Annotated in this window: 57 protein-coding genes, 1 tRNA gene, 3 pseudogenes and 1 riboswitch; of the genes and pseudogenes, 29 read left to right on the top strand and 32 right to left on the bottom strand. The window is 46.6% G+C overall.

Annotated elements, in window-relative coordinates:
- Positions 1–485 precede the first annotated feature (485 nt).
- The 4 genes and pseudogenes from QUA56_RS09705 to QUA56_RS36800 form a co-directional block, all read right to left on the bottom strand.
- Entirely contained in the window at positions 486–1,169 is a 684-nt protein-coding gene (locus tag QUA56_RS09705) for a manganese catalase family protein (protein ID WP_333356408.1), read from the bottom strand.
- Positions 1,170–1,365: 196 nt separating this feature from the next.
- Positions 1,366–1,812 (bottom strand): annotated as a pseudogene (locus QUA56_RS09710) (GUN4 domain-containing protein).
- A gap of 3 nt (positions 1,813–1,815) precedes the next feature.
- Positions 1,816–2,079 (bottom strand): hypothetical protein, encoded by a 264-nt coding sequence (locus QUA56_RS09715; protein ID WP_333356410.1) that lies wholly within the window; start codon positions 2,077–2,079, stop codon positions 1,816–1,818.
- A 111-nt stretch (positions 2,080–2,190) separates the two neighbouring features.
- Positions 2,191–2,286 (bottom strand): 4-Cys prefix domain-containing protein, encoded by a 96-nt coding sequence (locus QUA56_RS36800; protein WP_445242888.1) that lies wholly within the window; start codon positions 2,284–2,286, stop codon positions 2,191–2,193.
- Positions 2,287–2,731: 445 nt separating this feature from the next.
- On the opposite strand from QUA56_RS36800, the gene QUA56_RS09720 reads away from it, so the two are divergent.
- From QUA56_RS09720 to QUA56_RS09740, 5 genes are all read left to right on the top strand, one after another.
- Positions 2,732–2,804 (top strand) — tRNA-His (locus tag QUA56_RS09720).
- 192 nt (positions 2,805–2,996) lie between these two features.
- Positions 2,997–7,301: an AAA domain-containing protein gene (locus QUA56_RS09725; RefSeq protein ID WP_333356413.1), complete on the top strand. Its 4,305-nt coding sequence runs from the start codon at positions 2,997–2,999 to the stop codon at positions 7,299–7,301.
- On the top strand, positions 7,279–8,181 hold the full coding sequence (locus QUA56_RS09730; RefSeq protein WP_333356416.1) for a hypothetical protein: 903 nt from the start codon (positions 7,279–7,281) through the stop codon (positions 8,179–8,181). The genes QUA56_RS09725 and QUA56_RS09730 overlap by 23 nt, the downstream gene beginning before the upstream one ends.
- A 369-nt stretch (positions 8,182–8,550) precedes the next feature.
- Complete coding sequence (locus tag QUA56_RS09735; protein WP_333356419.1) at positions 8,551–8,829, top strand: element excision factor XisH family protein; 279 nt, start codon at positions 8,551–8,553, stop codon at positions 8,827–8,829.
- A 64-nt stretch (positions 8,830–8,893) separates the two neighbouring features.
- Entirely contained in the window at positions 8,894–9,229 is a 336-nt protein-coding gene (locus QUA56_RS09740) for a XisI protein (RefSeq protein WP_333356421.1), read from the top strand.
- A 176-nt stretch (positions 9,230–9,405) separates the two neighbouring features.
- Here QUA56_RS09740 and QUA56_RS09745 read toward each other — a convergent pair whose 3' ends face one another.
- The 4 genes and pseudogenes from QUA56_RS09745 to QUA56_RS09760 all read right to left on the bottom strand — a co-directional run bounded on the left by QUA56_RS09745 (position 9,406) and on the right by QUA56_RS09760 (position 12,076).
- The gene (locus tag QUA56_RS09745) at positions 9,406–9,669 is read right to left on the bottom strand and encodes a hypothetical protein (protein ID WP_333356424.1); all 264 of its coding nucleotides are present in this window, start codon (positions 9,667–9,669) and stop codon (positions 9,406–9,408) included.
- Positions 9,670–9,729: 60 nt separating this feature from the next.
- Positions 9,730–9,843 (bottom strand): annotated as a pseudogene (locus QUA56_RS09750) (hypothetical protein); the annotation flags it as partial.
- A 178-nt stretch (positions 9,844–10,021) separates the two neighbouring features.
- Positions 10,022–10,741, bottom strand: a complete 720-nt coding sequence (locus QUA56_RS09755) for a DUF3747 domain-containing protein (protein ID WP_333356427.1) — start codon at positions 10,739–10,741, stop codon at positions 10,022–10,024.
- Between the two features lie 342 nt (positions 10,742–11,083).
- The gene (locus QUA56_RS09760; protein ID WP_333356430.1) at positions 11,084–12,076 is read right to left on the bottom strand and encodes a ribose-phosphate pyrophosphokinase; all 993 of its coding nucleotides are present in this window, start codon (positions 12,074–12,076) and stop codon (positions 11,084–11,086) included.
- A gap of 325 nt (positions 12,077–12,401) precedes the next feature.
- Between QUA56_RS09760 and QUA56_RS09765 the strand changes: the two genes are divergently transcribed.
- The 5 genes from QUA56_RS09765 to QUA56_RS09785 all read left to right on the top strand — a co-directional run bounded on the left by QUA56_RS09765 (position 12,402) and on the right by QUA56_RS09785 (position 17,527).
- Positions 12,402–12,860, top strand: a complete 459-nt coding sequence (locus QUA56_RS09765; RefSeq protein ID WP_333356433.1) for a GatB/YqeY domain-containing protein — start codon at positions 12,402–12,404, stop codon at positions 12,858–12,860.
- A 483-nt stretch (positions 12,861–13,343) separates the two neighbouring features.
- On the top strand, positions 13,344–15,029 hold the full coding sequence (locus QUA56_RS09770) for a serine/threonine-protein kinase (protein WP_333356435.1): 1,686 nt from the start codon (positions 13,344–13,346) through the stop codon (positions 15,027–15,029).
- A gap of 60 nt (positions 15,030–15,089) precedes the next feature.
- Complete coding sequence (gene bioD, locus QUA56_RS09775; RefSeq protein ID WP_333356438.1) at positions 15,090–15,797, top strand: dethiobiotin synthase; 708 nt, start codon at positions 15,090–15,092, stop codon at positions 15,795–15,797.
- Between the two features lie 251 nt (positions 15,798–16,048).
- Positions 16,049–17,263, top strand: a complete 1,215-nt coding sequence (locus QUA56_RS09780) for a M20 family metallopeptidase (RefSeq protein ID WP_333356441.1) — start codon at positions 16,049–16,051, stop codon at positions 17,261–17,263.
- A 108-nt stretch (positions 17,264–17,371) separates the two neighbouring features.
- Positions 17,372–17,527, top strand: a complete 156-nt coding sequence (locus QUA56_RS09785) for a hypothetical protein (RefSeq protein ID WP_333356444.1) — start codon at positions 17,372–17,374, stop codon at positions 17,525–17,527.
- Between the two features lie 104 nt (positions 17,528–17,631).
- Here QUA56_RS09785 and QUA56_RS09790 read toward each other — a convergent pair whose 3' ends face one another.
- Both QUA56_RS09790 and QUA56_RS09795 read right to left on the bottom strand, forming a co-directional pair.
- On the bottom strand, positions 17,632–18,612 hold the full coding sequence (locus tag QUA56_RS09790; RefSeq protein ID WP_333356447.1) for an aldo/keto reductase: 981 nt from the start codon (positions 18,610–18,612) through the stop codon (positions 17,632–17,634).
- A 580-nt stretch (positions 18,613–19,192) separates the two neighbouring features.
- The gene (locus QUA56_RS09795; protein WP_333356450.1) at positions 19,193–20,584 is read right to left on the bottom strand and encodes a glycoside hydrolase family 10 protein; all 1,392 of its coding nucleotides are present in this window, start codon (positions 20,582–20,584) and stop codon (positions 19,193–19,195) included.
- A 283-nt stretch (positions 20,585–20,867) separates the two neighbouring features.
- Here QUA56_RS09795 and QUA56_RS09800 point away from each other — a divergent pair, with 283 nt between their 5' ends.
- From QUA56_RS09800 to QUA56_RS36805, 4 genes are all read left to right on the top strand, one after another.
- Positions 20,868–22,142, top strand: a complete 1,275-nt coding sequence (locus QUA56_RS09800) for an FAD-dependent oxidoreductase (protein ID WP_445242890.1) — start codon at positions 20,868–20,870, stop codon at positions 22,140–22,142.
- 120 nt (positions 22,143–22,262) lie between these two features.
- A complete protein-coding gene (locus tag QUA56_RS09805) occupies positions 22,263–22,925 on the top strand; it encodes a DUF2834 domain-containing protein (protein ID WP_333356453.1) in 663 nt (220 codons plus the stop codon).
- Between the two features lie 347 nt (positions 22,926–23,272).
- The gene (locus QUA56_RS09810) at positions 23,273–23,758 is read left to right on the top strand and encodes a hypothetical protein (protein WP_333356456.1); all 486 of its coding nucleotides are present in this window, start codon (positions 23,273–23,275) and stop codon (positions 23,756–23,758) included.
- Between the two features lie 176 nt (positions 23,759–23,934).
- Entirely contained in the window at positions 23,935–24,015 is an 81-nt protein-coding gene (locus tag QUA56_RS36805) for a DNA cytosine methyltransferase (protein WP_445242891.1), read from the top strand.
- 476 nt (positions 24,016–24,491) lie between these two features.
- Here the strand turns inward: QUA56_RS36805 and thiC are convergent, their stop codons facing one another.
- The 6 genes from thiC to QUA56_RS09840 form a co-directional block, all read right to left on the bottom strand.
- Positions 24,492–25,865 carry a phosphomethylpyrimidine synthase ThiC gene (gene thiC, locus QUA56_RS09815; protein ID WP_333157664.1) on the bottom strand — a complete coding sequence of 458 codons (1,374 nt, stop codon included), beginning with the start codon at positions 25,863–25,865 and terminating at the stop codon, positions 24,492–24,494.
- A gap of 7 nt (positions 25,866–25,872) precedes the next feature.
- A riboswitch (TPP riboswitch) is annotated at positions 25,873–25,969 on the bottom strand.
- A gap of 162 nt (positions 25,970–26,131) precedes the next feature.
- Positions 26,132–26,992, bottom strand: a complete 861-nt coding sequence (locus QUA56_RS09820) for a Uma2 family endonuclease (RefSeq protein ID WP_333356460.1) — start codon at positions 26,990–26,992, stop codon at positions 26,132–26,134.
- 111 nt (positions 26,993–27,103) lie between these two features.
- Positions 27,104–27,664: a Uma2 family endonuclease gene (locus QUA56_RS09825; RefSeq protein ID WP_333356462.1), complete on the bottom strand. Its 561-nt coding sequence runs from the start codon at positions 27,662–27,664 to the stop codon at positions 27,104–27,106.
- Positions 27,665–27,832: 168 nt separating this feature from the next.
- Complete coding sequence (locus tag QUA56_RS09830; RefSeq protein ID WP_333356465.1) at positions 27,833–29,980, bottom strand: tetratricopeptide repeat protein; 2,148 nt, start codon at positions 29,978–29,980, stop codon at positions 27,833–27,835.
- A gap of 261 nt (positions 29,981–30,241) precedes the next feature.
- Positions 30,242–30,418, bottom strand: a complete 177-nt coding sequence (locus QUA56_RS09835) for a hypothetical protein (RefSeq protein ID WP_333356467.1) — start codon at positions 30,416–30,418, stop codon at positions 30,242–30,244.
- Positions 30,408–31,286 (bottom strand): 6-carboxytetrahydropterin synthase, encoded by an 879-nt coding sequence (locus tag QUA56_RS09840; protein ID WP_333356469.1) that lies wholly within the window; start codon positions 31,284–31,286, stop codon positions 30,408–30,410. Before QUA56_RS09840 ends, QUA56_RS09835 begins: the two co-directional genes overlap by 11 nt.
- A 431-nt stretch (positions 31,287–31,717) precedes the next feature.
- Between QUA56_RS09840 and QUA56_RS09845 the strand changes: the two genes are divergently transcribed.
- Positions 31,718–33,217, top strand: coding sequence for a cyclic nucleotide-binding domain-containing protein (locus QUA56_RS09845; RefSeq protein ID WP_333356471.1), 1,500 nt, complete (start codon positions 31,718–31,720; stop codon positions 33,215–33,217).
- Positions 33,218–33,393: 176 nt separating this feature from the next.
- On the opposite strand, the gene QUA56_RS09850 is transcribed toward QUA56_RS09845, so the two are convergent.
- The 6 genes from QUA56_RS09850 to QUA56_RS09875 form a co-directional block, all read right to left on the bottom strand.
- Complete coding sequence (locus QUA56_RS09850; RefSeq protein ID WP_333356474.1) at positions 33,394–34,074, bottom strand: J domain-containing protein; 681 nt, start codon at positions 34,072–34,074, stop codon at positions 33,394–33,396.
- Positions 34,075–34,519: 445 nt separating this feature from the next.
- The gene (cysK, locus tag QUA56_RS09855; RefSeq protein WP_333356477.1) at positions 34,520–35,482 is read right to left on the bottom strand and encodes a cysteine synthase A; all 963 of its coding nucleotides are present in this window, start codon (positions 35,480–35,482) and stop codon (positions 34,520–34,522) included.
- Between the two features lie 76 nt (positions 35,483–35,558).
- Positions 35,559–35,999, bottom strand: a complete 441-nt coding sequence (locus QUA56_RS09860) for an Rrf2 family transcriptional regulator (protein ID WP_333356480.1) — start codon at positions 35,997–35,999, stop codon at positions 35,559–35,561.
- 491 nt (positions 36,000–36,490) lie between these two features.
- Positions 36,491–38,689: an iron uptake porin gene (locus QUA56_RS09865; RefSeq protein ID WP_333356483.1), complete on the bottom strand. Its 2,199-nt coding sequence runs from the start codon at positions 38,687–38,689 to the stop codon at positions 36,491–36,493.
- A 292-nt stretch (positions 38,690–38,981) separates the two neighbouring features.
- Positions 38,982–40,631 carry an HD domain-containing phosphohydrolase gene (locus tag QUA56_RS09870; protein WP_333356486.1) on the bottom strand — a complete coding sequence of 550 codons (1,650 nt, stop codon included), beginning with the start codon at positions 40,629–40,631 and terminating at the stop codon, positions 38,982–38,984.
- Between the two features lie 717 nt (positions 40,632–41,348).
- Positions 41,349–41,630, bottom strand: a complete 282-nt coding sequence (locus QUA56_RS09875; protein ID WP_333356489.1) for a 4a-hydroxytetrahydrobiopterin dehydratase — start codon at positions 41,628–41,630, stop codon at positions 41,349–41,351.
- Positions 41,631–42,217: 587 nt separating this feature from the next.
- Between QUA56_RS09875 and QUA56_RS09880 the strand changes: the two genes are divergently transcribed.
- Positions 42,218–42,442, top strand: coding sequence for a hypothetical protein (locus QUA56_RS09880; protein WP_333356492.1), 225 nt, complete (start codon positions 42,218–42,220; stop codon positions 42,440–42,442).
- A gap of 75 nt (positions 42,443–42,517) precedes the next feature.
- Complete coding sequence (locus tag QUA56_RS09885; RefSeq protein ID WP_333356494.1) at positions 42,518–42,730, top strand: hypothetical protein; 213 nt, start codon at positions 42,518–42,520, stop codon at positions 42,728–42,730.
- A gap of 73 nt (positions 42,731–42,803) precedes the next feature.
- Here the strand turns inward: QUA56_RS09885 and psbD are convergent, their stop codons facing one another.
- Positions 42,804–43,862, bottom strand: coding sequence for a photosystem II D2 protein (photosystem q(a) protein) (gene psbD / locus QUA56_RS09890; RefSeq protein ID WP_333356497.1), 1,059 nt, complete (start codon positions 43,860–43,862; stop codon positions 42,804–42,806).
- A 516-nt stretch (positions 43,863–44,378) separates the two neighbouring features.
- Here psbD and QUA56_RS09895 point away from each other — a divergent pair.
- Both QUA56_RS09895 and QUA56_RS09900 read left to right on the top strand, forming a co-directional pair.
- Entirely contained in the window at positions 44,379–44,651 is a 273-nt protein-coding gene (locus QUA56_RS09895) for a hypothetical protein (protein ID WP_333356500.1), read from the top strand.
- Positions 44,648–45,346: an energy-coupling factor ABC transporter ATP-binding protein gene (locus QUA56_RS09900; RefSeq protein WP_445242889.1), complete on the top strand. Its 699-nt coding sequence runs from the start codon at positions 44,648–44,650 to the stop codon at positions 45,344–45,346. Before QUA56_RS09895 ends, QUA56_RS09900 begins: the two co-directional genes overlap by 4 nt.
- Before the next feature lie 99 nt (positions 45,347–45,445).
- On the opposite strand, the gene QUA56_RS09905 is transcribed toward QUA56_RS09900, so the two are convergent.
- The 3 genes from QUA56_RS09905 to QUA56_RS09915 form a co-directional block, all read right to left on the bottom strand.
- Positions 45,446–46,237 carry a DUF4058 family protein gene (locus QUA56_RS09905; RefSeq protein WP_333356505.1) on the bottom strand — a complete coding sequence of 264 codons (792 nt, stop codon included), beginning with the start codon at positions 46,235–46,237 and terminating at the stop codon, positions 45,446–45,448.
- Positions 46,238–46,386: 149 nt separating this feature from the next.
- Positions 46,387–47,172, bottom strand: a complete 786-nt coding sequence (locus QUA56_RS09910; protein ID WP_333356508.1) for a DUF4058 family protein — start codon at positions 47,170–47,172, stop codon at positions 46,387–46,389.
- 109 nt (positions 47,173–47,281) lie between these two features.
- Positions 47,282–47,524, bottom strand: a complete 243-nt coding sequence (locus tag QUA56_RS09915) for a hypothetical protein (RefSeq protein ID WP_333356511.1) — start codon at positions 47,522–47,524, stop codon at positions 47,282–47,284.
- Between the two features lie 129 nt (positions 47,525–47,653).
- Between QUA56_RS09915 and QUA56_RS09920 the strand changes: the two genes are divergently transcribed.
- The 5 genes from QUA56_RS09920 to QUA56_RS09940 are packed head-to-tail and all read left to right on the top strand — an operon-like array spanning position 47,654 to position 48,798.
- On the top strand, positions 47,654–47,866 hold the full coding sequence (locus QUA56_RS09920; RefSeq protein WP_333356514.1) for a helix-turn-helix transcriptional regulator: 213 nt from the start codon (positions 47,654–47,656) through the stop codon (positions 47,864–47,866).
- Positions 47,867–47,886: 20 nt separating this feature from the next.
- The gene (locus QUA56_RS09925) at positions 47,887–48,099 is read left to right on the top strand and encodes a helix-turn-helix domain-containing protein (protein WP_194063647.1); all 213 of its coding nucleotides are present in this window, start codon (positions 47,887–47,889) and stop codon (positions 48,097–48,099) included.
- A gap of 20 nt (positions 48,100–48,119) precedes the next feature.
- Complete coding sequence (locus tag QUA56_RS09930; RefSeq protein ID WP_006635455.1) at positions 48,120–48,332, top strand: helix-turn-helix domain-containing protein; 213 nt, start codon at positions 48,120–48,122, stop codon at positions 48,330–48,332.
- A 20-nt stretch (positions 48,333–48,352) separates the two neighbouring features.
- Positions 48,353–48,565 carry a helix-turn-helix domain-containing protein gene (locus tag QUA56_RS09935; RefSeq protein WP_096831645.1) on the top strand — a complete coding sequence of 71 codons (213 nt, stop codon included), beginning with the start codon at positions 48,353–48,355 and terminating at the stop codon, positions 48,563–48,565.
- A gap of 20 nt (positions 48,566–48,585) precedes the next feature.
- On the top strand, positions 48,586–48,798 hold the full coding sequence (locus QUA56_RS09940) for a helix-turn-helix domain-containing protein (RefSeq protein WP_333102250.1): 213 nt from the start codon (positions 48,586–48,588) through the stop codon (positions 48,796–48,798).
- Between the two features lie 161 nt (positions 48,799–48,959).
- Here QUA56_RS09940 and QUA56_RS09945 read toward each other — a convergent pair whose 3' ends face one another.
- On the bottom strand, positions 48,960–49,328 hold the full coding sequence (locus QUA56_RS09945) for a type II toxin-antitoxin system RelE/ParE family toxin (RefSeq protein ID WP_333356518.1): 369 nt from the start codon (positions 49,326–49,328) through the stop codon (positions 48,960–48,962).
- Positions 49,321–49,560: a hypothetical protein gene (locus tag QUA56_RS09950; protein WP_333356521.1), complete on the bottom strand. Its 240-nt coding sequence runs from the start codon at positions 49,558–49,560 to the stop codon at positions 49,321–49,323. The genes QUA56_RS09945 and QUA56_RS09950 overlap by 8 nt, the downstream gene beginning before the upstream one ends.
- Between QUA56_RS09950 and QUA56_RS09955 the strand changes: the two genes are divergently transcribed.
- Positions 49,554–49,727: a hypothetical protein gene (locus QUA56_RS09955; RefSeq protein WP_333356524.1), complete on the top strand. Its 174-nt coding sequence runs from the start codon at positions 49,554–49,556 to the stop codon at positions 49,725–49,727. The two genes, QUA56_RS09950 and QUA56_RS09955, sit on opposite strands and share 7 nt — an antisense overlap.
- On the opposite strand, the gene QUA56_RS09960 is transcribed toward QUA56_RS09955, so the two are convergent.
- The 4 genes from QUA56_RS09960 to QUA56_RS09970 form a co-directional block, all read right to left on the bottom strand.
- Positions 49,724–50,206 (bottom strand): DUF6887 family protein, encoded by a 483-nt coding sequence (locus QUA56_RS09960; protein WP_333356526.1) that lies wholly within the window; start codon positions 50,204–50,206, stop codon positions 49,724–49,726. The genes QUA56_RS09955 and QUA56_RS09960 overlap by 4 nt on opposite strands.
- Complete coding sequence (locus QUA56_RS36810; protein WP_445242892.1) at positions 50,190–50,396, bottom strand: DUF6888 family protein; 207 nt, start codon at positions 50,394–50,396, stop codon at positions 50,190–50,192. Before QUA56_RS36810 ends, QUA56_RS09960 begins: the two co-directional genes overlap by 17 nt.
- A gap of 82 nt (positions 50,397–50,478) precedes the next feature.
- The gene (locus tag QUA56_RS09965; RefSeq protein ID WP_333356529.1) at positions 50,479–50,757 is read right to left on the bottom strand and encodes a hypothetical protein; all 279 of its coding nucleotides are present in this window, start codon (positions 50,755–50,757) and stop codon (positions 50,479–50,481) included.
- 227 nt (positions 50,758–50,984) lie between these two features.
- Entirely contained in the window at positions 50,985–52,493 is a 1,509-nt protein-coding gene (locus QUA56_RS09970) for a UbiD family decarboxylase (protein WP_333356531.1), read from the bottom strand.
- 170 nt (positions 52,494–52,663) lie between these two features.
- On the opposite strand from QUA56_RS09970, the pseudogene QUA56_RS09975 reads away from it, so the two are divergent.
- From QUA56_RS09975 to pstC, 4 genes and pseudogenes are all read left to right on the top strand, one after another.
- Positions 52,664–52,759: pseudogene (locus tag QUA56_RS09975) on the top strand (IS1/IS1595 family N-terminal zinc-binding domain-containing protein); the annotation flags it as partial.
- Positions 52,760–52,762: 3 nt separating this feature from the next.
- On the top strand, positions 52,763–54,094 hold the full coding sequence (locus QUA56_RS09980; RefSeq protein ID WP_445242893.1) for an NYN domain-containing protein: 1,332 nt from the start codon (positions 52,763–52,765) through the stop codon (positions 54,092–54,094).
- A 210-nt stretch (positions 54,095–54,304) separates the two neighbouring features.
- Positions 54,305–55,333 carry a phosphate ABC transporter substrate-binding protein PstS gene (gene pstS, locus QUA56_RS09985; RefSeq protein WP_333356534.1) on the top strand — a complete coding sequence of 343 codons (1,029 nt, stop codon included), beginning with the start codon at positions 54,305–54,307 and terminating at the stop codon, positions 55,331–55,333.
- A 281-nt stretch (positions 55,334–55,614) separates the two neighbouring features.
- Positions 55,615–56,616: a phosphate ABC transporter permease subunit PstC gene (gene pstC, locus QUA56_RS09990; protein ID WP_333356537.1), complete on the top strand. Its 1,002-nt coding sequence runs from the start codon at positions 55,615–55,617 to the stop codon at positions 56,614–56,616.
- Positions 56,617–56,651 lie beyond the last annotated feature (35 nt).

Consider the following 56,651-nt stretch of genomic DNA (forward strand, 5'->3'; position numbering starts at 1 on the left):
AAAAATTACTCAACACAAAAGTTCGATATCGTAGGGTGCGTGACTTAAAAAATACTCTAAACTCAACCCAAATCTTCGGAGTCACGCACCTGTAACAACTCAAGCAAGGTGCGTGACTTAAAAATTACTCAACACAAAAGTTCGATATCGTAGGGTGCGTGACTTAAAAAATACTCTAAACTCAACCCAAATCTTCCGAGTCACGCACCTATTACAACTCAAGCAAGGCGCGCGGCTTGAAAATTACTCAACACAAAAGTTCGATATCGTAGGGTGCGTGACTTAAAAAATACTCTAAACTCAACCCAAATCTTCCGAGTCACGCACCTGTAACAACTCAAGCAAGGCGCGTGACTTAAAAATTACTCAACACTGGGCTTAAATCTTCTAAGCCGCACACCTTACAAAAGAAGGTGCGCGGCTTAAAAATTACTTAACACTGCGCTTAAATCTTCACTCGCCACGCAGTTTACACAACTCTCAAACTAACCTTTGGGAGCGGGATCGGCGATGTACTCGAAAGTCGGTTTAGAGTTCCAAGGGCCGCGTTCATCCTTGCCATTTGTTGACAAGTTAAAGTAGAGATCCACAGTAGAATCTGGCGGAATATTGCCGAACATCGGATCGGTGAGTTTACCCAGCGATTCCAGAGCTTTCATGAACATTTGAGTGTGAGAAATTTCGCGAGTCAGCAGAAAGTGCAGCGTCTTTTTCGTTCCTGTATCGGGTGCTAGTTTAATCAACTCTTCGTAAGTTTGGCGGGCTCCTGCTTCTGCTGCGATATCAGCGCGCAAATCGCGCACCACATCCCCGCCTTCGTTGATATAAGCTGCTGTCCAAGCTTGACCTTGGCTGTCTAATAAGTGCGGGCCTACGCCGCGCACGGCAAACAAAGTGCTTTTATAAGCATCTGTTTGGTCAACGTTTTTGGTGTGCATTTCTATGAGTTTGCCAATCATTTCTAAGTGGCTGAACTCTTCTATAGCAATATCTTGGAGCATATCCTTAATCCCTGCATTTTCACAGTGAAAGGACTGCACCCAGTATTGCAAAGCTGCAGTCAGTTCTCCGGTTGCTCCACCAAACTGTTCTAGCAGCAATTGGGCAAAACGGGGGTTGGCTTCGTCTACTGTGACCGCAGACATTAGTTGTTTTTTGTGAAAAAACATGGATCGGTACCTCTTTTTAGTTCGGTTGTTAAAGTCTGAAGGATTGCAGACTTTATTTGTGTTCGCCTTCAGAATCCATTGTGCGACAAGCGATCGTCTCGAACCTCGGTCGATGGATACATCTAGCGCGACAAATTTCTCTGCTTTCAGGTAGAGTTTAAATTTAAATTTTTACTTAGTTATTCGGGATAAAAAATTACAATTTAGCAGCATTATTGTCGCACTCGGTTAAGTTTGCTGACAAGGCATAGAGGTTCCGCAGCCACTGAACGCCGCCAACCCTACTGCGAGAGGGAAGGTGTCTGATTGGTGCTTTCGGAGTAAATTTAACTTGTCCTAAAGCAGTAGTAGAGTTGTATGTCGGCCAGTTTAACCGATCGCAAAATCTGATATAATCTCGCTTAACGCTTTTGTAGATTTGGTTTTGGATGCTGAAGCCAAACCGACCTTGACTTTAGTGCAGCAAAAGGCGATCGACTGTTTGGAAATCTTCGCACGGTAACTGGTAAATTTGGCTAATTTCTAGCTGAGTTCCCGGTTGCTGGGAGAGAAACTGACACATCAGGGCCCATGTTTGGCGATCGGCTGATTTCCACTTTTTGTTAGACAAAAAAAAACGCATTTTGGTATAATCAACTACCAGTACCTAAATCACAGTCGGCTCGAAGTTTGACCTAACTGATAAAGAAAAAGTTTTTGCAAAACAGGCAGCGCATTTTGTCGGTGAAATTAGAGAATCAGGAGTTTGTAGCGCGCTGAGATTAGCCGAGTTGTCGGTATTAATGAGAGTAGGGGCGATCGACTTTTTCGGCGAAAACCAATTTTGATGGCGACTATCTAAAGCTGCATTGATATCTTGCAAAACTTCCGCAGCAAAACAGTACCGCTGATTGAGATGAGTTTGCAGCAATTTACAGCAGATTCCACGTTGATGAATGACATCTGCCCATCGCTCAATCCCCGTAGGGACACGGCACTGCCGTGTCCCTACGGCTGTTGATAAACCTGGGATACGCTGTATCTAAAATTTCGGCGTTGCATAATTGCGGGATGATTTTAGCGTTGCGGTGTTGGAGTTTTGAGGATTTTGACATTCTGGGTTGAGACAGTAACTCATATCTATTTGAGATTTTGGATTTGAGATTTTAGATTGCGGACAAGACTTTTTTTTAACGAACCGCTTCGAGGTGCGTTACGTGCAGCGGCGCGTTAGCGCTCTTGTCGCGAAGCAAGAGAGCCCTTCGGCGAAGCTGAGCGGGTAAAAAGAATGAAGAGAGAAGAGAGAGGGTTGACAACTGATGCAGTCCGGGATACGAGGCTATTGTAAGGCGCTGGGCCGAATCGGGACGCTGCCCAAGCTGCCGAGCCCGGGCCGGGGACTGCTGGGGCGCGGGAAAATTGCCGATCGCGCGGAGCGAAAATTGTGCTAAACTCTTACTGTGCCTGGAATTTTAGGCACAATCGATCTGTCCGGTTCAGGGACGCTCAGAAATATTTCAAAATATTTTTGCTTTACCCCTAGACTTGTGCTGAGATCTGATGCTATAGTTACAAAAGATATGGCGAGTGTAGCCAAGTGGTTAAGGCAGTGGTTTGTGGTACCACCATTCGTGGGTTCAATTCCCATCATTCGCCCTTTTGATTCTGAACTGTTTAATTAAATTTAATTCGATCGCCAGTCGCCTGTACGGTAATTTGCGATGGTCGTAGGGTGTGCACTGCACACCTCAATCTTTTTTGAGATTTAGCGGTTCTCTCAGTACAAGTTCCGATGTGCTAATCTTAAATCCAATCTAAAATCTAAAATCTAAAATCTAAAATCAAAATATGCCATCTTTAGTAACAGAAGATTGGGGATATAAATTTAGCGGCGATCGCACAATTAATAAGTTTATTCGGGATATAGAAGGAGAAGCAGCTTTAGGAAAATATTGCGATTGGGAAAGCAGAGAACGTGCGGAAATTCTGATGTCGGAGATAGCTGGAAAATCGCACAATCTGTTCTACGTGCGCCGCCAAAAGGTAAATGAGAGATTTTCGGAAGAAGAAATCTGGGAATTGCTGCTTGCTACGGATGGAGATGATTTTGAATTACCCCAATTGTTGCAAAAAGCCGATCGCACTTTGCGGTTGTTAGCAACTGTACGCTGTGAAGACGGAATTGGCGGTTTAAAACTGCTGGATGCTGGTTTGGTGGCGGTTCCCAGAGGGAGGAAAGATGGGTATGCTTTGCCGGTTCAGTTGCGACTTTTGGCTAACAGTAGATCGCCAATTCCTGCAAAGTCGATCGCCCGCGTCCAACAAATGCCGTTTTGGGACAACAGACACATACCAACTACGGAACAGCTAAAAGTTTGGCATACTTTTTTAAATGTGGAAAAACGCATTGCCGAAGCGCGTCAATTTTGCGTGCCTTTCCGAGGGCACAATTACGGTTCCGGCTTCAAAATCGTCACTTTTGAAATCGAGCGTAATTCCGCAACTCTTGACGGCTACGAGGAAAATTTCTTAGAATTGGGCGACTTTCGCGAAAGGCTGAAAAAGGCGCGAAATGAAGAAATTATCCTGTTTGATTCGCCCCCCGGAAGCAGAAGCAGCCGAGATGGAGAGACATTAGGTAGCATCGCCGAAATTGATTTTGAACATGGTAAATTACGCATTAAATTAGATTTTGATTTAGGCGATCGCATGGCGGGCGGCAGATATCAACTGCCGAAACAAGGATTCTTGTATTTTGAGGCGGCGGGCGATATCAGTCAGATTGAACGCAAGAAGAAAGCTTTAAAAATGCTGACAGACGGCCGCGCTCAAAATCCCTATTTGAGCGAATTTTTATTCGACTCTTCCCAGGCGAGACTGCCCGAAAAACTGATTAAATTGGAGCGGGAAAACTTATTAAATCGCAATGCTAATGACGACCAACTTGCCGCCGTAGAAACCGTGCTTTCGGCGCGCGATTTAATTTTGATTCAAGGGCCGCCGGGAACTGGCAAAACGACTGTGATTGCGGAGATTTGCTATCAAATTGCGCGTCAGGGCGGCAAAACGCTCATTGCTTCCCAAGCAAATTTGGCTGTAGACAATGCTTTGAGTCGGTTAGTTCACAATCCGGCGATTCGGGCTTTGCGGAAGGGAAAAGCTCATAAGGTGCAGGAAGAAGGGCAGCCGTTTTTAGAGGAAAATGCGATCGGCACTTGGCTGCAAAATACGGCGACTGACTGCGAACAAAAGCTCTCGCAGCGCCTGACTAATGTCAAATCTTTGCGGAAGTTGCTGGCAGAATCAGACAGATTCACAGCCTACTTTGCCGCCGAGAAAGATTTTTTCAATGAACTCAAACACCTGCACGACAGTCAAGCAAATATTGAGGAAAAGTGCAGCCAACAAGCAGCAGCTTATGAACGGAATTTAACCGAAAAAAGCGATATTGAATCCCTAGTTAGTGGGTTAGAAAATCTGCTAGATGCGCCGAAGGTAAACTGGGAATCTCCAGAAGTTGCCGAGTTTATGCCCAGACTAAAACCCTATTCAGAAGGCAATGTTTTAGTAGAAAACTTTATGGCAAATGTTCGGATTGCCGCTAGCCATGCTATTCAAATAGGCTTCGATCGCCCTGCTTGCGGCGCGTTTGGGATTGCGGTTTGGTTGCAGGAAACTGTAGCAGCGCAAATATCGGAATTTAAGACGGCATTCGATCGCGCTGAGGATGTTTGTCACGCTATGTCAACGGTTGCGGAGTCGCTGCGGGTGTCGCGGCAGATGTCGGAGGCTGTGAATCAACTCGAATTGGGCGATCGGCAAAATCAGACACACCGCCACAATCTCGAACAGAAAATCAAGAATTTGGAACTGCGAAAAGCGGAAATTGCAGCCGTTGTCGTCGCCGTTGCACAGTGGATCGAGACGGCGGATACGGGACTTTATGAAGTTGTGAAATCTTGCTGGGAAACGGGCGCAATGCTGACCGATGAAATGGTAGAATTGCCCGCAGGACTGCTGAAAATTGCCCGATCGCTCAAATTGCCGATCGTGCCGCCCAAATGCAAAGTCAATTTGCCCGATTTGGATCGGTTGCGAAACGCGGTATCCCACGAAGCAAACGGCGGTTTTAAGGACATCCAAGGGCAACAGTTCCGGTTTAGCGAGTTTCTGCACCTAAATTTGAGTCAAACGCCCCTCGTGCTCTCTGCGGGCGATCGTACACAGTGGCAGCAACTAGCCAAAGACTTCGCCAGCTATTCCCAAGTCAGTCAAAGTCAGCGCAAATTTATCATCGAAAAAGCTGGCACTTTCTTAGGTAGCATTCAACAATTTTACAGTGAATCCTTGCAGCCAAATCATATCCAGGCTACCTTCGATCGCCTAGTCAAAGAATTGCTGCACAGCATCCTCGCAAATGCGCGTCAGTGCGTGGTTCCTCTGAAAACCGAAACCGAACAGCAGCTTATAAAACAGCAACAGTTATTAGATAAAATCGGTCAAACCTTAAACCAGCAGCAAATATCCGCCGCTAAACTTCAGGTAGAAACAGCGCAGCAAGAGGCGAACTTAAAAATTAGCGAAGTTACTAATTTGTTGCAAGCAATTCTCCAACAGCCAAACGTACCGGAAAAATTGCGGATTTTAGCCGAACAATATCTCGCCCAAAAATCGAATATTTGGGAGCAACCGCAGCAGTTTATCAAGCAAGTTGAGGCTTGGAAAGCAAGCGCGATTCAGCTTGAAAAATCCATTGCTGACTTAGATCCTTTTGGGGTTTTGGAGACTATCAAAAACACTCTAGACGAGCATTTATCCCCGCTGCAAATTGCGGCCGCAACTTCGCAGCAGCAACTCGCAGAAATTCAAACAGAATTGAGCGAAATTACCGCTCAACTGCAACAGCAGCAACCAACAGCAGCATTACTTGTTGATAGGAATTGGTGGGAGTCAGCATGGCAAAACATCCCGGAAAAATACCGACCAGAAGTTCCGAGTACAGGATTGTTCAGCAGCGATTTTTTAAGCAAAATTAAGCGTTTATTCAAAACTTGGCAGCGGAAGTTAGAACAAGAAGAAACAGCCCTCAATCGCTCTCAAAACTTTGTCACAGATTGGATTCAAAAACTCCGAAATCCATCTGAAAAAGACCGCAACGATTTAAAGCAAATTTATATTGACAATGCCAACGTGATCGGCATTACTTGCGTGCAAGCTGCCAGTTTCGATTTTACTAAAAACTTTCCCAGCTTTGATGCAGTCATCATTGACGAAGTTAGCAAATGCACTCCGCCAGAGTTATTAATTCCGGCTTTGAAAGGCAGAAAGTTAGTATTAGTGGGCGATCACCGACAATTGCCGCCGATGTTCAATCAAAGTACGATCGACGATATTGCCGATGACATCGGCTGTACCGGAGACGAACTTAGCTTCATAAAAGAATCTTTGTTCAAAGTGTTGTTTGAAAATGCCAGCGACAGCATCAAAAAAATGCTGACAACTCAATACCGAATGCACCCCCAAATCATGGGCGCAATCAATCAGTTTTACCAGCAAAAACTCAACTGTGGCATTCAGGAAGCTGACACCAAGCGCGCCCACAACCTCGCAGGTAGAATCATTCAAGAAAATAATCACATTCTCTGGGTGAAAACGCCGATCGGACAAGGATTTGAAGAGGAAAAACAGGGTACTTCGCGGTTGAATGTCAAGGAGATTGACGCGATCGAGCGTTTGTGCGAACAAATGGAGACAGCTTGGCAGCCCAAAGTTGCTAACGGTGAACCGCCGAAAGAAATCGGAATTATCACTTTTTATGCTGCTCAATTAAATGCAATTAAAGACAGAATCGAAGGCGAAAGATTTCCTGCTTTGAGCATCCGCACTGGTACTGTTGACATATTTCAAGGCATGGAAAGACCTGTAATTATTGTCAGCACAGTGTGCAATAATGTTAGGGGCGATATTGGATTTGCTAAGGAACCGGAACGGGTGAATGTGGCATTTTCCCGCGCTCAAGAATTGCTGGTAGTTGTCGGTTGCCACGATTTATTTACCCAACAAACAGGTACAGTGGGAAAAATGTATCAGGAAGTTTCAAAAACGGTGCGTCACTGCGGAGGTTTTGTAGATGTTTCTAGCGTCCTCAACTAAACATATAGACTCAAATTTAAGTTTGCTAGCCGAACAAATTGAGCAACAAAATCCGGGTTTATCGGTGTTGGCGGCGCGTCAATTCCGCTTCGCAATCCGCCAAACTCCGCTGGAGGTTGCGGTTAGCGAACCGCGCGAGTTTAACGTGTTGGAAGAGTTTATTTTGCGGGCGGGGGTTGAGTTTGAACCTGCGCCAACTTTGAAGGAATTGGCGGATTTGCTGGGGTTAGACGAGATTTTTGTGAAGACTGCGGCGGCGACTCTGGTTAGTTTGGAAAGCTTGGAGGTGGCTGAAAATGGGAAAATTGCGATCGCCCCGCAAGGCAGAGATTTTTTCGAGAAAGGTGCGGTTAGTCGATCGCAAATTCAATCACTTTATGCCATTTCCAATCCTTTAAATCAAACTCTTACCTTTAAATTCGATGCTTTAGTGGCAGAATCGGTCAACTTACCAGATTTAGCAGATTTAGTATCGCTCGAACATAAAATTACCGACCTTGCCAATTTAACTATAGCAGAAATCCAGCCGTTAATTCAAGCTTCCGGTTTAGGAATTCACGTCCCCGAAAACGGCAAAATCGTGTCTGAGTGCGATGTCATCGGCGACGATTTAGAGATTTGGCAAACAGTATCGATTTTTGTGTTGCTGGATGCGATCGAAAATAAAACGACTATTCAAGTCAGACAGGGAAAGCAAATATTAGAAACAGCATCAAACAGACTCAACGAACTTGAATCTCAACAAAAACTTTCCTTAAATGACTTGTGTAAATTACCAGAAGAGGCCCTCTTGCAAGAGCCAGAAATAATCGCCCCTCCAAAAACTCGGAAACCAGCATCTAAGAAAAAACGCAAGGAAACAGAGTCAGGAAACAAGTAATATGAGGACTTCAGTCCTTACTACAAACCTTTTAGTCCTCACCGGTTTGTAGTAAGGACTTTAGTCCTAATTAACTGAAAAATTAAAACAATTAATAAAATTACAGGACTAAGGCAAACTGTCACAAGACTTTTAGGTATGTTGTTGCGCTTCAGCGCTCTTAGGATATGAAAGAGCGCTGAAGCGCAACAACATACTTTTGTTTAATGTGCAAGTTGCGTAAGTCCTGAATTAGTATTGTACCGATTGACAAGATACCGCGAATTCGGTATAATTAGTAGTTGTTTGAAATCGCGCTGAGAATTTGTCTGTGTCTGCCAAGATACTTTCCACGAATCCGTAAAACGAGCCCTTGAAAAAGAACAGTGGGTGATTACTGCCGATCCACTAAAGTTTAAGTTTGGCAATGTTAAATTTCAGGTCGATTTGGGAGCAGAAAGGTTAGTCGCAGCGGAGCGAGGAGGGGATAAAATTGCAGTCGAAATCAAAAGCTTCCTCAATCCTTCTGTAATTACAGATTTTTATGCTGCATTGGGACAATTTCTCAGTTATCGGCTTGGCTTGGCATCGGTTGAACCTAATCGGAAATTGTATTTGGCAGTTCCATTTGACGTGTATAGAACATTTTTTCAGTCTGAGTTTACTTAAATGCGGTACAACAGTATCAGGTATTGCTAATCGTATACGATTCAACAAATGAGGTGATTGTACAATGGACAAACTAGCTCAATATCGTCAGTACGTTCAGGCATTAATGAGCCGTTATGCCGAAGATGGTGTTTCCGATGATGAAGTCGAAGTGCAACTTATCTGCGACACAGAACGAGATCATTATCAGTGGATGAATGTCGGCTGGGAACACTTAACCCGGATTTATCAAACCATCATTCACATTGACATAAAAGATGGAAAAATCTGGCTTCAGCAAAATTTGACAGAGCAAAATCCTGCGGAGGAATTAGTTGCAATGGGAGTACCGAGAGAAGATATTATTTTGGGATTGCACCCCCCATACAAACGACCGTATACTGATTACGGTGTAGCGTAAACAGTTGACAGTTGACAGTTGACAGATGTTCGCTTAATATAGGGCGCGTCTCTTTAGAAAACACCAATTATTTTGTACTTCCTCCTGTGACGTACTATTATCAGGTAGGGTGCGTCACTTGGGAAAATCCCAATTATTTTGCATTCGCATGGCCGGCGACGCACCCTACAATAATCCTACTGAGCCTTAACGCATTTCAGCATCCGCAAAGTAGCCGCCGCCGCGTAATTCCGTTTTGCAGAATCATCGGGAGCAAACCGATTGCCAATTTCGTTAAGAGACGAAGCAACAGAACAATAAGCAGACATTTGAGTAATAATAGAAGCAGCCCAATGATTCTGAGTATCTGAAAAAGTTTTATACGGCTCTTTAGCAACTAAATTCGGCTGCATTCCCCGCGCCGACAAACCAAATTCCGCCGCTCGACGGAGCACCGCCATCAATTCAGCGCGAGTGACTGGCTGCGTAGGTTTAAAAGTTCCATCTCGATCGCCGCCAACTATCTTGTTGTCCCGCGCAAATAGAACTTTTCCGGCACTCCAGCGGGAAATATCAACGTCCCTAAATGGACGGATAGAAACATGGCTAGGAAAGGTGATATTAGCACCTTGTATTCATTTCAAAGATTCCCAAACTAAAGATACCAATTGCTCTCTGGTAACAGCAAGTTGCGCCCGCAAAGCATTATTTTGAGAAAACCGGGCTACAAACCCAAAGCCCACAGCTTCTTTAATTTCCGAAACATAGATATCATCGGTAGCTATCTCCGAATTGTAGAAGGGTCAGTATTGCCTACGGTATTGGTATTTCCTGCGGTATTGGCTGCGGTATTTCCTGCGGTATTGGCTGCGGTATTGGCTGCGGTATTGGTATCGGTATTGGTATCGGTATTGGCTGCGGTGTTGCCTGCGGTATTGGCTGCGGTATTACTTCGGTATTGCCTCCGGTATTGCCAATTTGTTCCGGTGCGGGTTGATTGGTAGTGAAATAAAAGTGACCTAATGTGCGGCCTTGATAAGCTCTTTTACTCAAGCGCCAAGCAGGATCGAGAGTGATTTTCATGAATCCGTTAACATCGCCGTTTGTGCGGCCGATAATCACCGATTTACCTTGGTAATCTACCGGACTTCCTATTAGTAGAACGTTACCATCAACACTTTCCAAAGTCAGGGTGTATTTTAATGCTAAATCGGTGCCGGCCATGCGAATTGAAAAGCCGTTGCTGTCTGTTGCGCGACCACAAATGCCGGTGAAATCAAAAGTAACTAATAACGGATCGACTCTCACAGGATTCGATCCGCTTTCGCTCCAGCACTGTCGCTTGTCTGTCACCTGTTCTACAATTAGTAATTGGTAGCCGCCGAAAGAGCGGGGTTGGGCGATGACAATTACTCGGTCTTGGTTAATTTCGGTTTCGTCAAAAGTATATGCTCTAGCCGAACCGATCGCCCCGAGTGTTAAAATAGCTGAACCGACCAGTGCGGCCACTGTTCGTACAAGTGAATGTTTCATAATTTTTCCCTCTTTGCCCCTTGTTTTGATGAGACCTATCTAGAATATAAAAAGGTCGCGCTCTCCAGACAACAAGATAGAATTTTACCATTTCTTGTTCCGGCGATCTCGTTTCCGGTTGCACCGGAATAATATATTTTGGATGAGATCAGTGCGAGCGTCCTCGCTCGCTACCCAAATCGCGAGCGAGGACGCTCGCACTTACACGATCCAAATATCTTATTCCGATGCAGCGAGAAACGATATTAATTGCAGGAAACGATCGCACTATCCATCAAAAAAACGGTGCGTTACACTTGTTAACGCACCCTAAAACAAACACTCAAAAAGTGCCTTTCCCCTCTAGCGGAACATACTGCTAACAGAACTATCTTCGTGAATCCGCCAAATAGTTTCTCCGAGCAAATTCGCTACCGAAAGCACCGTCAACTGCTTAAAACGGTTCTCTTCAGGCACAGGAATTGTATTCGTAACAATTACCTCTTCCAACACCCCGCTAGACAAACGCTCGATCGCCGGAGGCGAAAACACCGCATGAGTAGCACAAGCATAAACCTGCCTCGCACCCTCCCGGCGCAACAATCTCGCGCCCTCAGAAATCGTGCCGGCAGTATCGATCATGTCGTCCACCAACACAGCAGTTTTGCCTTTGACATCGCCGATGAGGTTCATCACTTCAGCGACGTTGTGAGCTTGGCGGCGCTTGTCAATAATTGCCAGGGGAGCATCGCCAAGCTTTTTGGCAAAAGCTCTCGCCCTAGCGACTCCGCCAACATCCGGCGACACCACAACAATATCCGTCAATTGCTTGCTCGCCAGATAATCCAAAAGCACCGGCGAACCGTAAACGTGATCGAAAGGAATGTCAAAATAACCTTGAATCTGAGCCGAGTGCAAATCCATCGCCAAAATGCGACCTGCCCCAGCTTGAGTAATCAAATTAGCCACCAACTTCGCAGTAATCGACTCTCTTCCGGCCGTTTTGCGGTCTGCCCTAGCATATCCGTAATAGGGAATGACAGCAGTAACTTGTCTGGCCGAAGCGCGGCGACAAGCATCGATCATAATTAACAATTCCATGAGGCGATCGTTCACCGGACCACAAGTTGGCTGAATCAAGTAAACATCGCAACCCCGAATCGATTCTTGAATTTGAACGTAGAGTTCCCCATCAGCAAACCGCTTGCGAACCATCGGCCCCAAATCGATCCCCAGATAGCGAGCCACCTCTTGGGCGAGGGGAACATTAGCAGAACCGGAGAACAGCCGCAGACGGTCGTGAGCGGAAATCGGCGGCTCGGGAAGCGGAAGCGGTAAAGTAGCAGAACGGATCACAGCAGGCCTCTTGCAGGACGTTTATTCCACCGCTATCTTACCATCTGAAACTAGAAATATTCAGCCAATTTTTTGAGAGATTTAAGTTTCGGGGCGGGCACAAGTTTTAAGTTAGGCGAACTGAATAGGAGTCAATTTGGGGCCTGAACCCGAAGTGCAGCCGCCCAAAATTCGGTCGAAGGCCGAAGCCGTCCCGCCGGAGTTCGGGTTCAATGCGATAAAAATGCCACCAACAAGGAATAAACTTGAAAAATACGGTAAAAAAAGTTAAGAATCGGAAGCATACTCCAGATTTTTGATATCGGGCAAAGCAAGGTAGAAATCGATGAGCTTAAGAGAACGCATTGACGCAGAAATCAAAACAGCCATGAAGTCCAAGGACAAAGTTCGCTTGGAAACTGTTCGCGGCATCAAGAAATTTATTCTAGAAAAAGAAGTCAGCCTCCGTCCCTCCGGCCAAGACACGCTGACAGAAGCTCAAGAACTGGAAATTTTGATGCAAATAGCCAAACAGCGCCGGGATTCGATCGAACAATACCGCAAAGGCGGCCGCGAAGATTTAGTGGCACAAGAGGAGGCGGAGTTGGCAATTGTTGAAGAGTATTTGCCGCCGCAAATGTCAGACGAAGAGGTGAGTCAAGTCGTTGACGAAGTGATTGCGTCGGTTGGCGCTACTTCTGCAAAAGAGATGGGAAAGGTGATGGGCAAGGCTATGCAGCAGCTTAAGGGCAAAGCAGACGGTAACAGAATTCAAGACATGGTGAAAGCAAAGCTTAGTCAGTAGTCAGTTGGCAGTTGGCAGTTGGCAGTTGGCAGTTGGCAGTAGTCAGTAGTCAGTAGTCAGTAGTCAGTTGGTAGTTGGTAGGGGCGGTGGATGGTGCGTGCCCGCCCTCTTTGCTCGTTACTTTCGCTCTGCCTGGTAATGCTTCTGGGGCGAGGAAGAGCCTCCTTTGATCTGGCAACTTACAAGAGAGAGGACTGTAAGAGGTGTTTAAGTTATTAAGTTTTCGATCCTTAGTTCAGTAGTCAGCAGTCAGAACAAAGAATGTATGGGGATTATCCCGCTGCGTTAAGCGAAGCTATCCCCTAGGGAATCGCCCCTACTTAAATTTGCTGATTTCTCAAAGTTGCGTAAAAAAATGTAAAATGCTAACTTTGGTCGGGACTGGGAACTACAGACAGTGAAGTATGTTCGAGAGCACTAAAGACCTAGCATTACTAGGTCTGCGAGCGATCGTCTATTTTTTAACAGTTTCTACTTAAACTTATGCAGCCACCTATTGCTATTGGAACTCTCCTACAAAACCGCTACCGCTTGGTTAATATTTTAGGTCAAGGGGGATTTGGCCGGACTTATTTAGTAGAAGATTTGGGGCGGTTTCAAGAACGCTGCGCCCTGAAGGAATTGATTCCGGTGCAAAGCGGGCCTTACGTTTTGGAAAAATCGAAGGAATTGTTTCAAAGAGAGGCGGCAATACTTTACCAAATTGGGCACCCGCAAATTCCCCAGTTTCGGGCAATATTTGAAGAGAACCAGCGTTTGTTTTTAGTGCAGGATTACGTGGAAGGGATGACTTACCGCGAACTGTTGCTCGATCGAACTTCAACAGGCCGCACCTTCACCGAAGCCGAAGTCTTGGTATTTATCCGGCAAATGTTACCGGTACTGGCTCACATCCACGCCCGCGGCATCATCCACCGCGACATCTCCCCTGAAAATATCATCCGCAGGGAAAACGACCAAATGCCAGTGCTGATTGACTTTGGAGTGGTGAAGGAACTCGCCACCAAAGTTCAGTCTCCCGAAGGAACAGCCCACGCGACAACTGTCGGCAAAATCGGCTACGCGCCGATGGAACAGTTGCAAAGCGGGCGGGCAACTGCCAGCAGCGACCTCTACGCTTTAGCTGTAACGGCGATCGTCCTGCTGACGGGGCAAGAACCGCAGGAATTGCTCGATCGAACAACGCTGCAGTGGAATTGGCAGCAGCGAGTGCAGGTGAGCGCGGGTTTGGCTTTGGTGCTGAATCGGATGTTGAGCCGCTCTCCACGCGATCGATATCAATCTGTCAGCGAAGTCGCCCAAGCACTCGACGGCCAAACTAATCCTAACCCTAACCCGCCAACCGTACCGCCCGCGCCGCCAGCAGTGGTGCCGACAAACGCTTCGCTAATAGCAACGGTGGCCGTGGGCAGGTCGCCTGAGCCAGCCGCCGAGAGTTCCCACCCACAAAACCAGCCAGATCCGTTAATTGAGCCTGTGGGCAACTCTTTTTGGGACAATCCCATCGCTGCGATCGGACTGCTGACGGGCTTAGTAATCTTGACTGGCTTCGGTTCCTGGGCCTTAGTAGGCTCATTTCTCAACAATTCGCGACCCAAACCCACTCCGACACCGCCAGCAGTCACAAGTCCGACGCCGACACTAACTCCGATACCAAACCCGCTACCTTTGCCAACCCCAACCCCGCAACCTTTGCCAACCCCAAGCCCAGAACCTTTGCCGGAACCAAGCCCAGCGCCAACTCCCGAACCCAGCCCAGAACCTTTGCCGGAACCAAGCCCAGAACCTTTGCCGGAACCAAGCCCAGCGCCAACTCCCGAACCAAGCCCAGAACCTTTGCCGGAACCCAGCCCAGAACCAAGCCCAGCGCCAACTCCGACACCCAAACCGACGCCAGCGCCGACTCCAGCGCCCAAACCGACTCCGAAACCGACGCCCGCACCAACTCCCGCACCCAAACCGACGCCCGCACCAACTCCCGCACCCAAACCGACGCCCGCACCAACTCCCGCACCGTCACCGGAACCTGCCCCAACTCCCGCACCGTCACCGGAACCTGCCCCAACTCCCGCACCGTCGCCGGAACCTGCCCCAACTCCCGCACCGTCACCGGAACCCGCACCGTCGCCGGAACCTGCCCCAACTCCAGCACCGTCGCCGGAACTCTAAACTTCTGGCAAAATTCCCCTAGACTGATGTTGAGGCCAATTACTTTTTAGCTATTTGTCAATGAACTCCTTGCTAATTGCTGGAACTGATACCGACGCGGGCAAAACTGTTTTGACCAGCGCTCTGGCTGCTTATTGGCAAATGTATTTTCCCGATCGCAGTTTGGGAATTATGAAGCTGTTGCAAACGGGAACGGGCGATCGCGAACTCTACAACCGTTTGTTTGCCCTCGACCAATCCCCCGAAGAACTCAATCCGCTGCACTTTGATGCGCCTCTAGCACCGCCGATTGCCGCCGAACGGGAGGGGAGACATATAGAACTCGAAAAGGTTTGGACGGCGTGGCAAAGCCTTTCTGAGCGCAAGGATTTTGTATTGGTGGAAGCTTTGGGAGGGCTGGGATCGCCTGTAACGTGGGAACTGACGGTGGCCGATATTGCCAGGGATTGGCGGCTGAGAGGGGTTTTGGTAGTACCTGTGAGGTTGGGGGCGATCGGGCAAGCTGTGGCGAATGCTGCTCTGGCCAAACACACTGGTTTTAAGCTTAGAGGTATTGTGCTTAATTGCGTTAAAGCTTGTTCTGAACAAGAAATTGCCGATCGAGCGCCGGTAGATTTGATCCAGTCGCTAACTCAAATACCTGTGTTGGGTATTTTGCCGCATTTAGATGACCCGACTGACCTTGCCAAATTAGCTAAAGCAGCTTCAGAATTAGATTTGGAACGCTTATTGCCGGGGGTGAATTTAGTTCCTCAGATTTCTCAGTAACTTTATTCTAAACACCTCTCTTTCTCATTCTTCTCTTCCTCTGCGTACTCTGCGCCCTCTGCGGTTCATTAAAAAATCTCCTGCACAATTCAGATAGGATTGAAGAAGATTTTATTTTAACCGCAGAGACCGCAGAGACCGCAGAGAAAGATCAGAGAGAGTTTCACAAATTATTCAGGGTTGCTATAATTAGTAATTACCATTTATTAAGTGACTAAACCTCAAAGTTAATAAAAAAAGGAGAATAAAACATGGTTTCTACTTTACCGAATTTAACCTCTGTCGATTTATCTCAATTGCGGCTGGAGATTAGAAATTTGCAGCCTCAGCTAGTAGAATGGCGGCGCCACTTGCACCAAAAGCCGGAGTTGAGTTTTGATGAAAATTTAACGGCGCAGTTTGTCTCGCAAAAGTTGCAGGAATGGGGCATAGAGCATCAAACTAATATTGCTAAAACTGGTATTGTCGCCACTATAGACAGCGGCAAACCGGGGCGGGTTTTGGCAATTCGAGCTGATATGGATGCTTTGCCCATTCAAGAAGAAAATGAGGTGGATTATCGATCGCAGCATGATGGAATTATGCACGCTTGCGGTCACGACGGTCACACTGCGATCGCCCTCGGTACTGTTTGTTATCTGGCCAAGCACAAACACAGCTTTTCGGGTAAAGTAAAATTTATCTTTCAGCCCGCCGAAGAAGGCCCAGGGGGCGCAAAACCGATGATTGAAGCGGGAGTTTTGAAGAATCCTGATGTTGATGCGATCGTCGGCTTGCATTTGTGGAACAATCTACCTTTAGGCACTGTAGGCGTCCGCAGCGGCGCGCTGATGGCTGCTGTCGAAGTTTTTGACTGCACGATTTTTGGCCAAGGCGGACACGGCGCAATGCCACATCAGACTGTGGACTCGATCGTAGTTACAGCCCAAATTGTCAGCACTTTGCAGGCAATTGTCGCGCGGAACATTGACCCGATCGACTCAGCGGTAGTAACTGTCGGCAAATTCCACGCAGGCGACGCCCACAACGTGATTGCAGACACCGCTCAAATCGGTGGCACGGTGCGCTATTTCAATCCATCATATCAAGGTTATTTTGCCAAGCGAATCGAGCAATTAATTGCCGGAATTTGTCAGAGTCACGGGGCTAACTACCAATTAGATTATTGTTCGCTGTACCCGCCAGTTATTAATGATTCGAGAATAGCTGAATTGGTGCGCGGCGTCGCAGAATCAGTTGTAGAAACTCCTGCGGGAATCGTGCCGGAATGTCAAACAATGGGCGGCGAGGATATGTCGTTCTTTTTGCAAGAAGTCCCCGGTTGTTATTTCTTTTTGGGTTCGGCAAATCCAGAGAAAAACTTGGCTTACCCGCACCATCACCCGCGTTTTGACTTTGATGAAACTGCCTTGGGGATGGGTGTAGAAATGTTTGTGCGGTGTGTGGAAAATTTTTGTGCGATGTAAATAAGCCTTTTATGGGCGGGCTAGAAGCCCACCCCACAAGAAAATTTAGTTTTTGTGGAACAGGCAAATTCATATCTTGTGGAACAGGCATCTTGCCTGTTCAGGAGAATGGTACAACATCTCACATCTTGCACCATTCTCGATCGGCCTTTTATGGGCGGGCTAGAAGCCCACCCCACAAGAAAATTTAGTTTTTGTGGAACAGGCAAATTCATGTCTTGTGGAACAGGCATCTTGCCTGTTCAGGAGAATGGTACGGGCTAGGAGTAACGGCCCACAAGAAATTCATTCTTTGTGGAACAGGCAAATTCATGTCTTGTGGAACAGGCATCTTGCCTGTTCAGGAGAATGGTACAACATCTCAGATATTACCGAGTTTGAAAGATATTCTGCACCATTTTCTTATCTACACTTGCCGCCGCCTTATCCAATTCGGCAATCTCGCCCGAGTCTAACTCCCACCCCAAAGCACCAATATTATCCCTCGCCTGTACCGCAGATTTCGCCCCAGGAATCGGAATAGTTTCTTTGCAGATGCACCAGTTGATTGCTACCTGCGAAACAGTCTTGTTTCTGAATGCCGCTATTTCTCGCAAACATTCCAAAAGCGATCGCATTCCCGGAAGTAGCTGCTTGCACGCCAAACCTCGGATACCTTTAGGAATATAGCCGTTTTCGGAGTATTTACCCGTCAGCAACCCCAAGGCTAGAGGACTGTAAGCAATCAATTTTATCCCCAATTCATCGCAAACATCTTTCAATCCGAGTTCTGTCACCGGATAGGTAGAAAGTAGCGAATATTGCACTTGTAAAGTAACAATAGGAATTTGGCGATCGCTAAATTTCCGATGCACCCATTTCAGCCGTTTCGGCCCGTAATTAGACAAGCCCACTCCCTTGACCAATCCTTGCTCGTAAAGGTCAGCCAAACCGTCCAAAAGAGCGCTTTCTTGCCAAGGAGCGTAATTGGCTGTAGACCAGTGCATTTGCACCAAATCTACATTTTTTCCGAGGCGCGCAGCAGAGGCTTTACCTGCCGATATCATTGATTGTCGCGTCAGTCTCCAAGGATAAGCAGCCAGTTTTGTCGCAATACAAATACTGTCTTTATTTGCACCTTGATATTGTTGAGAAAACTGCCCCAAAAGCTGCTCGCTGCGTCCGTTTAATTTACCAGTTCCGTAAGAGTCGCCGGTATCGAATAAAGTGACACCGCTGCTGACGCAAAGATAGAACGCGGCTTGCAATTCGTCGTCCATACTTTCATTGTAGCCCCAGAGGAATCTGTTGCCCCAGGCCCAAGTGCCGCAGCCCATTTTTGGTAGTAAAATTGTTTGCTTTGTTTGCATTTTTCTTGATGGTAGTTGTTGGTAATACGGATATTTTATAGGAACATAACTCGGTATCCCCTAGCCCCCAGTAGAGCTGTTTCATTCTGCCACGGGCCGCCAGGGACTCAAGTCCCTGTCTAATAGCATAAGTCGGTTAAAACTGAGATGTTGCACCATTGTCAATAAGCCTTTTATGAACGGGCTCTCCGGCCCGTTCCACAAGAAAATCTACTCTTCGCTTCACAGGCATCTTGCCTGTTCTTGAAAATGGTGCAAGATGTGAGTTAAAACCGACTCAAATAGTAATCTCAATTTTGAAAATTAGAGTTACACATATAGCCTTTCTCAAAAAGATGAGGTATGACTGACAGCTTACATAACCACCCAGACTTATTGGGCCCAAGCCCAACTACGTACCTCATCTTTCTGAGAACCGCTATATATTCGGCGCTAACTATAGAAAAACAGGTTTGATAGAATTGCTACAGTCGTCTAAAGACGACTTCAGCTATGAGACAGGGGTTTAAACCCCTGTCGGACTGTCGGACTAATGGCACACCCTACAAAATTACCAATGACTAATGACTCTTTAATTATTTTACGTGGTTGGTGATGGCGAAGGTGCGCTGTTTTTGGTAGGTTGATCCGGCTTAGCTTTGGGGTCTGGTTTTGGTGGTGGCGGCGGAGGGAAAGTCGCCGCGCGTCTGGGTATTTGTAGCGCTGTTCGGAATGCAGAAGACGGGAAGAAATCGCTAAATTGAGAAAGTCGAACTGCGATGGGTTCGGGCGCATATTCCCACAAGCTTTCGTAGTAGAAGAAAGCGACGCCTAAGCCGTATGCTTGGACTGCTTGCACCTGAGATTTAATTTGCTGAATCGGTACTGGGCTATTTCTCAAACCTGTCATAATCCCAACTCCGGTGGGGATTTTTTGCTGTGCTTCTTGCATTTCTGGACGGTTAATTTTGCCCACAAATGATTCTAAATTGGGACGGTACACTTGCACGATTAGCTCGTCGGCAATATCCAAACGCACCCAAGCCAGCCAATCTTGCAGGTGATGTTTGTAAGCAAACTCGTAGTAATTCGGAGAAATTGAGAAAATTGCATTGGGTTTTACTGCTTTGACGGCTTGATTTAGCTGCGACATAAAAGCGGTGATTTTATTGGCTCGCCACTGCACCCATGCTGGATTTTGAAAATCTTTGGGCGGAGCTTTTTTTGTTTCTTTGGTATACAAAGCAACTGTGTAGTCATCGTAGCCAAATTCCGACGGCAAACTCATGTGATCGTCAAATTGAATGCCGTCTGCGTTATATTGAGTGGTGATTTCTAGTACAAGTTCGGTAATGAATTGTTGCACTTCTGGATGAAAGGGATTGAGCCAAACTACTTCGCCGCCGGCGTCGTTTGATATTTGGTTGCCGTCCTGTTTTTGTGTCAGCCACTCGGGATGATTTAAGGCTAATTCTGAGGTGGGAGGAGCCATGAAACCAAACTCAAACCAAGGAATTACTAGCAAGCCTTGGCGGTGAGCTTTATCAATTAAATCTGCGAGCATATCTTGTCCGTCTAACCCTCTGTAAACAAAGGGTTGAATGTCTCTTTGCTGCGCTACATAGCTGGGATACATTGCATAGCCAGAATTCCAGGCTACAGGATAAATAGTGTTAAAATTTAACCGTTTTAGTTGGCTGACAGCATCTCCTAGTTTGCGGCGATCTCTGAGGATGTCTTTGTCGTTTGTCGTCATCCAAACGCCGCGAATTTCCTGGCGGGGTTGCTGGGCGATCGCCGGAATTAAGTTGTTCGCCAGCAATACTATAATCAATGAGAGGGCAAACAGAAGCGGGAAAAGAGTTTTAATCGATCGCTGCCAACTGCGCGGAATGATGCGTAATGTCATAGTTGTGAATGGTGAGTTAGCTGTAGAAACACACCCCGGCATAATTTGGTGATAAAATTTGCTCGCTCTACAGTCTACAGCCATTGGCGCTGAATGTGGAATCGGTTAACTGAAATGGGTGAATTAATGTTATGCGATCGCAACTGAGCGAAGTATAATCTATGAGACAGAGAGTAGGTGAGAGCATTCTGTCAAAGTGCTGGGAAATCATTCATTACGCACTGCAAGCTCTCCTTACCGGACAGTGCGGCCCAAGGAGTGCGAGTGCTGTACAATATCGGTGCTGGAACATTTCGATCGAACATCTGTAATTGTGAAAGATTTAGTCTTAATTGGCGGCGGTCACAGTCATGCTATTGTATTAAAAATGTTCGGCATCAAACCGCTGCCGGGAGTGCGTTTGACTCTGATTAGCGATGTCCTGCACGCGCCTTATTCGGGGATGCTGCCGGGGCACGTTGCCGGGTTTTACAATTATGATGAATGTCACATCGATTTGCGATCGCTCGCGGAATTTGCCGGGTGTCAAATATTGGTCGATCGGGCGATCGCGATCGACTTTAACAAAAATTTAGTTATTTGTCAAACTCGCCCTCCGGTTAATTTTGATTTGCTTTCTGTGGATATCGGCAGCACTCCCGCGACTTTATCTGTACCGGGTGCCGCAGAATATGCAATTGCAGCTAAACCCGTACCGGAGTTTTTAGCTAGTTGGAATCAGTTAATTTCCGAAAGGCAAAACTCTCCCCAAAAACCGCTGCGAATTGTCATTGTGGGCGGCGGTGCCGGCGGCGTAGAATTAGCATTAAATATGCAATCTCGATTGGGGAAGGAAGAGGGAAGAAGGAAGTTCGGCAACGGATTGTGTAACGGATGTAACGGATGTAACGGATGGATATTGAGGGAAGACGCAAGAGCCAAGGAAGAAGAAGAAGAAGAAGAAGAAGAAGAAGAAGAAGAAGAAGAATTAGAAATTCATTTGTTTCATAGCGGTGCTGAATTGATGCCGGGACATAACAAACGGGTTCGTCGCCGCCTGAAAGAAATTCTGATTAGTCGTGGGATTAAACTGCATTTAATGGAAAAAGTTAGTGCTATAGAAAAGCCAGAAACGATTGACATAGAAGATAATCAAGAATGCCCGATGCCCAATGCCCAATGCCCAATGCCCAATGCCCAAATTTCCTGTAAATCTGGTTTAAAATTAAAGTGCGATCGCATTTTTTGGGTAACACAAGCATCGGCAGCCAATTGGATCGGAAAATCCGGTTTAGCCACCGACTCAAACGGCTTTATGCAAGTCAACGATTGCCTGCAATCAGTCTCTCACCCCAACGTATTTGGGGCTGGAGACATCGCTGCGATGGTTAATTATCCCCGTCCCAAAGCAGGCGTGTTTGCCGTGCGTCAGGGCAAACCGCTGTTTGAAAATTTGCAGCAGTTTTTATTGGGAAAACCGCTGAAACCCTTTGCACCGCAGAAACAATATTTAGGGTTAATTGGTACGGGAAATAAAAGGGCGATCGCCTCTCGCGGCAATTTCATGTGGGAATCACCGTTATTGTGGTACTGGAAAGATTGGATCGATCGCCAATTTATGCAAAAATTTAGCAATCTGCCAAAAACAGGCAATACCAAATAGCAATATACATTCAGATATAATCTTCTCTTCCTCTGCGTCCTCTGCGGTTAATAAAAAAAACTCTCCTTCAAAAACCCCTTAAGCTTGCTATAGTAATTTCACAAGTAAGAAAAACTAACTATGTTCCGAAAAATTGGATTTTGGCTGCTTTGGATTGCATTTAGCACCTACGCTTTTGTATTTGCACCACCCGACAGCCCAGAAAAAACCCTCACACTAATTACCAATCTTTCCACAGGCAAAATAGCAGGGATCAACCCTTTAATTGTAGCTTTATTCAACATCATGGGAGTCTGGCCGCTGATTTACAGTTGCGTGCTGTTTGCTGACGGCAGGGGGCAGAAAATACCTGCATGGTTATTTGCCACTTTATCCTTTGGCGTCGGCGCATTTGCCTTGTTGCCTTATTTAGCCCTGCGCGAACCTAGTCCAGAGTTTTCTGGCAGAAAAAATGTATTTTTAAACATATTAGACTCCCGTTTTACTGCGATTTTCCTCACCTTATGCGCTGCTGCTTTAGTTGCCTTTGGCTTGACAAAAGGCGATTGGTCAGATTTTATTCAGCAGTGGCAGACTAGCCGCTTTATTCATGTAATGAGTTTAGATTTTTGTATGCTTTGCCTGTTATTTCCGGCTTTGTTGGCAGACGACATGGCGCGCCGAGGAATGCAGAATGCCACAGCATTTTGGGCAGTGACATTAGTGCCGCTGTTTGGGCCTTTGGCTTATCTGTGCACGCGCAAATCTTTGCCTGAAAATGATGTTCCAATTGTTACAAATTAGACAGCAGTGCAGAGAATTCTGGGGTTGCTTAATCAGGGTATGAAAGGCTAAATATGCAAGTCATAAAAACCAGCATTCACAAAGCTTCTGGATTTTCAACTTATTTGTTTCATACCCTGATTAAGCAACGCCGCTAGGAAATATGTGTTTTATTGGGTGGGATTAGAAACTAAGCCCGCTCTAATTTTATCAAAATCAGCTCAGGTACTTGGAGGACAAGGGAAAATAAAGTTTTCGCTGCTAAACAAGCACAAGCTTTCAGGTTCAGAATCTCTACCAATCGGCAGATTTTAGCAGAGCGAAATTATAACCTGAGTGAGATATTAACTAGAGAAGACTGTTTTAATATGTTAGATGACGTGGCGCAAGGAGAAGCAGCAATGATTTTACCTGCATCTGTTAAAGGGAAATGGAAACTACTGGCAACAGCCTTTATTTTTCCTCTGACACTCATTGGTGTTGGCATTCAGCAACAACCGATTCAAGCACAACAAAATCCATCTAAGACTAATGTTGCTGCTTTGCCAGATGGTATTTACCTGTACGGAGATTCGCCACAGCCCAACCAAGTTCTTCAAAACTATATTGTGTTTCAACGCCAGAACGATCGCGTCGTTGGTGCAATCTACGCGCCGCGATCGGACTTTGCGTGCTTCACTGGTAAAATCCAGGGAAATACACTGTACGGGAAGGCAATCTCAGCCGGAAAGATTCAAGCAGTTGAAATCAATACTCAGCTAACCAATCTGCATTCTATTCGCACAATTAGCTCAAACGATCGGCGCATTCTTTCAACGTGCCAAGAAACTGTGCAAGCTAACATCTCGAGGTAAATCTTTTATTTAGCTCAAATGCTGCATGAGGTTGGCGGTGCGTTACACTGCGTTAACGTACCCTACGAATTGAAAATTTATGGTTACCAGGCTCTGCCTGGTAATAAATATCTAGAGGCTCTGCCTCCATTAAAAAATAGTACAAAATATGATTTTTTACCGCCTGGTTAATCGCCATGAAAAAAATCCGTTTTATTGACTTATTCTCAGGAATAGGCGGCATGAGATTAGCGTTTGAATCCGCCGCTGTTCTTTGAATCTGGAAACGGAATGCCTCTTAAGCAACGAAATCAATCCCAACGCTCAGTTAGTTTACCAGTACAGGGTAGGCGACTAATTGACTATCGCGGTGGCAATTATATTCATTCTTAGGAACTGGGTTTGCGAGGCGAGTGCAGTTTAGACGAAATTGAGTTGATGAAGAGTGTTATATTGACAAGGTGAAATAAAGAATTTGGACATGACCCAGATGGCAAACTATTAACTAAAGAGCACATAGCTACTTTTTTTTCTCCTCCCAATCTCGATAAAATTCTGGATTAGTTGGTAACAAAAAAGTACCTGCAAGGGAACATCGCAATTCTCCTTTTTGGAAACTCCTTTTAATATAACCTTAAGTAAGGTGCGCCATCAGCACCCTACTTTTGAGCGGGCAGGATGCCCGCCCCACAAGAAACGAAACAGTTTTACAATTAAGTAAGGCGGGCTTTGCCCACCCTACGAATTAATCCAATTAGCTTTGGGCTACAGGTTCCTTAGCCAAAAACTTCTCTAATTCCGTCAAAGCATCGGCATCAACCTTAGTCTGCATCGGACAGAACTTAGGCCCGCACATCGAACAGAATTCAGCAGTTTTGTAGATATCCGCCGGCAAAGTTTCGTCGTGATATTCCTTTGCCCGTTCTGGATCTAATGACAGCTCAAATTGACGGTTCCAATCGAAATTGTAACGCGCTTTCGAGAGTTCATCATCGCGATCGCGCGCACCCGGACGGCCCCGTGCAATATCTGCAGCGTGAGCCGCAATTTTGTAAGCAATCAGCCCGTTTCTGACATCCTCAGCATTCGGCAATCCTAAGTGTTCCTTCGGCGTCACGTAACACAGCATTGCAGTACCGTACCAACCAGCCATCGCTGCCCCAATTGCTGAGGTAATGTGGTCGTATCCAGGCGCAATATCTGTCACCAACGGCCCCAAAACATAGAAGGGTGCTTCCGAACATTCCTCCATTTGTTTCTTGACATTAAACTCAATTTGATCCATCGGCACGTGGCCCGGGCCTTCCACCATTACCTGCACGTCATGTTCCCAAGCTTTGCGAGTTAATTGTCCCAAAGTTTTGAGTTCAGCTAATTGAGCATCATCCGACGCATCGTGAGTGCAACCGGGGCGCAAAGAATCTCCCAAACTAAACGAAACATCGTATTTTTTGAAGATTTCAATGATGTCGTTAAAGTGAGTGTAGAGAGGATTTTGTTTGTGGTGGTGCAGCATCCACCGCGCCAAAATGCCGCCGCCGCGAGAGACAATTCCAGTCAGCCGATTTTTCACCAACGGCAAATGCTCGATCAGAATTCCGGCGTGAATTGTTTGGTAATCAACACCTTGTTGAGCGTGTTTGTCAATGATGTGAAGAAAGTCATTGGGGGTCAGACTTTCCATATTACCGTGAACGCTTTCTAGTGCTTGGTAAATTGGTACAGTACCGATCGGCACCGGTGAAGCTTTGATAATTGTAGTGCGAATTTCATCCAAATTCCCGCCGCCGGTGGACAAGTCCATCACGGTATCAGCGCCGTATTTAACTGCTAGTTTAAGCTTGTCAACTTCTTCTTCCATATTGGAAGAGTTGGGAGATGCACCGATATTAGCATTGACTTTGCATTTAGAGGCAATGCCGATCGCCATCGGTTCCAAATTCGTGTGATTGATATTAGCGGGAATAATCATCCGTCCCCGTGCTACTTCGGCGCGGATCAGTTCTGGCGGGAGATTTTCTCGCTTAGCAACAAAGTGCATTTCCTCAGTAATTACACCTTGACGGGCGTAGTGCATCTGAGATACATTGGTGTGCCCGCTACGCTTCGCGATCCATTCGGTACGCATATTTAATTTCCTTGATAAACAGCTTCCCTCCGCTGGTATTACCCAGACTCAGGTTCTAAGGGTGTTTTCTCAGCCCGGATATTCGGGCACCCCTAGCTAAGCTGTTAATAGTAGCACTGATTTCTGTACCAGATGAAAGCAATTAAGGAAATCTTAATATAAACAATGGGGTGAGGAGATCGAAAGTGCGATCGCCCTTTCCCGACTTCTGATATTCCTGCTGTGAAAAAAGTGCGAGCGTACCCCATTTAACAACCTAAAAATACTCACACCTCATCAGGATTAATCCCCATTTGGCGCAACCTTTCTGCAAGGCGATCTGCCCGTTGTTTTTCTTCCTCCGCACGAAGGCTTTCTTGTTGGGCGCGAAGGCTTTCTTGTTGGGCGCGAAGACTTTCTTGTTGGGCGCGAAGGCTTTCTCGTTCTGCCCGCAGGTGTTCTTCTGCCGCACGTTCCTCTCCAATTAACAGCAAATTCCCTTCACTATCCCACCAACGCAACCAAGGTAAATTCATCTCATCATATTCACCTTGCCAAATTCCCAACTCAACTCCAAGCTGGGGAATCGGATAGCGATCGCGCTCATTTACACTCATGCGCTGATAGCAATTGTCTTCTAAATGATACATTTCTACAGCGGCTTTTTTCACTTCATAAATGCCGTAGTAAGGCACGCGAATCGCCTGCTCGTAAACCCAAAATTTTCCCACCTTTTGTTCTTCGGCTTGACCGGGTTCTGGTGGCGGCGTTCTATCTCGCTCTTCTGCACCGTTCCCAGACACAAATTCCAAAACAATCAGCGGTGCAACGTATTCTTTCCACAATACATAAGAACGTCGCACCTCACCATTTAATAGTGGGGGAACATTCGGCACATAAAACCAATCGGGCGCTTCCGCACCGCGTTCGAGAGGGTCAGTTAAACGCCAATAAATCCCGCAATCTTGACCGATGCGGTAGCGTCCGTCAGGATGAATTCGTTGCAATATTGGTCGGAGTGAATCAGTGAGAATAATGCTTTGAGGAAGTTCTTGAAAGTTTTTCACAAAAGTACCGTCCGACTCTGGTAATTCAGTGTGGTCTGGGAGATGGGTGACTTCCAATTCAAATGATTTGGCAATAGTCATAACACTTGCGCTGATTTGAGGAATTAAACTTATTATAGTAGAAGGAAGAAGCGAAATTTTGCGAATTCAAATCGCCCCCTAAATTAGTAAAATTTAATAAAAAAAATTCTATTAACCCAATATAAAATCAACGCTCACTTCTAAATCGGAAAAAGCCAGCGGCGCAACTTGTTGACCGCGCCAAAACTTGAGCATTAAACTATAACCGTTCGGGCTTGGCTGACGGTAGACTTCCAAACAATCTTCAACTAAATCTACAAGCCAAACTTCCTGAATGAGCGATCGAGCGTAAATGGATAATTTCACATCTCTGTCATAATCAACCGTACTATCTGAAACCTCAACTAACAGCAAAACTTCAGACGGTACAGGATGGGCTGTGGCGTAGTAGTCAGCACGAGGTTGCAGCAATACAACATCCGGTTGAGGTTCAGTGCGCTCAGTCAACTGGATAGAGTCTTGGACACCCAGAGTGGCCCGATCTTCTGGAATGAGGCTGAAGCGCCTGGTGAGACGCTTAACGGAACTTGCGTGACGAGTACCAATTGCAGCCATTTTAACAATCTCTCCTTCTATGAGTTCTACCCGATCGCCCTCGGAGAGAATACCAGCCTCAGTCATCAAATGATATTCTTTTACTGTAAATAACCGTTTTTGAAGCTGAACAGACATATAAATATTCTCCTTGTTTGCAGCTTACCTAAATTTACCATAAAAAAAACCGCCCCAAACGGAGCGGCAAAAAGAGAAAAAATTTAGCTGACAAACCTTAGACAAAAAACATTTAATTGCCCACTATACTAACTTAAAAGTAGGGTGCGCCTCCCCAATAACTGACACCTAGGAATTTTGAACAACCGAATTGAGCTTAACTTCAGTCTCTTTTTCACCCGATTCAATTTTGTCTGTATCCTGCTTTAATTCTGATATAACTGCGCCTCGATCGCGCCAAGCTTCGGCATTTTCGGGCTTGATGGCGATCGCGCGATCGTAAGCTGCCATTGCTTCCTCATACCGCTTTAATGCTGACAAAGCTGTCCCGAAGTGGTGCCAAGCGTCGTAGGAGTCGGGCTTAATAGCAATTGCTTTCTCATAAGCTGCGATCGCTTCTTCATTGCGCTGCAATTTTGCCAATGATTCGCCTTTACCAAACCAAGCTTCGTAACACTCCGAATTAAGGGTAATTGCTGATTCGTAAGATGCAATTGCTGCTTCGGGCTGCGACAGTTTCTCGAAAGCTGCGCCTCGGTTGTGCCACACTTCAAAATCCTGCGGTTTAATGGCAATTGCTTTGTCGTAGGATGCGATCGCTTCTTGATAGCGCTGCATTTTTCCGAGAACTCCGCCTTTATTGTACCAAATTTCGTATTTGTCGGGTCGGATGCCCAGAGCTCGATCGTAAGAAGCAATAGCATCGCTGTAGCGGAACAATCTCCACAGCATATTGCCTCGGTTGTACCAAGTTTCGTATCTCTTGGGATTGAGAGCAAGAGCGCGATCGTAAGAATCAACTGCTGCTGCGTACTGCTGTATTTTGCCCAGCATCGCGCCTCGGTTGTGCCAAATTTCGCTGTCGTTTGCTTTGATAGCCAGGGCGCGATCGTAACTGGCGATCGCTTCTTCGTAATGCTGCAATTTACCCAACAAAGCCGCTATACTGTGCCAACAACCGTATTTTCGGGATTCGCTCGAACTTGCTCGCTCGTAACAGGCGATCGCCTCTTGATACCTGTGCATTTTTCCCAGCAAATTCGCTTTATTATACCACGCTTCGTGGTTATCCGGTTTAATTGATATTGCTTGGTCGTAACAGGCGAGTGCTTCTTCGTGGCGCTGCAATTTTATTAACACATTTCCGCGCCAATACCAAGCCTCATCCAAATTATTATTCGCTAAAATAGCTTTTTCCAGGCAGACTACTGCCTCATAATAATTGCCTTGAAAATAAAGCCCTTCGCCTTGCTTGATATAATCGTCAGCAATCAAATTTTCGTCGCTAGCAGGTGCAGTTTGCGAATTTTGGGAATTGTTTAACTGCGGTTGAGTTGCGAGTTTGAGAGCTTCCTTGGCAACAACTGCGGGAACTTGGGAAATTTCTTGAACAATTTGAGATTTTTTCTCGTCAACTTCTGTCAACAAAACTTGCAGGTGCATGATAAATTGAGATTTGAGAGTCTCAATTTGCTCGACGGAAGATTTGGAAAGTTCAGTTTCTCTAGTTAAAAAATCAATGGATTGTTTAGCGGCACCCATTTGCGCTTCTAATTCATTCCTCAACTTTTGAGTCAGTTGGCTAGAATTGAGCAGCTCTGATTCCAACACACCAATGCCCTGCAATCTTTTATTTGCATCAGCAACTAACTGTTTGATTATCAGCCGTCGCATCATCCAAAAAAAGGCAATTGTCACTGGTGGAAATACAGTACCAAGAATTAGTAAAATATTGAGCAGAGTTATGGTACTATTAAAACCGTATCCAGATTCATCACTGCCAGTAGGCGACGAGATCAAAGCGAAAACATCGCGAACTTGAGGATTGCTTTCAACCCCGGTTTCGATTAATTTAGCCAGCCAGGTTTCTTGTAAAGATTTTGTTAGTTCATCGCCGGATGCAGCAGGAGGATTCGTCTTGGTTTTTGCAGCAGCAGATAACTCCGGTTGAGCGGCCGCTACCAGCAAACCTGTCGGCGATTTTACAGCAATTCGCGGGGAAAATTGTTCGTGGGCGATCGTCTCAGGTGCGCTAACTAACTCAGCCCGACGGGATACGGTAGTATTTGCGGAAAATTGTTCGTGGGCGATCGTCTCAGGTGCGCTAACTGACTCAGCCCGACGGGATACGGTAGTATTTATCGCATCAACAAAGTTGCTAGCCTGCGGTGTCTGAGGAGAGACGGGAGGCGCAGCAGGATTGGCGCTTGTATTGGTAGTTAAATTCTGGGATGCGAGGGCGGCCAGAGTCAAGAGAGCTACATTTGAGACCCGCATAAACGTCAACTCACCTAGGAGAAATTAGTGCTTGGTTGTCAGCGATCGGGCGATCGACCTCATACTGTCAGCAGTTAGAATAGCTGACATGAGGAATGCTGGCTTACTATCTCCAAAATACGCGCGGAGTCTGACTTGTCAGGAAAAGTGCCAATAATTCTGGCTGTGGAACTTTTTTGAAAGAATATATTCTCGCGCCTAATCCGGTTGAATAATCCTCGGAATCATCATTAGGCTGGTAGGGCCGGGTTCACCCACATCTTAACTTTCTAACGAAAATATCAATAAACCCGCCCGCCCCAACTTCGATCGCCCGAATTGTCGGTAAATTGCCCAAATTGCGATCGCCCGGTTTAATGATTTGGCGGTTTTACCAATCTGCACAATTGCCCAATATCTCGGTTCACCGCCCCAACCGACCAAATTTTTAGCTTTCAACCCCAGCTAAAACCGCTGACGGTTGCTGACGTTCAGCCGCCACTTCCTCTAAATCAGCGCCGTAAATTTCACAGCTATTATTCGGACTTTCAATCAGTTTAATCTTGTGCAACTCTGCGCCCAATTCCCGAACGGGCGATCGCAATAATTGCCCGATCCGAACCGCAATATTTTCCGCAGTCGGCACAACATTTTCAAAATAGGCAATATCCTTATTTAAAAAAGTGTGATCGAACGGTTCAACAACATAATCGTCAACGGCTTTTTGCAAAGCTCCCAAATCAGCAATCATGCCAGTCCGCGCATCAATTTCCCCTTTAACAGTCACCTCTAAATGATAGTTGTGACCGTGACCGTTGGGACGAGCACATTTGCCGTAAATTTCCGAATTTTCTTCAAAACTCAAATCTGGACGAGCCAACCGATGGGCGGCGCTAAAATGAGTGGACAAAGTTAAATAAGCTTCCATTCCGTTTCCTAAATATTCAGCCCAAAGTTCGGGATGTTCAAACAATTGAATTTTGCTCACAGGTAAATGAGGGGCTAGCCGCAACCAAATTTGCCGTGCAATGTTTTCGGTAGTTGGCAGAGTCTGCTCAAATTCCGGCCACGCTTCGTTAAGGTAGGAAAAATCGAGATCCTTGGTAACTTCCCGCTTGATGACGTGCTTGACATCAGACAGGTTGAGCACCATGCCGTACTCGTCGAGTTCGCCTATCATGGAAACGTAAAGGACGTAATTGTGTCCGTGTCCCGGTGCGCGGGCAGTTGGGCCAAACCGCTCAAAGTTCTCGGCTTCGCTCAACTCCGGCAGCCAGTACCGGTGACTCGCCGAAAACTGTGCCCGACGATTGATGATGCACTGCATAAAAGTCAAGTAGGGTAAGCTTGTTAAGTTCTGTAAAGGACTTACTTCTTAAGGATAAACTAATTTTTGCTGGAATTTTTCGATAATTTGAGGGTGCTGTTAATGAATTTCTACCAATTTTCCAGATATTGGCAACACATCGCCGATCGAGCTGCAGGGCCTATTTTGCGCCACAACACAGATATCCGGCAGAAAATACTGCTACAAAACAGTTTCTCGCCATCAGTTACAAGTCTTTAAGAAAGTACGCGCTCTTCGGGGCTATCCCGAACGTGCGTGCGGGCCCGTTGGGTAGGGAATCGACTTTTTTTGCAACACTGGACACTCTACATTTAGATTTTTTCGTCTAAGCTCTGCAATAGCTCGCAGTCTGCCGTTAAATTGCAACCAAAACCGATCGCCCATTACCAATCACCAATTACGAGATATTAATGAATTGGATTACTGCACGAGCCGATCGCTTTTTTGAAAATTTGTCTGGTGCGATGACAACCCCGCTATTTTATGTCGGGGACACTCATCTGTCGATCGGCGCGATCGTCAAACTGCTCATCTTAGCTATATTTACCTTAATTATAGCTCGTCTCATCAGTGAAGGAATCAAACGCAGCCTGCTAGTTCGGATGGGATTGGATCGCGGCAGTCGAGAAGCTATTTCCACCATCATTAGCTATATTTTGGCAACTCTTGGCTGCATATTAGTTATGCAAGGTGCCGGCCTAGACCTCACTTCTCTCACCGTCTTAGCAGGCGTTGTCGGCATTGGCTTCGGCTTCGGGTTGCAAAATCTCGCCAGCAACTTTATCAGCGGTCTCACCCTGCTATTCGAGCACCAAATTAGAGTGGGAGATTTTATTGAAATAGACAGCTTATTAGGAACAGTAGAAACAATTTCGATTCGCTCGACAATTATCAAAACAATTGACGGTCTCTTTGTAATCATACCAAATATTAAGTTTGTAGAAACAAATATTATTAACTGGAGTTACAGAGACCCCAGATGCCGCCTCCACATCCCCATCGGCGTTGCTTACGGATCGGACCCAGTAATAGTTACGGAAGCGCTGTTAATTGCGGCGCGGATGGAATCGAACGTCTTGTCCCATCCTTCTCCTAAAGTATGGTTTTGCGGTTTTGGAGATAACGCTTTAAATTTTGAACTTTTAGTTTGGATTGACCAGCCGCAGGAAAGCAACGCCATTAAAAGTGCGGTCAATTTTTTAATAGATTACGAATTCCGGCACCGAAATATTGAAATTCCATTTCCCCAGCGGGATTTGTGGCTGCGAAACCCGCAAGAGTTAACTAAAGTTTTTCACGATCGCAAAGACGATAATTCCAACGGAAAACTGTTTCCGCAGAATGCCAAACATTCAACAGAACTCAAATCTAATTCCACCGTTTCCGATCATAAAAATCCCGGGCCTAAATCGCCTAATAATTGGACGCTGCGAGATTTGTTGCGGCGAGTAACTTATTTTGAACAGTGTACGGATTTAGAACTGCGACAGTTAATTGAATACGGCTACCGACAACTGTTTCCAGCGGGACAGGTTGTATGCAAAGAAAATGACCCGGGCGATTCTTTTTATATTATTCTTTCGGGTACTGTCGAAGTTCTTTCTCAAAAAGCCGGTCAGTATATTGCTACGCTTCACGAGGGCGAGTTTTTTGGGGAAATATCTTTGCTGTTGGGAACTCCGAGAACGGCGACTGTTAAAACTAGCGAAGATGCAATTTTGTTTGTGGTAGAACGCCACGATTTGCAAAAACTTTTAAGAGAACAACCGAATTTAGCAGATCAGATTGCTCAAAAATTGTCGGAACGCCAGCAAGCTTTGAGAGATTTGGGATTGTTAGATGGCGACTCTCTGGAACAAACTCCTCTTATTAAAATTCGCAAGCGAATTCAAGTTCTGTTTGGAATTTGATACGGGAAAAAAGTTCGGCAACGAAGCACTGTAAGGGATTTAACGGATTTAACGGATGAATGTTGAGGGAATTGGAAATTGGGAATTGGTAATTGGTAATTGGGCAATTCTCCCACTCTCCCACTCTCCCACTCTCCCACTCTCCCACTCTCCCCTCTCCCCCTCTCCTTGACTAACTAACTTTTAATTTTTAATTCATCCTGTGCTTCCCGCCGCAGTCTAGCGGCAATTCTAAACAGTTCTTGACCGGTGTGCAAGTGGCGATCGTCATAATTGAGGGTAAATAGCTGCAATTCTTCTATCCCGTCTCCGACTTGATTTATACAGTAGTAGAGATGGGCCGCAACTCCGGCTACATTAGATGGATTGGGCATCGATCTAAGAAAGTTATGAGCTTTTTTGAGAAACTCGCGGCTGGTTTCGATATAAAGTTGAAACTTTTCTATGAGTTCGTCATCAAACGGATCTGCGGACAATTCGTCTATTTCCTTTTTAAGCGGCTTCAAGATGCTGTTGAGCATTCGATTGACTGGTTTGTATACTTTAATCAGCCACTGTTCCATTTGTTCGTCGGCGTCCCTTGCTGTTTGTTTTTGCTGGCGGCTGACGTTTGGTGCACAGGGTGATTGCTGTTGGCTTTGCTCAGAAATTTGACGATCGTAAGATTTTCTGTGCTGGGCGTCTCCTAATATTTCATAGGCTGCATTGAGGCGGACAATCTCTTCGTGACCGGCTGTGGAACTCTGGCTGTCTGGATGAAATAATTTGACTAAACGGCGGTATGCTTGTTTAATCTCGGCTTGTGTTGCGGTTGGGCTAATTTTTAGGGTTTTGTAGTGATTGGTAACGAAAGACACGCTGTTATTTCCTTGAAATCTGGATAATCTGCGAAAAAGTGCTTGACAAAAATATCATTATTTGCTACTTTATTAGGTATTTATTTGATATAAATGTCAAAAATTCTAAGTAAAAAACCTCAGTTTTCAACTTATCATAAATCTATTTTAGAAAAACATTGATGCTTTTGAAGTGGCAAGCCGATCGACATTGGAGACTCCTCTAGCGCTGCTCCCGCCAACAGTTAGCTCCTTCTGTTCTTTTGTCTTCCTTCGCCACAAGAGCGCTCAGCGCCCGCTTCCCTAACGCGCCGAAAGCGGTTCAAAAAACAGCCCCTTCAGAAATTCGGCATCGCGCGCGATCGAGGAAGCTACAACCTATCGCAATTCTTTAAACTCAAAAGCCAAGCAGGGCGTACACTGTACGCCCTGCTTTCAGCTTCTGCGACTTGGGCTGGAGGTTTGCCTAGTTGACAGCCACCGCCAGATTGAGTTCTGGATCTTGGAACAAGGGAGTGCTCAGATAGCGTTCGCCGAAGCTAGGCTGAATCATCACAATCAATTTCCCTGCATTTTCGGGACGCTTGCCGACTTTCAGGGCTGCACATAGTGCCGCACCGCTGGAAATACCGGACAAAAGTCCTTCTTCTCTAGCCAAGCGGCGGCCGTAGGCGATCGCCTCGTCATCGGTAACAACTATCACCTCGTCGATCGAATTCACATTCAGCACCGGCGGCACAAAACCAGCACCGATACCTTGAATTTTGTGAGGCCCTGGCTTTCCGCCCGACAGTACCTGACTGTTGGCCGGCTCAACGGCGATCGCCTTAAACTCGGGTTTCCGCGACTTGATCGCCTCCGCCACACCCGTAATCGTCCCACCAGTCCCAACCCCAGAAATCAGGAAATCCACCTCGCCGTCTGTATCTTCCCAAATTTCCTCAGCCGTTGTCGAACGGTGAACCTGCGGGTTGGCAGGATTGCGGAACTGCTGCAACATATAAGCATTTGGAGTTTGGTCCACAATCTCTTGAGCGCGGCGGATGCAGCCGCTCATGCCCTCAATTCCCGGTGTCAGTTCTAGTTGCGCCCCATAAGCTCGCAGCATCGATCGGCGTTCCGTGCTCATCGTATCCGGCATTGTCAAAATCAACTGGTAGCCCTTAGCCGCCGCCACCATTGCCAGAGCAATTCCGGTATTGCCAGAAGTCGGTTCCACTAAAACCGTTTTGCCTGGACTAATCAGCCCTTCGGCCTCGGCTTGATTGACCATACTGACACCGATGCGGTCTTTCACCGATGCTGCCGGATTCATGCCTTCGAGTTTTACCACAATCCGAGCCAAGCAGCCTTCAGCTTGGGGAATGCGGTTGAGTTGCACCAAGGGCGTCCGCCCCACCAATTCTGTAATGTCGCCAGCAATACGCATAATCTTTGTCAGTTTGTGGTTGAAAGTAAATTGTTAATTTCTAATAATTACAGATTTTCTTGTCTAATATCCTTCACTAGATGTAATACATGACATTGAGCTGCCGCCTGCCATTGCGTTTTTCGCACATATCCTGTAAAGTGTATTTTTGCAAAACAGAATTAGCTATTGAGCGCGCTTCTTGCCAAACTTCCCAAATCACCGCACTTTCTACAGTTTGAGCAGGCGAGTCTTTTTCAGAGCGATCGAAATCAGAGCCTTCGAGGCAGTTGACAATTTCTAGGAGTGTAATTTTCCAGGGTTCTCTCGCCAAGATATAACCTCCCTTGGCTCCTCGCTGGCTGCGAATCAGCCCGCAGCGTCTCATGGTAGCCAGCAACTGCTCTAAATATCGATCGGGAATATTTTGCTGAGCCGCTATCTGGCGAATTTGCAGCGGTTCACCTTCTGAGTAGCAATCAGCCAGTTCCAGCAAAGCCAAAATTGCGTATTCGCTTTTACAGGAAAGTTCTACCATAATTGCTTCAAATATCAGAATTATCAACTCCGAAGTCAGATGTTAAAATTCTCCTCAATGTTGAGTTGCGAATTCTAACTCCTAACTTTACCTTCTATTGTACCCCGGTTTTCCACTAAACTTAATCGACTTTCCTGAATTCAGACTTGGGACGCGGCGCACTCTCGCTTCTGTGAAACCCGGTTTTTCGTTTCCACTTTCTCCGGTTCCATGAGGGAATTACCTCAAGAAACTGGTTTCTTGGGTCTATGACTGATAATTTTTATTTTTTCATATAGCAATCCTTGCAGGAGTCGTAAATTTTTTACCCCACCCCAACCATCCCCGAACCCGCTGTGAGTCCGTAAGAAATTCACAAATTATTTAGGATGGCTGTAGATTGTCGGTACCCTGTCCGGTACACAAAAAAGCCCTGCTGCAGGCAGGGCTAAATTTGGCAGAGTTGCCAGCAGAGACGGTATGTGACCCGCCTTGCCTCCTCTAACCCGCTCTTAGAACGTGAAAGTAGTTCTGAGAGTACCAATAATAATGTCGTCGTTACCGTCATTTTGATTGGGGTTGGTAATCCAAATGACGCCAGGAGTCAGAGAAATGTTATCGGTGAGCTGGTACTTGTAGAACCCTTCAACGTGCCACGACTGGTCATTTCTGAAGCTCCGCAAACTCCTCGGAGCCTCAAGTTTATCCAAGTAAGGCTCGCGACCTACCACAAAGCCGAGCAAGTTACCTTCTTTCCCTAAATCGGGGAAAGCCAAGGTAGCTGCGTAGTTCCAAATTCTCGCATCGCCGATGCCGATGATGCGAGCATTGGTTAAACCACCCCAGCCACCAATTACAAACCTCGGGCTCAGCCGGAACGAAGCCTGAGCGCCGTAGGAGTTGCTAACAACTTTGCGAGCGCGGAAGCCGTCAAAGCCTTCGCTCAAACCGTTGAGAGAATTAGCCACACCGGTACCGGTGAAGCCGCCGAGACTGTCTGGCCCGTTCCCTAAACCGTTGTCAAACCCAAAGTTACCTCTGCTAAAGTAACCGTGGTTGTAGTTGAAAGCAACTTGCAAGTTGCGTCCGGGGGTAAAAGTCAACTGGCCCATTGCCGCGTAGTCGCCGTTGAACAAGCCCGCGCCCTTGCTAGGATTGGCTGCATTTGATGCCAAGTAGCCGAAGGACAGAGAAGTCGGGCCGAACACGCCGCCCAGCAAGCCCCTGCCGCCGAAGGCATAGTCAAAGCCGATCCCCGCGCCACCGCCCAAGCGGTAAATTGGGTTGCGCTGTCCAAATGCGCTCAGTGCTCCGTTGCCACCGTCAAAGTCTTCAAAGTAAGGGTTGACAGTCGGCATAATGTCGTCCCAAACGCCAGCGTTGGCTGCAATGGTAACGTTCGTCCGCGCGCTGAGGGGAAACTTGTACAGCAAGCTGTCAAGGGCAAAAACGTTGTCGGTTCTGCCGACTACATTCCAAGTTTGAGTGCCTTCGCTGGTAGCCCCAAGATTGAAGTTGCGACCGTTGCCGACTTGAAGCCTGGTCAGCAACAAGTCTCTGCCGGTGAAGCTCGTATTTAAATTGAGACGCACCCGCTGTTGGAAGACTGCTTCGTTATTGTTGCTGCCGACTCTTCTTTCGTCTCGACCAAACAACCCAACGTTGCCGCCAAAGTCGTCACTGAGGGCAAAAATTGCTTCCCCAGTCAGCTTGGTAGTGGTGGAGAATTGGTTGGCTTCGAGTTCGGCTGTCCGAGCTTCCAAAGCATCGACGCGACCGCGCAGGGTTGCCAGTTCCGCTGCAAATTCTTCTTGGAGCCGTTGGAGGGCTGCCAAGTCTTCTTTCGTGGCGAAGTTGCCAGTGCCTCCTCTAATTAGCTCGCTAACCTTGTCTAAGCAAGCATTTAAACCGGCTGCGAATTCGTAGCGGGTCATGGCGCGGTTGCCGCGGAAGGTGCCGTCGGGATACCCGGCAATACAGCCGTAGCGCTCGACTAGGGATTGCAGTGCTTGGAATGCCCAGTCTGTGGGCCGCACGTCGGAAAGTTGAGATACTGAGGTAACTTGACCTTGAGTTTCGCCGCCGGCAGCACCTTCGCTGCTGTACTGGTTGAGCTGTTCTAATGTGGCTGCTGGGTTTTGCTCTTGTGGTGCGGCAGTTTGAGCTAGAGATTCAGCCGGTTTGGGCAAACTTTGTTCTGCCGACTCTGCCACTGCCGGGGCTGGAGTTTCTAATTGAACTGCACCGATTTGCTCTGGGAGAGCGGTAGCTGCCGGGGCTGGAGTTTCTAATTGGGCTGCCGGGGCAGAATTTTCTACTGGTTGAGCGACTGTTGGCCGGGCGGCGGCTAAAGATTCACTTGTAGGTTGTGATGCCGCTTCGGGATTTGCCGCTGCGGGGGCTGTGTTGGCTCCGGCGATCGCACTTTCAGTTGCAGTCGTGTCCGAATCTGCAATCGCTGCCTGGGTTTCGCTGCCAGCGACTTGGGAAATTTCTTCGACTGGCTCGGAGGCTGCAGTTGTTTCGGAAACAGCAGCTAAAGCATTTAGTTTCGCTTCGGAGGTTTCAGCGGTTTCAGCTTTGGCGGCAGCCGGCTTGAGCGCATCAGCAGCCTGCTGAGCGTCTGCTGCCATCGCGCTCGAAGAAACTACTAGGGTAGCTCCTAAGACTGCTGGGCTGATTAGTAGGTAACTCCACAAAAATTTCGACATATTCACTCTCATCCTCACACCGATTACAGAGAAACTTTTCTAGTCTTCTATGTGGTCAGTCGTTGCTCAACTAGCATACTCTAAAAAGAGACCTAAAATTCACTTTTTCTTTTGATTCTTTCGGGCTGACCGAGTGTATAGATGTGACTGGCTGCTGCGGAGAGCCTGTTTTTTACCCTGTACTCAACCGCGTCAAAACCAGACAAGACTTTGGCTGTCGATTGATGTGACTGCTTACACTTGATAGCGCTCGATCGCCTATTTACTTTTTAGCACAGCACGCCCGACTCGTCTAGGCTGATTCAAATTTCACCTCCAAGCTGTGTCCGAGGACGCTAAATACTCGGCGGTGGTCGAACAATTCTAACAAATCGGCGTTGATTTTGTGGTGAGCTGCTTCTTGCCGCAAAATTTTCATCGCTGCCTCTGTACGCAGAGCTCGCTTGTAGGGGCGATCGCCTGCTGTCAAGGCGTCGTAAATATCGGCGATCGTCATCAATTGTGCTTGAATGGGGATTTCTGACTTGTTTAAACCTCGCGGATAGCCTGTGCCGTCGAGTTTTTCGTGATGTCCGTAGGCAATGTCGGGAACATTTTTTAAATCCTTTGTCCAAGGAATTTGAGTGAGAAACTCGTAAGTGTGAGTTACGTGAAATTCTATTGCCGATCGTTCTTCCGCCGTCAGGTTGCCCCTCGACACCATCAACTGCACGATCTCGTCTGGGGTTAGCAGCGGTTTAATTGCCCCGTCTATATCTCTGTAAGTTTGCCGAGAAATCTCTCGCAGTTGAGCTAGGGGTTCTGCTGCCATAATGTGAGGCTCGTTTGCCTCTAGCAGCACTTCCCAGTATTCTGCTAATCGGGTTTTCGCCTCTGCTAGCTTAGTATCTAGCTGTTCGATTTCCTGGCATTGAGCGCACTCTGGCTCGTCGCTCGGGTGTTTTCGGTAGGCTGAATGCTCCAGCAAGTATTTATATTTAGACTGGACGCATTCCATTTCCATCGTCCGTTGAGCTAAGCCAAAGCGGTGGCGAATGATTTCTAGCTGTGCGGGGTAGAGCTTTTTCTGTTTGGTCAAAACTGCTTCGGAGACTCCGATTTTGCCAAAATCGTGCAGCAGGGCGGCGTAGCGAATTTCTTGAATTTGGCGGTTGTTAAAGTAAACAGAGCGCAGTCCTCCGCTGCTGACGGTGTTTACTTCTTCTGACAGGCGTACTGTGAGGGCTGCTACTCGTTCTGAATGGCCGTAGGTACAGGGGTCTCTGGCTTCTATGACTTGCACTGAGGCTTTGACGAAGCCCTCGAACAAATGTTCTATGCTTTCTTGGAGTTGATTGCGCTCGATCGAGATTGCTGCTTGAGAAGCGAGCGAGCGAACTATCCTTTCTTCCCACTCCGAATACTGCTGCGTCGATTCCCAGGCATTCTCTGCACTCAGCACCGCATCTGCTTTTGTTTTGCGGTTGATCAGTTGCAGCACGCCTATTGTCTCGCCCTGTCGGTTTTGCATCGGCAGTACCATTACCGAGCAAGTGCGGTAATTAATATCCCTGTCAAAACTGGTATCTAGCTGGTAGGGTACGCCCGGGGGTAAGTCGTAGGCATCAGACAGGTTCAAACTTTGACCTGTAATTGCCACGTATCCCGCCAAGCTTTTGTCTGTCAGCGGAAGGGCAAACTCCTTAAACGACAGTCTGGCTTGAGAAGCGTTTTGGGCTACCTTGAACAGCAGCTTAGATGTTTCGTCGCTGTGATCTACTAAGTAAACGCTGCCAGCATCGCTGTAGGTAATTTCTCTACTTTTGGATAAAATTAAGTTTAACAAGTCGCCCAAATCTTGGGCGCTCGACAGAGCCGCGCCAATATCTAAAAGCTTTTCTATCAGATCTGTTTTTTCTGCCGCAGACTTGTTCTTGAACTCTGGCTTTTCAAATACGATCATCGTCGGAGGATGGCGAATAGCCTTTTATAAACATATTCTGAGAGATTGAAAACATTGCCTCCCGATCGAACCCGGATGACAAGCGACGGCTCGACGGCTCCACGCTCGCTTCGCCGAACGTCTCAAGGGACTTTAGTCCCCGTGTTCTTTTTTCTCGGCCTTGTGCTGGCGCTGCTGCGATCGTCATAGGTCTAAAATTAAGTATAACTAGACAAGGTAAAAACTTAGCTGGATTAGTTGAGCGCTCCATCACACCGATAGGTGTTGCAGTGTAGGAAAGCTCGCATTTGAAAAAAACCTAACTTACGGTCAATAACTAATTAAGTACGGTAGGGCATACCGGAATTTACGCTTGTGGAGAATTTACCTCTACTCAAACAGGAGTAATCCAGTCGCAAGCGGCGCCAGCTCGTTAAATGAATCAATAATCCTGTATGAAAGACCTGAAAGTCTGAAACATCTTATAAGTTGCACCATTCTCAACTAGCCTTTTAGGAACAGGCTCTCCGGCCTGTGAAGCGAGAAAATTTATCTTTTGTGGAACGGGCATCTTGCCCGTTCTTGAGAATGGTGCAAGATGTGAGAAACATTGGACTTTTGGCATCTACACTTTTTCACACCCGATTCTAACCCAGAGTCGATTTTTTATTGGCGAGATTTCGGCGATCTGGGACTGTCGCTAGATGCAGTGGCTCCTGTTGGGAAAACGCAACTTTTTTAATCTAGCGTAGAAATCTCTTGGGCTAGCTCAAAGTCTTTCTCAGTTAAGCCTCCGGCATCGTGAGTTGTCAAGTTAACTGTAACTTTGTTGTAGGAGATTTCTATGTCTGGGTGATGTCCTGCGGCTTCTGAGGGGGCGACCAACTTATTCACCCATGCGATCGCTTCGATAAAATCTTTAAATGAACGGGTACAGCGCAGTTGCTTTCCTTCAACTGTCCATCCTGACAATAGACTGGCGCGCTCTTGAATTTCAGTATCGTTAAGTAGGTCAGCCATAATTTTTTTTGTATTTTGGGATGAGCAATGGCAGATTCAGAGTCCACTTGCGGAAAATCCTACCAAAAACTATCCGCTCTCACCAATAGTGTTGAGGCTCAAGTTTTCATACTCAAGATTTAACACTATTTGAGGTGAGAGCGGTCTAGCGGGTCTTCAGATTAGAACCTGACTGCCGGGAGAATCCCTAGCTCAGCCTGGTTCCCCGTGGAAGTCGTTTCCAGTTGGAAACGACGGCTGACTGCTAGTGAGCGGCCCCGGCGCACAGCCGGTAGTTTCCAATCTGATGACCCATGCGTTTACTACTTTCTATCATGGGCATCACCTCCAGGTTTAGCTAAATGGCTTTATATTTGAACGCACATCACCTAAATACAAGATTTAAGGTGATGATTTGTGCGCTAGCCATTGCCAGCGTTACCGAAAGAACTTGCGTTCTGAGTATCATTCCAGCAGTCACAATTATTAGAATAACACAAGGAATTAGAAGTGGGGGGATGCAAATTGAGATTTTTGCAAGATCGGGGGAAATTACTGCTGCAGCAAGGTTTTAGATCGATCTCTACAGCAATTGGACGATCGAGATTTTGAGCGGATTGCTGGGTTCTGGGGCGATCGATCTAAAGCGGGTAATGTGCGATCGGCTGCTGCTCGATTGCTTGGCAGATAGGAGTTTGCCAGATGTGGCGATGTCGTCTGGTTTAGCGAAAGTCTGCCAGATCATCGATCGAAGGCAGAATTTGACTGTTGTTGAGTTAACAAGCTGGTACAATGCCAATGCAACCGAGAACGTCAACAGTTACGGTAATTAACCCAATTTTAAAGGATTAAAGGTTTGTCTGTTAAGAGCGGTTACTCAGGCAGGTATACTTCAGTCGAGCATTCTTTTGGCGTATAAAGTTTTTGGGGTAGTAGCGAGTTTTTGCGCCATTTTAGCAGCCTCACGCTTTTATGGAATTTCCATCCCAATTTTTAATGCTGCTGCGGTTCTTCGTCTACCCATTATTTTTATCTCTATCTCGCTTTTATTTTTTATAGAATGGCGCAACAAGACTTTTAATAAAATAAAAAGCTCCCGCCGATCGGCAGGAGCTTTTTAAACATTAAGGGTAAAGCCTAAATTGCTCGATCTTACCCTTTTAAAATGTTGGAATTTTTGATATTTCGCGCTGATTACAGAGCGTTACCGCGAGGCAGAACTTCTTCAGGGAAGATGAAGTTTTCGTGAGGTTGGTCGGTAGGAGCCATCCAAGCACGAATGCCTTCGTTAAGCAGAATGTTCTTAGTGTAGAACGTTTCAAACTCAGGATCTTCGGCCGCGCGCAATTCTTGTGATACGAAGTCATAGGCGCGCAGGTTTAATGCTAAACCGACGATGCCAATGGAGCTCATCCACAAGCCTGTGACTGGCACGAACAGCATGAAGAAGTGCAACCAGCGCTTGTTGGAGAAGGCAATTCCGAAGATTTGCGACCAAAAACGGTTGGCTGTGACCATACTGTAGGTTTCTTCTGACTGAGTTGGGTTGAAGGCGCGGAAGGTGTTAGCACCGTCGCCGTCTTCAAACAAGGTGTTTTCTACGGTTGCACCGTGGATGGCGCACAGCAGCGCGCCGCCCAAGATGCCTGCAACGCCCATCATGTGGAAGGGGTTGAGCGTCCAGTTGTGGAAGCCTTGCAGGAATAGCAGGAAGCGGAAAATTGCTGCGACGCCGAAACTGGGGGCGAAGAACCAGCCTGATTGACCCAAGGGGTAAAGCAGGAACACCGAAACAAACACGGCTATCGGGCCTGTGAATGCTAGGGCGTTGTAGGGGCGGATGCCTACCAAACGGGAGATTTCGATCTGACGCAGGCAAAAGCCTATAAGTGCGAAAGCGCCGTGGAGGGCAACAAATGTCCACAGGCCGCCGAGTTGGAACCAGCGGGTGAAGTCCCACTGTGCTTCGGGGCCCCACAGGAACAGCAGGGAGTGTCCGAGGCTGTTGGCTGGGGTGGAGACTGCTACGGTGAGGAAGTTGGCTCCTTCGAGGTAGGAGCTTGCCAAACCGTGGGTGTACCAGGAGGTGACGAAGGTGGTGCCTGTTAACCAGCCACCGATGGCTAGGTAGGCGCAGGGGAATAGCAGGATGCCAGACCAGCCTACGAAGACGAAGCGATCGCGTTTGAGCCAGTCGTCGAGGACATCAAAGATGCCTCTTTCGTTCTGGGCGCGTCCGACTGCGATTGTCATTACGCAAATCTCCAAATGGATATAATTACAGCGGATCGGTCTCTAGATCATTGGTCTCCAACCGTTGCCTCTGCTTAGCAGAAAACGAGTTGGATTATGAACAGAGTTTACTTTTCTTTACCGTATTGACGATTATAGGGGTAATTCTTTACAAGAGCAAGTTTTTCTTAAAAAACTTCCGGATCTTGACTTGTCCGAAGTCCCCGAAGTCCCCGAAGCCCTCGAAGTCGCCGAAGTCCTTGCTCTACATTTGGGAATTTCTACTCTATGAGACTCTCTGGGCTTTCCGTCAGCAACCCTGTTGCTTCATATATATCGTCCTCAACCTCTGATTTTTCTAAGAAACTGGGTTTGTTTGGGTAAGTCTACAGGACTTACGCACTCAAGGGCGTTAAATCAAGGGTTTGAGATTGCTTGACTACGTTCGCGGAGGACAGAAAATCGCAGTACGTGCGTCCAGGACTATCCTATATATATACTGAGGATAGAGCTCCAAACTTAGGTTTTTAAGACTATATGTTCAGCATTGACATCATTGTGAAGAATACGCCCGTCTCGCTGTCGGTGCAGCGGAAGTTGGCGGAGGACGCTGAGGCTGTTTACCAGCAGGTTTTAGAGGCGATTCGCAACTCCCAACCGCAAATATTGGAACTCACTTGCGAGAAAAATCCTGAGAAAAAGGTGGCTGTGCTCAGCAGCGAGATTTCTGGGGTGGTGGTTTCTCAGAAATCGGGGGCGTCATCTACAGGCAGATCCCCGGGTTTTGTCTCGATGTCGGCAGCAGAATGAGGGCTGGGGGTGTTGGTGCCGATATGGGCCAGTCAGCGGTTGCTGTGCGGGATTTGGGTTTTTGCTGGCCGTCGGGCGATCGAGTGTTGCAAGGTTGCTCTCTGGATGTACCCAAGGGCGAGTTTTGGATGCTTTTGGGCACTAACGGCAGCGGGAAGTCTACGCTGTTGAGGCTGATGGCTGGGCTCCTGCACCCCCAGTCGGGGGAAATTGACTTGGGCGGGCGGGTGGGTTTTGTGTTCCAAAACCCGGATCACCAACTGGTGATGCCGACTGTGGGTGCGGATGTGGCTTTTGGTTTGGTGGAGGAAAAGCTTTCTAACGTTCAGGTGCGCGAGAGGGTGGCGGAGGCTTTGGAGGCTGTGAATTTGCTGGATTTGCAGCGGCGGCCGATTTATGCTTTGAGTGGGGGACAGAAGCAGCGGATTGCGCTGGCTGGGGCGATCGCCCGTCACTGCGAAATTCTGCTGTTGGACGAACCGACGGCTTTGTTAGATCCTGATTCTCAGTTGGATTTGGTGGCGGCGGTGCAGGGATTGGTGAAAAATCGCGGGATTACGGCTTTGTGGGTGACTCACCGTTTGGATGAGTTGAATTACTGCGATGGGGCTTTTTTGTTGGAAAAGGGCCAAGTGGTCGATCGCGGAGATCCGGCGCGTTTGAAGCAGCGGTTGATGCAAAGTCAAGATGTTTAGCTGTTAAGCAATTGTTGAATTAAGTTACTCGGCGATTGAAATCGCTTCTACAGAAACGAAGTCTGCCTTCGCAGACTAAGAGCATAGCTGCACGCCCAATCAATCTCGCAATCCTCGATCGCGCAACCAAGCATCTGCCCAAATTGTATCGGCCTCTGACAGCGGTGGTATGACTTCCCAGTTGCGATAATCTATCTTGAGGTCGTAACTTGCTATGTCGTAAATTTGAGTGAATAATTCCTGCAAGTTTATGACAGGTTCGGTATCGCCCGATCGCAGCGGCAGATGAAAGGCAGGCATCGGGTTCTGCACGTTAAAAGCATATAAATCTGCTCTGGGACGGCGATTTCCCCGACACACCAAAACGCTATAGTGACTTTCAACATCATTGCCAATAATTGGCATTTTTCGACCGCGCCGCAATAAATCTATTTCAATTAAATGAGTGCGGCTACCTAAAATTTCTTCTCGCTTTTCCTCGTACATTTGTCGTCCTTTTCCTGTGCGCTTATTGCTAGGCGAGAGGATTTCAATCAGGGTAATTAGTTCTTGGTTTCCTCTTTCTCTAATTTCTAAATAGCCTTCCCGAACCTGGTAGGGCATGGGAATATTTACTGTCAAGGGTTGTGTTGGTGGCGCTGCAACGGCTACGTTTGATGTTGTGATTAATTCGGTTGTAGTTCTTGGCTGAATTACGTTTACGTCAGGAATGCCAATTGATAAATTGTCGTCAGCGGTTTCATACATTCTCACTTCTACAGACACTAAATACTTAGGACGTAATTGCGGAGATAATAATCTGGCAATTTCAATAATTAGCCAGTGGTGTAGGGCAGGCCAGAGTTCGGGATGCTCTAAATACGGGTCCATACCGGGAAAGGGAGATGGCATTGATGTGACTCCTTGACTCAAGTCTATTTACAGTTTAGCAACATTTTAATATTTGTGGAACAGGCCGGAAAGCCTGTTCTTTAGACAGCAGGAATGGGAACGCTGTTTTCATATAATAGCGATCGCAATCGCCGAGTGACAAATTTTAATTATTCCCGCAATCCCCGATCGCGCAACCAAGCATCTGCCCAAGCTGCATCTGTTTCAGATAATGGCGGTATTGGCTCCCGACAGTAATCTATTTCCATATCGTAACCCGCAATATCGTATACTTGATTGAAAAGCATTTGCAGATCGACAATAGGTTCAGAGTCTTCGGGACGCAAAGGCACCGGGAAAGCAGGAATTGAATCTTGAATATTAAAAGGATACATATCGCCGGATGGAAGGCGATTTCCCCGACAGACCAAAATCCGATATTGACTGTCAAGATTATTGCCAAAAATTGGCATTGGTTCACCGCGCCGCAGCAAATCAATCTCAATCAAATGAGTGCGACTGCCCAGTATTTGTTCGCGTTTTTTTTCATACATTTGCCTGCCTTTTCCAGGTCGTTTATTAGTAGGTAAAAGGATTTCGATCGTTGTGACTACTTCTTTTGTTTCCACTCCTCTGATCTCTAAATAACCTTCCTTAATAATCTCAGGTATAGGAAGAGTCACCGTCACCGGTTGTGTTGGAGGTGACAAAACAGCCACATTTGCTCCGGGGTTATTTGATGTCTGAGAACGCTGTACAGTCACATCGGGAATACCGACAAGCACTGAATTTTCGCCGCTGGTTTCATACATTCGCAACTCTACGGCAACTCGATATTTAGGACGCAGTTGCGGAGATAAAAATCTGGCAATTTCACTAATCAACCAGTGATGTAATTCAGGCCATAGGTTAGGATGTTCTAAATAGGGATCTACACCGGGAAACGGAGATGGCATTGATTTGACTCCTTGACTCAAGTCTATTTACAGTTTAGCAACATTAGTCCGTCGGGGGTTTAAACCCCCGCCGGAATATGGCAACAAATACAATATCAGTTCGATCGCATTAAACTTCGATCGGCAATTCTGTTGGAATTGGAACGCTGTTTTCATCTAACACGGACACCGCATTTACGAACACAATTGTATGCGGGACTGCGGGCATTAAGCGGCGCAGTGCGTTTAGGTAAGATTCGGCATCTCGGCGGCGGGCGAAACGGGCGACTGTTAACCGCTGACACTTGGGGAGGTGGCGAATTAGATGCCAAGGTTGAAGTCGATCGCGATAAGTCGGTTGTTTTGGTATCATAGGAAAATCCTTCCCACTTTTGTGGGTGGTGAATGAAAGGCGATCGCTCTAGATTTCTCAGGTCCGAGGGCGATCGCTATTAACTGTATATTCATTAAATTACGACTACTCGTAATTGTCAAGGGCGGAATGGGACGAATTAGACTGCGAGTTCGAGAATTTGCTCAAGAGAAGGGTTGGACTCTCAGGGAAGTCTCCAACAGAACAGGTGTTCCATACACCACAATCGCCACCTATGCTAATTCTCCAGGCATGGCTACCGTTGACTACACGGCTTTGGACAAGATGGCTCGTGCTTTTGAGATTGCGATCGAGGATTTAGTGGAAATTCTGGAACAGTAAACTGATTTATCAGCGGGAAGATGGGGCTAATTCGGTTGCGGGTTCGAGAACTAGCTGAGGAAAAGGGTTGGACGCTGAAAGAAGTCTCTGACAGAACGGGAATTCCCTACAGCACGGTTAAAAAATACGCCCAAGCCCCCAAAATGGCAACGGTGGACTACACGGCTTTGCAGAAACTTGCTGAAGTCTTCGATGTGATGGTGGAAGATTTGGTTGAGGTTTTGGAACGGTAAACTGATTTTTCAGCGGGAAAATGGGGTTAATTCGGTTGCGAGTTCGAGAACTAGCGGAAGAGAAGGGTTGGACGTTGAAAGAAGTTTCTGAGCGATCGGGCATTCCTTACAGTACCGTTAGAAGTTATGCCCATTCTCCCAAGCTGGCAACGGTAGATTACACAGCTTTAAACAAAATGGCTCGCGTGTTTGATATTGCGATCGAAGATTTAGTTGAGATTTTGGAAGAGTAGGCTGATTTATCGTTGGGAATATGGGACGAATTAGGCTGCGAGTTCGAGAATTTGCTCAAGAGAAGGGTTGGAATCTGACAGAAGTATCCAAAAGAACAGGTATTCCATATACCACGATCATTACCTATGCCAATTCTCCAGGTATGGCAACTGTAGATTACACAGCTTTGGACAAGATGGCCCGTGCGTTCGATATTGCGATCGAAGATTTGGTTGAGATTTTGGAACAATAAACTGATTTGTCAGCGGGAAAATGGGGTTAATTAGGTTGCGAGTTCGAGAACTAGCGCAGGAGAAAGGCTGGACGCTGAAAGAAGTTTCTGACAGAACGGGAATTCCTTACAGCACGGTTAAAAAATACGCCCAAGCCCCCAAAATGGCAACGGTGGACTATACGGCTTTGCAGAAACTTGCTGAAGTGTTCGATGTGATGGTGGAAGACTTGGTTGAGGTTTTGGAACGGTAAACTGATTTGTCGCTGGGAAAATGGGGTTAATTCGGTTGCTAGCAACTCTGGACACGGCAATGCCGTTTCCCTACCCCAAAATAATCATGAGCCTTCGATGAGAAATGTAACCATCGCCCGATTAATGGTAGGGAAACGGCACTGCCGTGTCCTGAATCACTTTAAACATCTGTTTCTTCAGATTGCGTGCTGAATTCTTTAATAATTTGGCGAATCTCCCCTACTTCGATATCTTGCTGGTCAGACTTTGAGTAAATGTCTAATAAAACAATCAACTCAGGCGATGAAATCCAGTAAATCAGGCGATAACCACCACTTTTACCTTTTTGAATATTGCTATTCTTAAGCCGCACTTTCATAACGATAGAGCCAATACCAGGGATTTGATCTCCAAGAAATGCTCCTAATTGCAACTGCTCAAGGATAGGATGAAGATCGGCTTGGATTTGGCGATATTTCTTTGCTAGGGTTCTCAGTTTGCGCTGAAACTCAGGGGTCAACCGAATTTCGACCAAAGGCGTGTCAGTCAACGTCGATGCCCTCCCAAAGTTCAGAAAGGGGTAGAGTTCGTCCGGTTACAGCTTGTCGCCAGGATGTGCGAAAGCTTTCTCCTGAAAAGTCTGTGTCTGCTTCGGGCGTGATTTGGTTTTCTAGAGAATGGGTTTGTTGAACGATCGTGGATAGTGTTTTTAGGAGTTCAAGCTGCTCTGCGAATGAAAGTGACTGAGCCAGATTGATGGCTTGTTGAAGTTGGGATGTCATGGTGTATCTTGATTCACTACTTTAAGTTTATCAAACTCCAAATGGGTGGTCAGAAACCGGGTTTTTACGAGAAAACTTCGTTACAGCCAGCAGATTTGGTAAAAAACCCGGTTTCTCTGACGAAGCGCATAAGTCTCGATCGCACTCAATTCGATCGCCCATTCTAGACATCACCAAAATCTTCAATTCCGGCACGAATTGCCAAAAGTGCGATCGGCCCTGCCAGTCTTGAGGTCAAGTCGCTAGTTGATGCTAAAAATTTGGCGATCGCACTTATCAGATCCTCAATTTCTTTTTCTAAGTTTTCCTGCAACTTTGCTTCTACTTCTAATTCAATTTGCGATCGAAGTTTTGCCTCAATTTCCCGTTCTAATGTTTGGCGTAATCGATCCTCCTGTGCTTTTTTTATTTGTTTTTGTTTTTCGCGATCGATTTCAGCTTTTTTCTTAATTGCTTCCTCAGCGATGCGAATATTTTCTGCAATGGGTAAACCTTCAGGAGTACACATCGGCCCGTACCATGTCGCTTCTGAATCACGGGGATTGCGGCGACCAAAAAATATCCGAATCGCTTCATCATCATGCCGATGCGATAGCACGTAAGCTTTTAATTCGGATCTGCTCATTTCATCAAAGTTCGGTTTCATCTAAAAACCTCCAAAGTCCATTACTAGATACGATTACTTGCAGCTCATCACTTACGAAAATATACACTTCTGTGGTTTGAGAATTAAAACGGAATAGTTGAATATCTCGGTAGTAGCTAGAGAACATCTGGCAAACGCGCAGACAGGCTTGGGCTTGTTCGTCAGTGGGATTAATCGTTCGTTCCTCAATTGTGGCACAAACTTTAGGATATAATAAAACTTTCGCAGTTTTGCTGCTAAATCAAATCACCCCCGCAAAGCGGAATAGTGAGTTACACAACCTCTTCTAATTCAGGAATATGTTCAGCTTCATAGTTTTCGATTAAGACACCAATAACGTCCATCATCGAAGCAAGGGGATGGCTTTCATCCTCGCCGATTCGATCGATAAGGCTATCTAGTAGTTCGACTAAACGCTCGTATTCCTGTTGGGTGTGAGGGACAAAAACCATTTTAGCAATAGATGACCAAGCAGCAATTGTGCGATCGATATCAAGATTTTGGATCGTTCTTTCTACCTCTATTCTTCTTTGGTATGGACAACAAGGCAATTCCCATTGGTGTCAACTTAAGGTAAAACTCATAGTCCGGCAAGGGTTGAAACCCCTGCCTCAAAGCGAAAGTCCTCTCAAAGAGGACTAATGAGTTCTTCAGTCCTCATAGCGAGGACTTTAGCTATAAGCCCCGTGGAATTCATTCCCTGGCGGACTCGCGGGATGACTAACGGACTTGGTGGGCTGACAGCTTAAATTGACACTAATGGCCAATGCCTAACTCCCTACCTCATCTCATATCCAAACAAATTCGGATCGACTTCTCCCAAATTCAAATCAGCCAAACCGTACTCAGCCCAACGCCTTTCTACCATCGCCGCCACATCCGGATCGGACTCCAAAACTTCACCCCATTCGTGATCCGTTTCCGGCGGCATCTTCGTAGTAGCATCAATCCCCATTCTGCCTCCCAAACCAATCTTTTCACTGGCAAAATCTAACGTATCAAAAGGCGTATTCGGCAGAATAAATACATCCCGAACCGGATCGACTTTAGAACTAATTGCCCAAACTACTTGACGCGGGTCGCGAATGTTGATACTTTTATCGACAACAATCACAAACTTAGTGTAAGTAAACTGCGGTAATGCACTCCAAAATGCTAAAGCAGCCCTGCGCGCTTGACCGGGATATGCTTTATCGATCGAGATAATTGCCGCTTTATAACTCAGGGCTTCCATCGGTAAGAAGAAATCGACAATTTCCGATACTTGCTGCCGCAAAATAGGGGTATAAATACGGTTAAGCGCGATCGCCATCATTGCTTCTTCTTTCGGCGGCCGCCCGCTAAACGTAGTTAGATAAATCGGGTCTTTCCGGTGCGTCATGCAGTTGAATCGAACCAACGGCGAATCTTCCACGCCGCCGTAATAACCCATGTGATCGCCGAATGGCCCGTCGGGCAGAACTTCACCCGGCGTAATCGTTCCTTCTAACACAATTTCCGAGTCCGCCGGTACTTCCAAATCTACGGTTTTGCACTTGGCCAATTGCACGCCGGAACCGCCATAAAGTCCGGCAAATAACCATTCCGATAAATCTACAGGAATTGGCGTTGCTGCGGCGAGGATGATTAAAGGATCGACTCCAAGGGCGATCGCAATTTCCAATTTTTTACCAGCCTGCGCCGCTTTCCGCAAGTGCCGCGCCCCGCCCCGCACCGATAACCAGTGTACAGTCATCGTGTTTTTTGACTGCAACTGCAACCGATAAACCCCCACATTCGGTGTGCCCGTTTCGCAATCTTTGGTAATTACCAAACCCAGGGTGATAATTTTGCCCGCATCTCCCGGATAAGGGCGAATCATCGGGATTTTGTTCAAATCCAGCCCTTCTCCCTCAAGTACCACTTGCTGACAAGCTGGGAAAAAGTCGCGGCCGGGTTTGGCTTTCACTACGTCGAACAACACTTTGCCGAATTCTATCGCTTGGGAAATCTTTTTCGGCGGTTTTGGCTGTTGCAGCATTCCCAGTTTTTTGCCGAGCTCTTCTAGTTCTGCGGGCTTTTCCATGTTCATCGCCCAACAAACCCGCTGTTCCGTACCCAACAGGTTAATCGCGACGGGGAAATCTGCGCCTTTGACGTTTTCAAACAGCAGCCCAGGGCCGCCTTTTTGCAGCATTTGGTTGGAAATTTCGGCAATTTCGAGGTCGGAATCGACTAAGGCGCTAATCCGGCGCAGTTGTCCCCGTTCTTCGAGTAGTTTGAGGAATCCCCGCAAGTCTCTTGCCATTGTGTTTAAATAAATGTTAAGTTTCTTTTACTATTATGGGGCTTCTGAACTGCTCGAGGGATATCTATTTAATGAACCGCGAAGACGCGAAGGGCGCGAAGCAAGAACAAAAAGAAGATAGGTAATTTTTTGCTGCTGAGGGAGCCGGCTGTAATAATGGTTAAATGAAATGTCCAAGATGCGAATCAGACCAACTCCGTAAAAATGGCCGTCCTAACGGTCACCAGCGGTATCTTTGCAAGGCTTGTCGCAAACAATTCGTTGAGCATTTGAGTCCGCAGTCTTTAAGTCGCCAATGCACCGAAACACGGTTAAGCGAAGCTATCCCGAAGGAAATCGCCCCTGCAACCACCACAGAGTCCTGCGGGATTGCGATTTTGCTGTTAGATGCAGAAAATCTGAAACTTAACGTTTATACAGAACAATTTTTAGCCAGTTTGTGCGACTATCCCCTGCAAGTTAAAATAGCTTTTGCTAACTGGAAAAATCCGAGTACGAGCAAGTTGGATGCTGAACTTTACGATCGCGGTTACGAACTGATTCACGTTCCGGGCGGTGCTAATAGTGCTGACGGTAAAATGATTGCTTTTGGCGCTGCTATTTTATATCGATATCGGGATGTGCGACAAGTTTTGGTCTGTTCTTCGGATGGTTTGTTAAATCATCTTTGCAATCAATTGCAAAATCAGGGATTGACAGTCTTTCGGGTGGGGCGTCAAAATGCTGTTTTGGCTGTAGAAAACTGTCAGACTGGTGAGAGTAAGCACTATTCTTGCGAAAGGGAAGAGGAAATCCCTAGTTTTGAAGAATTGGCTAATCAAGTTGCCGAGTTGTTGAAGGCTGAACATAAATCTATTGATGAGCGTCTCGCTCGATTTTCTAGTGTGGCTAAGCTTTTTCAAGAGCGCCATACTGTTGATTTCAATTCTACAACTTCCCATGCAGCAGCACTGTGGGAGTCAGCAGAAGACAAAATTTCTTCTGGGACTAAAGAGTGTGTAACTCCTCTTGTCGTCGATCTAGATATTGAACCCCAGAAAGTTTCCGAAACCAAGTCAGTCAATTCAATTGGGATTAATTCCCTGGATGCTTTAGAAAAGATACTTGTAGCAATGATTGCGAAAGCGATAGTTGAGTTAAAACAAAATGCTATTCCTGTCACAAAAATCAACAAACAATTTTATACTAAATATCAGTGTCATGCCGATTTAGTTGTGAAAAACTTTTTGGCTGATTCTAGTCTAATTAAGTTTTTTCAATCGCGTCCGTCTGTTTTCAAAATGGAATTGCTCGGTAAGGAACATCAAGTGGCGATCGCTCCAAAAGCAGCAGCGGCTTCAAAAACAGAGTCCTCAGCCGCCCTGGAGGCATCTATAGCAAATATTGTACTGGCATTAACTGCTAAATCTCCAGGCAATTACATTGGGATCAACCAGGTAGCCACCGAATTTCACAAGCAATACGGTCAACCAATTACTAAAAAGCTGCAATCGCTGCATTTGGGTAGCAATTTTCACGATTTTTTGCAGTCGTGCCAAAAATTGAAAGTTCAGAAAAAGGGTAAGGAGCATCAAGTGGCGATCGCACAGTCAGCTCCCTGACTTATTTAAGAAATCCGGTCTCTGAGTCTTCTGTCTGAAAATTTAATCTATTATTAACCAAAATTTAAAACAAGCTTATTCTTTTATTATTTAATCTAAAATTAACCAAAATTTAAAACAAGCTTATTCTTTTATATCCCTTTCCTTTGGGATTTCAGTCTATCCTATGGAGGAGATTTGCAAAGCCGGCTATTAAGGGAGAGGAGGAGTATGAATTTTTTCACAGGACGTTGGCGACGTGGTTTTATAGTGACACTAGCAGCAGCGGCATTTTCGCTGACTTTGATTAGTTCCGCTGTAGCTGCCGTAACACTAAACGGTTCGGGAGCAACTTTCCCCAAACCTCTTTACGATCGCTACTTCTCTCAGATGAGAAGTGCAAATCAAATTACTGTAAACTACGAAGGAACCGGCAGCGGTGCTGGCATCAAAGCATTAATTTCAGGCACTGTTGATTTCGCAGGCAGCGACGCGCTGATGACTTCTGCACAAATAGCTGAGGTAAAGCGCGGCGTCATGGCGGTTCCGACTGCTGGCGGCGCTGTTGCAGTTGTTTACAACTTGCCCGGAGTGAACAATCTGAGGCTAAATAACGATGCCGTGAAAGGCATCTTTGAAGGCAAAATTACCCGCTGGAATGATGCTAAAATAGCCGGAATTTCTGGACAAGCTAAAAATTTACCAAATACTCCAATTCGAGTAGCTGTACGCGCAGACAGCAGCGGTACAACCTTTATTTTTTCTAACCACTTGCAGGCGATCGGCAGCAGCATCAAAGCTGCCGCTCAGCCGAAGTGGCCAGACACCGCTGTCAGCGGTCAAGGAAACCCCGGCGTAGCTGCTTTGGTGAAAAATACAGCGGGTGCGATCGGCTACGTTCAAGATACTTATGCTCGGCAAAACAATCTCCAAACAGCGTTTATTCAAAATAAAGTTGGCCGGTTTGTAGATCCTAGCTTGGCTGAAGCAGAGAAAGCTTTAGCAGGGGAAACATTCCCCGCAGACTTCCGCTTAGTAGAAGGAAATCCTAACGACGGTTATCCGATTGTTGGCTTGACTTGGCTGTTAATCTACAAACAGTATCCTGCTGCAAAAGCAGATGCTATTAAAAAGATGGTTAATTGGGTGATGACTACCGGTCAAGGTATCAACAAACAGCTAGAGTATACTACAATTCCTTCAGCTACAGCTCAAAAGGTGGTTCAAACAGTTAATCAGAGTGTGGTTGCCAGAGGTTAAGAGAGGGCGATCGCAGGGAGTTATGAGTTAAGCTGAGGCCCATCTAAATTTTACATTCCTTTCGCTCCCCCCTAGCTCCTAGATCCCCTCTAACCCCCCTTAACAAGGGGGGGACAAGATGGTTCAAAGTCCCCCTTGTTAAGGGGGGTTAGGGTTCAAAGTCCCCCTTATTAAGGGGGATTTAGGGGGATCGAGAATTCGCTACAAAGTGCACCCTACAAGCTCATTAGAATTACTCATCTTTCAAGCAAATATTTCGCTATTTGCATACTAAATCGGCTATGACCAATATTTCAAAAAAACAGAAAAACTTGACTCGGCAACCGGCAGAAATAAACACAGAAGTAGATTTGACAGATACTGCTGGTGAAGGTTTATGGATGGAGTCAGGATTTACACTATTTGTATGGGCTTTTGCCTTAGCGACAGCGGGCACGCTGTTTTGGATGAGTGCGATAATTTTTAAAGATGCTTGGCCAGCTATTAGCCATTTTGGACTCTCATTCTTGTGGAATCCTAAGTGGGATATCGGCGAGTTGCAGTTTGGGGCTTTGCCGTTTATTTACGGTACTGTAATTAGTTCTGCGATCGGCATAATCATCGCACTTCCTTTAGGGCTGTCAGTAGCTATAGTTACTAGCGAGAACTTCTTACCCGTTTGGGTGCGATCGCCCTTGGGATTCATGGTTGAATTAATCTCGGCCATTCCCAGCGTGATAGTTGGCTTATGGGGAATCTTTGTTTTGATTCCCTTTTTGTTGCCATTGCAGCAGTCATTGTTCGATAATTTCAGTTGGTTTCCCCTGTTCAGCAGCGAACCTTTAGGCCCCGGAATGCTGCCGGCCGGAATACTGTTATCAATTATGATTTTGCCAACAGTAGCCGCCATCAGCCGCGATGTATTGATGTCAGTTCCAGCAGATTTGCGAAGTGCTTCCATGTCCCTCGGAGCAACTCGCTGGGAAACGATATTTAAGCTGTTATTACCAGCAGCTAGTTCAGGAATTATCGGCGCTACAATCTTAGCCTTGGGACGGGCTTTAGGCGAAACAATGGCCGTCACAATGGTGATTGGCAACTCGATTCAAATCAACCAATCCCTGCTAGCTCCCAGCTACTCAATTCCTGCTGTTTTGGCGAGTCAATTTCGGGAAGCTCTAGAACCGCTGCACATCGGCGCTTTGATGTATTTAGCCTTGATTCTATTTGTCATCACTCTGTTGGTAAATGCGATCGCAGTATTGCTAGTTCAGCTAATCGGCGTCAAGGGAGCTAAAAATTAACACGCTCGAAAGTAATTGGTAACAAGCCATTTTAT

The sequence above is a fragment of the Microcoleus sp. N3A4 genome (genome assembly GCF_036701805.1).
Lineage (GTDB): Bacteria > Cyanobacteriota > Cyanobacteriia > Cyanobacteriales > Microcoleaceae > Microcoleus.

Bases quoted from the DNA above. Each gene is read 5' to 3' on its own strand.
- QUA56_RS09900 (WP_445242889.1), top strand. From the start codon at position 44,648: ATGAGGGCTGGGGGTGTTGGTGCCGATATGGGCCAGTCAGCGGTTGCT.
- bioD (WP_333356438.1), top strand. From the start codon at position 15,090: ATGAACTCCTTGCTAATTGCTGGAACTGATACCGACGCGGGCAAAACT.
- QUA56_RS09910 (WP_333356508.1), bottom strand. From the start codon at position 47,172: ATGCCATCTCCGTTTCCCGGTGTAGATCCCTATTTAGAACATCCTAAC.
- QUA56_RS09960 (WP_333356526.1), bottom strand. From the start codon at position 50,206: ATGAAACCGAACTTTGATGAAATGAGCAGATCCGAATTAAAAGCTTAC.
- QUA56_RS36800 (WP_445242888.1), bottom strand. From the start codon at position 2,286: ATGAGTTACTGTCTCAACCCAGAATGTCAAAATCCTCAAAACTCCAAC.
- QUA56_RS09920 (WP_333356514.1), top strand. From the start codon at position 47,654: ATGGGACGAATTAGACTGCGAGTTCGAGAATTTGCTCAAGAGAAGGGT.
- QUA56_RS09830 (WP_333356465.1), bottom strand. From the start codon at position 29,980: ATGCGGGTCTCAAATGTAGCTCTCTTGACTCTGGCCGCCCTCGCATCC.
- QUA56_RS09765 (WP_333356433.1), top strand. From the start codon at position 12,402: ATGAGCTTAAGAGAACGCATTGACGCAGAAATCAAAACAGCCATGAAG.
- QUA56_RS09905 (WP_333356505.1), bottom strand. From the start codon at position 46,237: ATGCCATCTCCCTTTCCCGGTATGGACCCGTATTTAGAGCATCCCGAA.
- thiC (WP_333157664.1), bottom strand. From the start codon at position 25,865: ATGCGTACCGAATGGATCGCGAAGCGTAGCGGGCACACCAATGTATCT.
- pstC (WP_333356537.1), top strand. From the start codon at position 55,615: ATGACCAATATTTCAAAAAAACAGAAAAACTTGACTCGGCAACCGGCA.
- QUA56_RS09950 (WP_333356521.1), bottom strand. From the start codon at position 49,560: ATGACATCCCAACTTCAACAAGCCATCAATCTGGCTCAGTCACTTTCA.
- QUA56_RS09785 (WP_333356444.1), top strand. From the start codon at position 17,372: ATGGTACAACATCTCACATCTTGCACCATTCTCGATCGGCCTTTTATG.
- QUA56_RS09915 (WP_333356511.1), bottom strand. From the start codon at position 47,524: ATGATACCAAAACAACCGACTTATCGCGATCGACTTCAACCTTGGCAT.
- QUA56_RS09800 (WP_445242890.1), top strand. From the start codon at position 20,868: ATGTTCGGCATCAAACCGCTGCCGGGAGTGCGTTTGACTCTGATTAGC.
- QUA56_RS09875 (WP_333356489.1), bottom strand. From the start codon at position 41,630: ATGGCTGACCTACTTAACGATACTGAAATTCAAGAGCGCGCCAGTCTA.
- QUA56_RS09770 (WP_333356435.1), top strand. From the start codon at position 13,344: ATGCAGCCACCTATTGCTATTGGAACTCTCCTACAAAACCGCTACCGC.
- QUA56_RS09860 (WP_333356480.1), bottom strand. From the start codon at position 35,999: ATGGTAGAACTTTCCTGTAAAAGCGAATACGCAATTTTGGCTTTGCTG.
- QUA56_RS09870 (WP_333356486.1), bottom strand. From the start codon at position 40,631: ATGATCGTATTTGAAAAGCCAGAGTTCAAGAACAAGTCTGCGGCAGAA.
- QUA56_RS09790 (WP_333356447.1), bottom strand. From the start codon at position 18,612: ATGCAAACAAAGCAAACAATTTTACTACCAAAAATGGGCTGCGGCACT.
- QUA56_RS09795 (WP_333356450.1), bottom strand. From the start codon at position 20,584: ATGGCTGTAGACTGTAGAGCGAGCAAATTTTATCACCAAATTATGCCG.
- QUA56_RS09955 (WP_333356524.1), top strand. From the start codon at position 49,554: ATGTCATGGTGTATCTTGATTCACTACTTTAAGTTTATCAAACTCCAA.
- QUA56_RS09780 (WP_333356441.1), top strand. From the start codon at position 16,049: ATGGTTTCTACTTTACCGAATTTAACCTCTGTCGATTTATCTCAATTG.
- QUA56_RS09705 (WP_333356408.1), bottom strand. From the start codon at position 1,169: ATGTTTTTTCACAAAAAACAACTAATGTCTGCGGTCACAGTAGACGAA.
- QUA56_RS09930 (WP_006635455.1), top strand. From the start codon at position 48,120: ATGGGGTTAATTCGGTTGCGAGTTCGAGAACTAGCGGAAGAGAAGGGT.
- QUA56_RS36805 (WP_445242891.1), top strand. From the start codon at position 23,935: ATGAAAAAAATCCGTTTTATTGACTTATTCTCAGGAATAGGCGGCATG.
- QUA56_RS09725 (WP_333356413.1), top strand. From the start codon at position 2,997: ATGCCATCTTTAGTAACAGAAGATTGGGGATATAAATTTAGCGGCGAT.
- QUA56_RS09925 (WP_194063647.1), top strand. From the start codon at position 47,887: ATGGGGCTAATTCGGTTGCGGGTTCGAGAACTAGCTGAGGAAAAGGGT.
- QUA56_RS09730 (WP_333356416.1), top strand. From the start codon at position 7,279: ATGTTTCTAGCGTCCTCAACTAAACATATAGACTCAAATTTAAGTTTG.
- QUA56_RS09745 (WP_333356424.1), bottom strand. From the start codon at position 9,669: ATGGCGGTGCTCCGTCGAGCGGCGGAATTTGGTTTGTCGGCGCGGGGA.
- QUA56_RS09825 (WP_333356462.1), bottom strand. From the start codon at position 27,664: ATGTCTGTTCAGCTTCAAAAACGGTTATTTACAGTAAAAGAATATCAT.
- QUA56_RS09845 (WP_333356471.1), top strand. From the start codon at position 31,718: ATGAATTGGATTACTGCACGAGCCGATCGCTTTTTTGAAAATTTGTCT.
- QUA56_RS09895 (WP_333356500.1), top strand. From the start codon at position 44,379: ATGTTCAGCATTGACATCATTGTGAAGAATACGCCCGTCTCGCTGTCG.
- cysK (WP_333356477.1), bottom strand. From the start codon at position 35,482: ATGCGTATTGCTGGCGACATTACAGAATTGGTGGGGCGGACGCCCTTG.
- QUA56_RS09755 (WP_333356427.1), bottom strand. From the start codon at position 10,741: ATGAAACATTCACTTGTACGAACAGTGGCCGCACTGGTCGGTTCAGCT.
- QUA56_RS09740 (WP_333356421.1), top strand. From the start codon at position 8,894: ATGGACAAACTAGCTCAATATCGTCAGTACGTTCAGGCATTAATGAGC.
- QUA56_RS09865 (WP_333356483.1), bottom strand. From the start codon at position 38,689: ATGTCGAAATTTTTGTGGAGTTACCTACTAATCAGCCCAGCAGTCTTA.
- psbD (WP_333356497.1), bottom strand. From the start codon at position 43,862: ATGACAATCGCAGTCGGACGCGCCCAGAACGAAAGAGGCATCTTTGAT.
- QUA56_RS09840 (WP_333356469.1), bottom strand. From the start codon at position 31,286: ATGCAGTGCATCATCAATCGTCGGGCACAGTTTTCGGCGAGTCACCGG.
- QUA56_RS09820 (WP_333356460.1), bottom strand. From the start codon at position 26,992: ATGACTATTGCCAAATCATTTGAATTGGAAGTCACCCATCTCCCAGAC.
- pstS (WP_333356534.1), top strand. From the start codon at position 54,305: ATGAATTTTTTCACAGGACGTTGGCGACGTGGTTTTATAGTGACACTA.
- QUA56_RS09940 (WP_333102250.1), top strand. From the start codon at position 48,586: ATGGGGTTAATTAGGTTGCGAGTTCGAGAACTAGCGCAGGAGAAAGGC.
- QUA56_RS09970 (WP_333356531.1), bottom strand. From the start codon at position 52,493: ATGGCAAGAGACTTGCGGGGATTCCTCAAACTACTCGAAGAACGGGGA.
- QUA56_RS09810 (WP_333356456.1), top strand. From the start codon at position 23,273: ATGTTAGATGACGTGGCGCAAGGAGAAGCAGCAATGATTTTACCTGCA.
- QUA56_RS09935 (WP_096831645.1), top strand. From the start codon at position 48,353: ATGGGACGAATTAGGCTGCGAGTTCGAGAATTTGCTCAAGAGAAGGGT.
- QUA56_RS09805 (WP_333356453.1), top strand. From the start codon at position 22,263: ATGTTCCGAAAAATTGGATTTTGGCTGCTTTGGATTGCATTTAGCACC.